Annotated in this window: 49 protein-coding genes (1 of these 49 running past the window's edge); 16 read left to right on the plus strand and 33 right to left on the minus strand. The window is 71.3% G+C overall.

Annotated elements, in window-relative coordinates:
- Positions 1 to 786 (minus strand): hypothetical protein (locus AAW14_RS30870; RefSeq protein WP_265567697.1); only part of this gene is annotated, 786 nt, incomplete at its 3' end.
- 204 nt (positions 787 to 990) lie between these two features.
- Here AAW14_RS30870 and AAW14_RS30875 point away from each other — a divergent pair.
- A complete protein-coding gene (locus tag AAW14_RS30875; protein WP_265567699.1) occupies positions 991 to 3735 on the plus strand; it encodes a helix-turn-helix transcriptional regulator in 2745 nt (914 codons plus the stop codon).
- Positions 3736 to 3918: 183 nt separating this feature from the next.
- Here AAW14_RS30875 and AAW14_RS30880 read toward each other — a convergent pair whose 3' ends face one another.
- From AAW14_RS30880 to AAW14_RS30890, 3 genes are all read right to left on the minus strand, one after another.
- Positions 3919 to 5124: a cytochrome P450 gene (locus AAW14_RS30880; RefSeq protein ID WP_265567701.1), complete on the minus strand. Its 1206-nt coding sequence runs from the start codon at positions 5122 to 5124 to the stop codon at positions 3919 to 3921.
- Positions 5125 to 5488: 364 nt separating this feature from the next.
- Positions 5489 to 6490, minus strand: a complete 1002-nt coding sequence (locus tag AAW14_RS30885) for a DUF1259 domain-containing protein (RefSeq protein WP_265567703.1) — start codon at positions 6488 to 6490, stop codon at positions 5489 to 5491.
- Between the two features lie 118 nt (positions 6491 to 6608).
- A complete protein-coding gene (locus AAW14_RS30890; RefSeq protein WP_265567705.1) occupies positions 6609 to 8546 on the minus strand; it encodes an AMP-dependent synthetase/ligase in 1938 nt (645 codons plus the stop codon).
- Positions 8547 to 8978: 432 nt separating this feature from the next.
- Between AAW14_RS30890 and AAW14_RS30895 the strand changes: the two genes are divergently transcribed.
- The 6 genes from AAW14_RS30895 to AAW14_RS30920 all read left to right on the plus strand — a co-directional run bounded on the left by AAW14_RS30895 (position 8979) and on the right by AAW14_RS30920 (position 16419).
- The gene (locus AAW14_RS30895; RefSeq protein ID WP_265567707.1) at positions 8979 to 9935 is read left to right on the plus strand and encodes a YihY/virulence factor BrkB family protein; all 957 of its coding nucleotides are present in this window, start codon (positions 8979 to 8981) and stop codon (positions 9933 to 9935) included.
- Positions 9936 to 10298: 363 nt separating this feature from the next.
- On the plus strand, positions 10299 to 11666 hold the full coding sequence (locus AAW14_RS30900; RefSeq protein WP_265567708.1) for an MFS transporter: 1368 nt from the start codon (positions 10299 to 10301) through the stop codon (positions 11664 to 11666).
- Positions 11663 to 13456 (plus strand): prolyl oligopeptidase family serine peptidase, encoded by a 1794-nt coding sequence (locus AAW14_RS30905; RefSeq protein WP_265567711.1) that lies wholly within the window; start codon positions 11663 to 11665, stop codon positions 13454 to 13456. Before AAW14_RS30900 ends, AAW14_RS30905 begins: the two co-directional genes overlap by 4 nt.
- Positions 13457 to 13513: 57 nt before the next feature.
- Entirely contained in the window at positions 13514 to 13636 is a 123-nt protein-coding gene (locus AAW14_RS30910) for a hypothetical protein (RefSeq protein WP_256257095.1), read from the plus strand.
- 67 nt (positions 13637 to 13703) lie between these two features.
- Positions 13704 to 15656, plus strand: coding sequence for a RiPP maturation radical SAM C-methyltransferase (locus AAW14_RS30915; protein WP_265567719.1), 1953 nt, complete (start codon positions 13704 to 13706; stop codon positions 15654 to 15656).
- Between the two features lie 103 nt (positions 15657 to 15759).
- A complete protein-coding gene (locus tag AAW14_RS30920) occupies positions 15760 to 16419 on the plus strand; it encodes a DUF5825 family protein (RefSeq protein WP_265567721.1) in 660 nt (219 codons plus the stop codon).
- A 32-nt stretch (positions 16420 to 16451) separates the two neighbouring features.
- Here AAW14_RS30920 and AAW14_RS30925 read toward each other — a convergent pair whose 3' ends face one another.
- The 7 genes from AAW14_RS30925 to AAW14_RS30955 all read right to left on the minus strand — a co-directional run bounded on the left by AAW14_RS30925 (position 16452) and on the right by AAW14_RS30955 (position 22533).
- Entirely contained in the window at positions 16452 to 16751 is a 300-nt protein-coding gene (locus tag AAW14_RS30925; protein ID WP_265567769.1) for a DUF4229 domain-containing protein, read from the minus strand.
- Positions 16752 to 16886: 135 nt separating this feature from the next.
- Entirely contained in the window at positions 16887 to 17411 is a 525-nt protein-coding gene (locus AAW14_RS30930) for a GNAT family N-acetyltransferase (RefSeq protein ID WP_265567722.1), read from the minus strand.
- A gap of 4 nt (positions 17412 to 17415) precedes the next feature.
- Entirely contained in the window at positions 17416 to 18579 is a 1164-nt protein-coding gene (gene mqnE / locus AAW14_RS30935) for an aminofutalosine synthase MqnE (protein WP_265567724.1), read from the minus strand.
- 93 nt (positions 18580 to 18672) lie between these two features.
- Positions 18673 to 19128: an Lrp/AsnC family transcriptional regulator gene (locus AAW14_RS30940; protein ID WP_265567770.1), complete on the minus strand. Its 456-nt coding sequence runs from the start codon at positions 19126 to 19128 to the stop codon at positions 18673 to 18675.
- A gap of 92 nt (positions 19129 to 19220) precedes the next feature.
- Positions 19221 to 19910: a UbiX family flavin prenyltransferase gene (locus AAW14_RS30945; protein ID WP_265567727.1), complete on the minus strand. Its 690-nt coding sequence runs from the start codon at positions 19908 to 19910 to the stop codon at positions 19221 to 19223.
- A gap of 266 nt (positions 19911 to 20176) precedes the next feature.
- The gene (gene mqnP / locus AAW14_RS30950; protein WP_265567729.1) at positions 20177 to 21079 is read right to left on the minus strand and encodes a menaquinone biosynthesis prenyltransferase MqnP; all 903 of its coding nucleotides are present in this window, start codon (positions 21077 to 21079) and stop codon (positions 20177 to 20179) included.
- Positions 21076 to 22533, minus strand: a complete 1458-nt coding sequence (locus AAW14_RS30955; RefSeq protein WP_265567731.1) for a menaquinone biosynthesis decarboxylase — start codon at positions 22531 to 22533, stop codon at positions 21076 to 21078. Before AAW14_RS30955 ends, mqnP begins: the two co-directional genes overlap by 4 nt.
- A gap of 88 nt (positions 22534 to 22621) precedes the next feature.
- Between AAW14_RS30955 and AAW14_RS30960 the strand changes: the two genes are divergently transcribed.
- Positions 22622 to 23017, plus strand: a complete 396-nt coding sequence (locus AAW14_RS30960) for a PLD nuclease N-terminal domain-containing protein (protein ID WP_265567734.1) — start codon at positions 22622 to 22624, stop codon at positions 23015 to 23017.
- Positions 23017 to 23898 carry a LysR family transcriptional regulator gene (locus AAW14_RS30965; protein WP_265567736.1) on the plus strand — a complete coding sequence of 294 codons (882 nt, stop codon included), beginning with the start codon at positions 23017 to 23019 and terminating at the stop codon, positions 23896 to 23898. The genes AAW14_RS30960 and AAW14_RS30965 overlap by 1 nt, the downstream gene beginning before the upstream one ends.
- Here AAW14_RS30965 and AAW14_RS30970 read toward each other — a convergent pair.
- Positions 23795 to 24742, minus strand: a complete 948-nt coding sequence (locus tag AAW14_RS30970) for a DMT family transporter (RefSeq protein ID WP_265567737.1) — start codon at positions 24740 to 24742, stop codon at positions 23795 to 23797. The genes AAW14_RS30965 and AAW14_RS30970 overlap by 104 nt on opposite strands.
- A gap of 162 nt (positions 24743 to 24904) precedes the next feature.
- Between AAW14_RS30970 and AAW14_RS30975 the strand changes: the two genes are divergently transcribed.
- Positions 24905 to 25354 carry a nucleoside deaminase gene (locus AAW14_RS30975; RefSeq protein ID WP_265567739.1) on the plus strand — a complete coding sequence of 150 codons (450 nt, stop codon included), beginning with the start codon at positions 24905 to 24907 and terminating at the stop codon, positions 25352 to 25354.
- On the plus strand, positions 25347 to 26327 hold the full coding sequence (locus AAW14_RS30980; protein WP_265567740.1) for an isopenicillin N synthase family dioxygenase: 981 nt from the start codon (positions 25347 to 25349) through the stop codon (positions 26325 to 26327). Before AAW14_RS30975 ends, AAW14_RS30980 begins: the two co-directional genes overlap by 8 nt.
- Positions 26328 to 26341: 14 nt before the next feature.
- On the opposite strand, the gene AAW14_RS30985 is transcribed toward AAW14_RS30980, so the two are convergent.
- Positions 26342 to 27073: a TioE family transcriptional regulator gene (locus AAW14_RS30985; RefSeq protein WP_265567741.1), complete on the minus strand. Its 732-nt coding sequence runs from the start codon at positions 27071 to 27073 to the stop codon at positions 26342 to 26344.
- A 127-nt stretch (positions 27074 to 27200) separates the two neighbouring features.
- On the opposite strand from AAW14_RS30985, the gene AAW14_RS30990 reads away from it, so the two are divergent.
- Together AAW14_RS30990 and AAW14_RS30995 are read left to right on the plus strand one after the other, a co-directional pair.
- A complete protein-coding gene (locus tag AAW14_RS30990; protein WP_265567742.1) occupies positions 27201 to 29294 on the plus strand; it encodes a hypothetical protein in 2094 nt (697 codons plus the stop codon).
- A gap of 61 nt (positions 29295 to 29355) precedes the next feature.
- Positions 29356 to 30903, plus strand: coding sequence for an ABC transporter substrate-binding protein (locus AAW14_RS30995; protein WP_265567743.1), 1548 nt, complete (start codon positions 29356 to 29358; stop codon positions 30901 to 30903).
- 18 nt (positions 30904 to 30921) lie between these two features.
- On the opposite strand, the gene AAW14_RS31000 is transcribed toward AAW14_RS30995, so the two are convergent.
- The 8 genes from AAW14_RS31000 to hemL form a co-directional block, all read right to left on the minus strand.
- Entirely contained in the window at positions 30922 to 31332 is a 411-nt protein-coding gene (locus AAW14_RS31000) for an SRPBCC domain-containing protein (protein ID WP_265567744.1), read from the minus strand.
- 48 nt (positions 31333 to 31380) lie between these two features.
- A complete protein-coding gene (ccsB, locus tag AAW14_RS31005; protein WP_265567745.1) occupies positions 31381 to 32463 on the minus strand; it encodes a c-type cytochrome biogenesis protein CcsB in 1083 nt (360 codons plus the stop codon).
- The gene (resB, locus tag AAW14_RS31010; RefSeq protein WP_265567746.1) at positions 32460 to 34265 is read right to left on the minus strand and encodes a cytochrome c biogenesis protein ResB; all 1806 of its coding nucleotides are present in this window, start codon (positions 34263 to 34265) and stop codon (positions 32460 to 32462) included. Before resB ends, ccsB begins: the two co-directional genes overlap by 4 nt.
- 3 nt (positions 34266 to 34268) lie before the next feature.
- Entirely contained in the window at positions 34269 to 35042 is a 774-nt protein-coding gene (locus AAW14_RS31015) for a cytochrome c biogenesis CcdA family protein (RefSeq protein WP_265567747.1), read from the minus strand.
- A 1-nt stretch (position 35043) separates the two neighbouring features.
- Positions 35044 to 35679, minus strand: coding sequence for a TlpA family protein disulfide reductase (locus AAW14_RS31020; RefSeq protein WP_265567748.1), 636 nt, complete (start codon positions 35677 to 35679; stop codon positions 35044 to 35046).
- A 66-nt stretch (positions 35680 to 35745) separates the two neighbouring features.
- Positions 35746 to 37029, minus strand: a complete 1284-nt coding sequence (locus tag AAW14_RS31025) for a hypothetical protein (RefSeq protein ID WP_265567749.1) — start codon at positions 37027 to 37029, stop codon at positions 35746 to 35748.
- A 213-nt stretch (positions 37030 to 37242) separates the two neighbouring features.
- Positions 37243 to 37920: a histidine phosphatase family protein gene (locus AAW14_RS31030; protein ID WP_265567750.1), complete on the minus strand. Its 678-nt coding sequence runs from the start codon at positions 37918 to 37920 to the stop codon at positions 37243 to 37245.
- Positions 37917 to 39236, minus strand: a complete 1320-nt coding sequence (gene hemL / locus AAW14_RS31035) for a glutamate-1-semialdehyde 2,1-aminomutase (protein WP_265567751.1) — start codon at positions 39234 to 39236, stop codon at positions 37917 to 37919. The genes AAW14_RS31030 and hemL overlap by 4 nt, the downstream gene beginning before the upstream one ends.
- Before the next feature lie 772 nt (positions 39237 to 40008).
- Here hemL and AAW14_RS31040 point away from each other — a divergent pair.
- Positions 40009 to 40533 carry a hypothetical protein gene (locus AAW14_RS31040; protein WP_416223401.1) on the plus strand — a complete coding sequence of 175 codons (525 nt, stop codon included), beginning with the start codon at positions 40009 to 40011 and terminating at the stop codon, positions 40531 to 40533.
- Positions 40534 to 40579: 46 nt separating this feature from the next.
- On the opposite strand, the gene AAW14_RS31045 is transcribed toward AAW14_RS31040, so the two are convergent.
- The 11 genes from AAW14_RS31045 to AAW14_RS31095 form a co-directional block, all read right to left on the minus strand.
- On the minus strand, positions 40580 to 41557 hold the full coding sequence (locus tag AAW14_RS31045; RefSeq protein WP_265567753.1) for an isocyanide synthase family protein: 978 nt from the start codon (positions 41555 to 41557) through the stop codon (positions 40580 to 40582).
- A 223-nt stretch (positions 41558 to 41780) separates the two neighbouring features.
- Positions 41781 to 43298, minus strand: coding sequence for a cytochrome P450 (locus tag AAW14_RS31050; protein WP_265567754.1), 1518 nt, complete (start codon positions 43296 to 43298; stop codon positions 41781 to 41783).
- Between the two features lie 10 nt (positions 43299 to 43308).
- Complete coding sequence (asnB, locus tag AAW14_RS31055) at positions 43309 to 45135, minus strand: asparagine synthase (glutamine-hydrolyzing) (protein WP_265567755.1); 1827 nt, start codon at positions 45133 to 45135, stop codon at positions 43309 to 43311.
- Between the two features lie 16 nt (positions 45136 to 45151).
- Entirely contained in the window at positions 45152 to 46600 is a 1449-nt protein-coding gene (locus AAW14_RS31060) for an MFS transporter (protein ID WP_265567756.1), read from the minus strand.
- Between the two features lie 140 nt (positions 46601 to 46740).
- The gene (locus tag AAW14_RS31065; RefSeq protein ID WP_265567757.1) at positions 46741 to 47556 is read right to left on the minus strand and encodes an ABC transporter ATP-binding protein; all 816 of its coding nucleotides are present in this window, start codon (positions 47554 to 47556) and stop codon (positions 46741 to 46743) included.
- Positions 47553 to 48644 (minus strand): FecCD family ABC transporter permease, encoded by a 1092-nt coding sequence (locus tag AAW14_RS31070; protein WP_265567758.1) that lies wholly within the window; start codon positions 48642 to 48644, stop codon positions 47553 to 47555. Before AAW14_RS31070 ends, AAW14_RS31065 begins: the two co-directional genes overlap by 4 nt.
- Positions 48645 to 48646: 2 nt before the next feature.
- Positions 48647 to 49732, minus strand: coding sequence for an ABC transporter substrate-binding protein (locus tag AAW14_RS31075; RefSeq protein WP_265567759.1), 1086 nt, complete (start codon positions 49730 to 49732; stop codon positions 48647 to 48649).
- Positions 49733 to 49846: 114 nt separating this feature from the next.
- Positions 49847 to 50407, minus strand: a complete 561-nt coding sequence (locus AAW14_RS31080; protein WP_265567760.1) for a copper chaperone PCu(A)C — start codon at positions 50405 to 50407, stop codon at positions 49847 to 49849.
- On the minus strand, positions 50404 to 52659 hold the full coding sequence (locus AAW14_RS31085; RefSeq protein WP_265567761.1) for a heavy metal translocating P-type ATPase: 2256 nt from the start codon (positions 52657 to 52659) through the stop codon (positions 50404 to 50406). Before AAW14_RS31085 ends, AAW14_RS31080 begins: the two co-directional genes overlap by 4 nt.
- Positions 52659 to 52910, minus strand: a complete 252-nt coding sequence (locus AAW14_RS31090; RefSeq protein ID WP_265567762.1) for a hypothetical protein — start codon at positions 52908 to 52910, stop codon at positions 52659 to 52661. Before AAW14_RS31090 ends, AAW14_RS31085 begins: the two co-directional genes overlap by 1 nt.
- Before the next feature lie 265 nt (positions 52911 to 53175).
- Positions 53176 to 53460, minus strand: a complete 285-nt coding sequence (locus AAW14_RS31095) for a hypothetical protein (RefSeq protein WP_265567763.1) — start codon at positions 53458 to 53460, stop codon at positions 53176 to 53178.
- On the opposite strand from AAW14_RS31095, the gene AAW14_RS31100 reads away from it, so the two are divergent.
- Positions 53450 to 53782: a hypothetical protein gene (locus tag AAW14_RS31100; protein WP_265567764.1), complete on the plus strand. Its 333-nt coding sequence runs from the start codon at positions 53450 to 53452 to the stop codon at positions 53780 to 53782. The genes AAW14_RS31095 and AAW14_RS31100 overlap by 11 nt on opposite strands.
- A gap of 518 nt (positions 53783 to 54300) precedes the next feature.
- Positions 54301 to 56253: an amino acid transporter gene (locus tag AAW14_RS31105; RefSeq protein ID WP_265567765.1), complete on the plus strand. Its 1953-nt coding sequence runs from the start codon at positions 54301 to 54303 to the stop codon at positions 56251 to 56253.
- A gap of 46 nt (positions 56254 to 56299) precedes the next feature.
- Here AAW14_RS31105 and AAW14_RS31110 read toward each other — a convergent pair whose 3' ends face one another.
- A protein-coding gene (locus AAW14_RS31110; protein ID WP_416223402.1) for an ATP-binding protein crosses the window boundary here: on the minus strand, positions 56300 to 57671 show its 3' portion. 137 nt of this gene lie beyond the right edge of the window; 1372 of the gene's 1509 nt are visible here — the last part of the coding sequence; the start codon falls outside the window, past its right edge; the stop codon is at positions 56300 to 56302.

Below are 57671 nucleotides of genomic sequence, written 5' to 3' on the forward strand. Positions count from 1 at the left end.
TACCCCCCGTACCCCCGGCACCTCCCACGCCTCCCGAGCCAACGCCTCCAGCACCGCCCCCGTCTTCGCGCCCTCCCCGCCCCCCGGATCCAGCCCCTGCCTGCGCAGCAGGGCCGTGAGGGACGCCTGGACGACCTCCGCGCCCTGCGGGGACACCCGCTCGGAGACCTCCAGCCAGTGCAGCGGGCGGGGACCCTCCAGGGTCCAGCTCTCGAGCGTCACCTCGTGGTGGTCGAGACGTACGCCGTCCCAGCGTATGGAGCGGACGGGCCCGAGCACCTCCAGCGGCCCGGAGGCCACGCACACGTCGGCGCAGTCGGTCAGGAACGCCCGCTGCCGCTCCGACAGGGCCCAGGACGGCGGACGCGCACCGGACGCCACGGCCTCGACCGCCCCGCTGCCGCAGTGGGTCGTGAACGAGGCCGACAGCGCCCGCTGCTCCCCCGACCAGTCGCCGGTCAGGCGGAAGAGGTCCGGTCCCTGAGACCGGAACCTCAGCCACCGTTCGGTGAGCCGCGACCGGCGGCAGGGCCGCAGCCTGGCCGTGACGTCACCGCCTCGCCCGCCCCCGGCCCGTAGCCGCAGGATCACCCCCGCGTCCCACAGCGGCAGTTCACCGGGTCCCCGGGAGCGGGCGAGGGCTTCACAGAAGTAGACGAGGCGCCGGGCTCCCCCGTGGTCCGGCGCCAGTGCCCTGATCGCGGCGGCCGCGCCGGCGTCCGAGAACGTCACCTTGATCTCGATCGAGTCGAGCCTCGGTTCGGATCCCCCGGATGCCGTGGGCATCGGCCGTTCCCCCTTCGTCCCGCGATCTGCTTCTGTCTGCCTACATCTGCTTCGTCGGCTCGCCCTCGCTTGCCGTGACACCATTCAAGGCCCGTGCGCCGTCGCCCGCTTCGGGGAACTCCCTGCACGTTTGCCTGCGTTCTCCCCCCTTGCCCACCCTGTCGTGCCCCATCATGGGGTGGGTCGGGCGCCAGGGGGTGGCACATGGTCGGGCGGGAGCGCGAGCGCGGGCTGATGGACGACCTGCTCGTGGCGGGAGCGGACGGCGGGGCGGCGTTGCTGCTGTGGGGCGAGCCCGGCATCGGCAAGACGGCCCTGCTGGACTACGCGGCCGAGCGGGCGGCCCCGCGTACGACCGTCCTGCGGGCCCGTGGCATCGAGACGGAGACCGTTCTGCCGTTCGCCACCCTGGGCGATCTGCTCATGCCGCATTCGTCCCTTTTCAGGGAGCTCCCGGGGGCACAGCGCGGCGCCCTGGAGGCCTCCCTCGCGCTCTCCGGCGAGGCACCGGGCAATCCGTACGCCGCCTGCATGGGCGCCCTGAACGTGCTCGCCGCGCTCGGCGACAGGAGCCCGGTGGTGGTCCTCGTCGACGACCTGCACTGGGTGGACCCCTCCTCCCGGCGCGTGCTGCTGTTCGTCGCACGCCGGCTCTCCTCCGAACGCGTCGCGCTCGCGCTGACCTCGCGCGAGGACCACGGCGAGTCCGGCGAGCGCCACAGCATCCCCGCCGTCCAGGTCGGCGGACTCCAGGCCGCCGAGTGCGCAGCACTGCTGAGCGAGGCGGGCCGCGAGGTGGCCCCCGCCGTACTGGACGAACTCGTACGGATCAGCGGCGGCAACCCGCTGGCGCTGCGCGAGATCTCGGCCGCCCTGTCGGCCGAACAGGCGCGCGGGGAGCAGCCGTTGCTCGCCCCGCCCTCCCTCGGCCGCCATCTGGAACGAGCCTGGGCGGCGCGCGTCGACGACCTCCCGGACGGCGCGCGCCGAGCCCTGGCCGTCCTCGCCGCCAGCCGTTCCACGGCCGCCGGCACCCTGCGCAAGGCCCTGGAGGCGGCCGGCCTGTCCCTGGAGGCCCTCTCCCCCGCCGAACAGGCGGGCCTGGTCCGGCCCACCTCCGACGGTCTCGACTTCCACCACCCGGTGCTGCGCCCGCTCGTCCTCGCCCGCGCCCCGCTCGCCCACCGCTTCGCCGCCTTCCACGCCCTCGCGGAGGTGAGTACGGGCGCGTTGCACGCCTGGTACCGGGCGGCCGGCACCGCGGGACCCGACGAGGAGGCCGCGGCGGAGCTGGCCGGGGCGGCCCTTCAGGCGCGCCGCCGCAGCGCGTACCAGGAGGCCGCGCTGGCCTGGCGCCGCGCCGCGGAGCTCACCCCGGACCGCGCCGTGCGCGCCGAACGCCTGCACCGCGCCGCCTCCGACGCCCTGCTCAGCGGCTCCCCGTACGGACCCCCGTGGTGCGAGGAGGCGCTGCGGATCACGCCCGACCCGGCGATGCGTGCCGACATCCAGGCGCTCCTCGGCCGCATGTACACGTGGCAGGGCGAGCCGGCGCGGGCGTACGGCCTCCTCCTGGACGCCGCCGACGCGGTACGGGAGACCGACCCGCTGCGGGCCTGCGCGCTGTTCGCCGAGGCGACGGCCCCCGCCCGTCTGGACGGCCATGTCCCGGCCGCCGTCCGGGTCGCCGAGCAGGCCGTCGCGCTGGCCGCGCCCACGGGCCGCGAACGCTGGTTCGCCCAGACCGTGCTGGGCGCGGCGCTCGTCATGGCCGGGCGCACCGCACAGGGCACGGCGATGCTGGAGGCCGCCGACCGCGACGGCGCCGGGGACCCGGTACGCGACCAGCCGGTGTACGCGATCGCGGGGCAGGCCTGGAGCCGCGCGGAGGAGTTCACGCGGGGTCGCCGACTGCTGAACACGGCGGTGGAGTCGGCCCGCCGCCACAGCGCGGTGGGGGTGCTGGGCTTCACCCTGGCGGTCCGCGGCGAGCTGGAGACCCGCATCGGCCAGTGGGCTTCGGCTCGCGGCGACCTCGAGGAATCCCTGCGCTGGGCGGAGGAGCTGGGCCAACTGACCTCCGTCAGCTACTCGTTGTACTGCCTGGCCCGCCTGGAGACGCTGCGCGGCGACCGGGTGGCGGCGGAGGAGCACGTGGCGCACGCGCGGCGTAAGTGCGGGGCGTACGGCATCGGCTGCCAGGAGTTCCATCTGACGGCCGTCCTGGGCCTGTCCGCACTGACGTACGGCGACCACGAGAGAGCCGCCGACCAGCTGGAGCAGACACTGGCGCTGGCGGTGGAACAGGGCGTCGGCAACCCGGAGGTGGTCCCCTTCGCGGCGGACCTGGCGGAGGCCCAGCTGCGGGCGGGCCGCCCGGGCCGGGCCGCCGAGGTGGCGGCCTGGCTGGAAGAGCGGGCGCGGGAGACGGGCCTGGCCTCCGCCGAGGCGGCGGCCGCCCGCTGCCGGGGCCTGCTGGCGACCACCCCCGAGGAGGCGGAGGCGCACTTCGGGCGGGCCCTTGAAGCTCATGGCCGCACCACGGGTCCCTTCGACCATGCTCGCACCCAGCTGTGCGAGGCGGAGGTACTGCGCCGTCACCGGCGCCCGGCAGCCGCCCGCGCGCTCCTCTCGGCGGCCCTGGCCTGTTTCCAACGCCTGGGCGCCGAACCGTGGGCGCGACGCGCGGCGAGCGAACTGGCCGCGACGGGCGGGCCGTCGACGGGCGGCCGTCCGGCGATGGGCGACGCGCTCTCCCAACTGACGCCGCAGGAGTTCCAGGTCTCGCGGGCGGTGGCGCGAGGCCTGAACAATGTGGAGGCTGCGGCGTCGCTGTTCGTGTCGCGCAAGACGGTGGAGGCCCATCTCACCCGGATCTACCGGAAGTTGCAGGTCAGGTCGAGGACGGACCTGACCCGTCTGCTGACGGCGGCGGACCTCATCGACTGAGGCCCGGCGGCACGGACAGCTCGCCCCACACGGTCTTGCCGACGGGCCGCCGGTCGATGACGCCCCAGGAGCGGGCGAGGGCCTCGGCAGAAGTCCAGCCACGGCAGCGGCGAAGGCGGCGACTGCCTCGAAGTTGCCCACCCGGCCGGACAGCGGTGGCGGCATCGGCAGGTGCAACCCCGACTACCACGCCACCGGCAGCTCCAGCGGAAAGCGGCGGATGGTCTCCGTGTCCCAGCGGACCTCCTCCTTCGACACCGCCAGTTTCAGCGTCGGGAACCGCTCCAGGAGCCGCCCGATGGCCACTTCCAGTTCTGCCATGGCCAGCGGTACGGCGATGCACCGGTGGCCGCCCCAGCCGAAGGTCATGTGTGGCAGGGAGCGCCGGTCGGGGTCGATGACATGGGGGTCGGGGTAGCGCTCGGGGTCACGGTTGGCAGTCAGATACGACACATGGACGAAGTCACCGGCCCGGATCCGCACCCCGTCGAAGTCGACGTCCTCCATGGCCACCCGGGGGATGCCGACCCCCTTGCGGAAGGGGATGTAGCGCAGCATCTCGTTCAGGACCTCCGTCAGCGTCTCCGGCCGGTTCCTGATGTGCCGCGCCAGCTCGGGACGGGTCAGGAGCAGGTAGGAGATGTCGCTGATCTGGCACGTGGCCGTGTCCTGGCCGCTGAGCATCAGCGTCAGCGCCATGATCGCCAGTTCCTGGTCGTCGAACGCGTCCTCGCCGTCCTTCGCGGCGGCCAACGAGCTGATCAGGTCCTTCCCCGGCGAGCGCCGCCGCTGTTCCACCAGTTCACCGAAGTACTCCCGCAGTTCGGCCTTGGCGGCCGCGGCGGTCTCCCGGCCCTCCGGGCCGGTGGAGAGCAGCTGGTGCGCGCACTGCTGCATCCGGGGCCAGTCCTCCCGGTCGATCCCGAGCACGTCGAAGATGGTGTGCTGGGGGAGCGGGTTCGACAGATGGCGTACCAGGTCCGCGGGCGGCCCCTGCTCGGCCATCTCGTCGAGCAGGGCGTCCGCGAGCGCGGTGATCCTCCGTCGCATCCGGGCCACATGCCGCTGGGTGAAGGCCTGCGCCGCCAGATGGCGCAGCCTGCTGCTGTGCGGGGGGTCGATCACATTGATCGACTCCGGGGAGACGATCGGCTCCGGCGTCAGCCTCGGGTAGTCGAAGTCCAAGATCCGGGCCCGGCTGAACCGCTGGTCGGTGGTGATCCGCTTGACCCCTTCGAACCCCGTGACCAGCCAGGCGTCCGCGTCGCCGTACGGCAGCCGGATGCGGGTGATGGTGTCGCGGCCCATGAGCTCCGCGAGCGAGGGATCGAACTCCAGGCCCTTGCTGAAGTCGAACGGACACGAGATCGCTTCGTCGCTTGAGGTCATCGCTCAGCCTCCAGTTCCAGCCGCCGTCGCTATTCCATGCATAAGCCCTCTTGCGCTGCGGGGCCGCTGGGAGACACCCATTCGGGCTAGCCAGTCCTGTCCGGCGGCTCACGGGCGGAGCCATGCGCGGATCGCTGAGCAGTCAGGGTGCCAAGCCCCACCCGGACGTGCGCTACACTTGATCATGCACCGGTCACCGGAAGTCCGGGGGTCTGGTCGTGCGTTGGTGGTCCAAGGAAAGACGCCCCGCTTCCTGCGGGGAGATGCAGGTGCAAGGCCTGCCCGGCGCTCCGATGCGAAACCCACCCCGTGGCATGCGGGGTGGGTTTCGTGCGTTGTACGGGTCCCTCGGTCCGTGGCGCCCTCAGCCCGCGCCCGCCGCCCCCACCAGTGGCATGACGTTGGTGGCGTCCACCGCGGCGCGCAGGCCCCTGGCGAGGGTGACGGCGTCTCCGACGGCCCAGTAGTGGACGAAGAACAGGCGGGGTTCGTCCCTCAGGCCGTGGTTGTGCAGCTCGACGAGCTCGACCCCGGCCCGCCGCAGCGTCGCGAGGACCTCCTGGACCTCCCCGGCGACCATGGCGCAGTCGCCGCTGATCGCGGCCCGGCCCCCGCCGAGCGGCTGGAAGTTGATCGCGGTGGTCGACCCCAGGCCCCGCGGCAGGATCATGTCGCCCTCGGTGACCATCTCTCGGCGGGCGAAGGTGCTCCTGTAGATGCCGTCGTCAAAGGTGCCCTTGACGCCCAGTACGGCGTCGATGCGGGCGGTGTCCAGGTCGATCCGGCGCGGTTGAGCGGAGGGCCGCGGGGGCGGGGTGCCGGTGCGGTCGAACGCGGCGCGCAGGCCGCGGGCGACGGCCACCGGGTCGTGGCCGTGCGCGTGGACGTGCATCCACCAGACGGCGGGAGTCTGCGCGAGCAGATGCTTGTGGAGCGCGGTCTGCTCGATCCCGTGCTCGTACAGGGCGTCGCTGAACCGCTGGAGCTCCCCCTCGGTCACCACCACGTCGCCCATGAGCAGCGAACCGCCGTCGGCGTAACGGACGAAGGAGACGTGCGAGCCGAGGGCGAGCGCCGGTTTGACGACGACACCGTGGGAGACCACCGCGAGGTCCCGGCGCGGGAGGCCCGTGTGGTACATCAGGTTGTGCTTCATGTCGCCCGTTCGGCCCAGCGCCTCGGCCACGCCCGTCCAGTCCGCCAGGGTGGTCGGCACCGGCGCGACCGGCTTCCGTCGCCTCTCATTCGTCGTCTCGGTGCGAGCGGCGCAAGCGGGAGCCGCGGCCCCGGCCAGCACCGGGCTCAGCACGGCCGCGGCGATCACGCGCCGCCGGCGAGGGTCCTGCGTTCGGTCCTCAGCGCTCATGTGTGCCTCCTGACCGGATGGAAGCACGGGCACCCGGGAGCACCACACCGTCGCCGCCGGTACTGCGGCCGGATGGGCTAACCGGTCACGGGCAATCGGATGAGCCCGCCGAACGCGGCTACCGCGCGTAGAGCCCCTCCACCTGCGCCGCGAAGTCCCGCATGATCGCCTCACGGCGCAGCTTCATCGACGGGGTCAGATGGCCCGCCTCCTCCGTGAAGTCCACAGGGAGGACCGCGAAACGACGGATCGACTCGGGGCGGGAGACCAGCTTGTTGGCCTCGTCGACCGCGCGTTGCAGGGCCTCCTCCAACTCCCCGTCTCCCACCAGGAGTTCCGCCGGGACCGGGTGCTTGCCGTTCATTCGCCGCCAGTGGGTGATGCCGTCCGCGTCCAGGGTGATCAGCGCGCTCACATACGGGCGGCCGTCGCCCAGAACCATGCACTGGGAGATCAGCGGGTGGGAGCGCAGCCAGTGCTCCAGGGGGGCGGGGGCCACGTTCTTTCCCCCCGCCGTGATCAGGATCTCCTTCTTCCTGCCCGTGATCGTCAGATAGCCCTCGTCGTCCAGACGGCCGATGTCGCCCGTCGGGAACCAGCCGTCGTGGGTGGCCGGGACCACCCCGCCCGCGTGGGGGTCCCAGTAGCCGCGGAACACCTGGCCCCCGGACAGCAGCACCTCCCCGTCCGCCGCGATATGGACCTTCGTCCCGGGCAGGGGCCAACCCACCGTGCCCAGGCGGGGTTTGAGCGGGGGCGTGACCGTGGCCGCGCCGGTGGTCTCCGTCAGACCGTAGCCCTCGTAGATCTCTATGCCCGCGCCCGCGTAGAAGGCGGCGAGCCGGCGCCCCAAGGGGGAGCCGCCGCAGATGACATGGCGGACCCGGCCGCCCAGGGCGCCGCGGATGCGGCGGTAGACCAGGGGGTCGTAGACGGCGCGGGTCGTCTTCAGGGCGCGGCTCGGACCCGGGCCCGTGCCGTGCTGCCGGGCCTCCAGCGCCTCGCCGTAGCGACGGGCGACGCCCGCCGCCCGGTCGAACAACACCCCCCGCCCGCCGCGCTCGGCCGTCGCCCGCGCGTTGTTGTAGACCTTCTCCAGCATGTACGGGATGGCCAGCAGGAAGGTCGGCCTGAAGCTCGCCAGGTCGGCCAGCAGGTCATCCGCCTTCATGCTCGGCGCGTGCCCCAGCCGTACCCGGGCCCGGATGCAGGCGACCGCCACCATGCGGCCGAAGACATGGGACAGGGGCAGGAACAGCAGAGTGGACGGCTCGTCACTGGTCTTGGACCGGAACACCGGGTGGAGGAGCTCCACCGCGTTGTCCACCTCGGCGAGGAAGTTGCCGTGCGTCAGCGCGCAGCCCTTGGGGCGGCCCGTGGTGCCGGAGGTGTAGACGAGGGTGGCCAGCGTGTCCGGTCCCAGCACGCCCCGGCGTACCGAGACCTCCTGGTCCGGGACCGTCGCCCCGCGCTCCGCCAGCCGCTGGACATGCCCCTTCTCGATCACCCACACATGGCGCAGGTCGGCCAGCCGGTTGCGCTCCGGGCCGAGGGCCGCAGCCTGTCCCGCCGTCTCCGTCACCAGGGCCACCGCGCCGGAGTCCTGGAGGATCCAGCGGGTCTGGAAGACGGACGAGGTGGGGTAGACGGGGACCGTGACCAGGCCCGCGGCCCATGCGGCGAAGTCGAGCAGCGTCCACTCGTACGTCGTTCGCGCCATGACCGCGATCCGGTCGCCCGGCATCAGGCCCTCGGCGATCAGTCCCTTCGCCACGGCCAGTACCTGGGCGGCGAACTGAGCGGCCGTCACGTCCGTCCAGCCGCCGTCCCCGTCCCGGCGGCTGAGGACCCGGTCGCCGGGCGCCTCACTCGCGTTCTCGAAGGGCAGGTCGGCGAGCGAGCCATGCGTCACGGCCGGCACCCGAGGGGATACGTACGCCTCCCGCACCTCGCCGTTCAGCCGCCGCGTCTCCGGCTCCACCAGCACCGGGCCACCGTCGTGGTCGAGATCGGCCGGGGCGGCGGGAACGGGCGTGGACGAGTACGAGATCGGCATGGACAAGCCTCCTGGTGCCTGCAGCTGTGCACTGCTCTGCTGCATGAGGTACGCACCGTGCGCACCGAGACGTTCACCGGTGGCCGCGGCTCGCTGTTACCGCCGGTTAGGACCGCGATCGTACGGCGCCCTCGTGGGGAGTCTGTGCGCGTTCGGGGATGGTCCGGGGCCAGGGCTGTGCAGCCTCCCGCGCACGGCGCCCCCTGCGCGCGCCCTCGAGGGTCCGCGCAGGCATCGGGAGTTCTTCGGGCAGGCGTTCGTACGTCTTCTGCACGCCCTCACACGTCTTCGGCAGGGCCTCATACGTCTTCGACGGATCGGCCAGGGACTCCGCTTAAGGGTCACAGGCCGGGGTACCGGGAACGCATGGGAGCGCTGGCCCGGCTGGATCGCTATCAGCGACGACATCGCTGGGTGGGATTTCCTCTGGCCGTGGCCTACAAGTTCTACGACGACCAGGCCGGATATCTGGCTGCGATATTGGCGTACTACGGGTTTTTCTCCCTGTTCCCACTGATGCTCTTCCTCGTCGCGATACTCGGATCCCTTCTCCGGGGAAACCCAAATTTGCAGCAGGATGTGCTGAACTCGGCCCTCCGGGAATTCCCCGTGATCGGCGACCAGATCGGCCAGAACATTCACTCCTTTCACGGCAGCGGCGTCGCCCTGATGATCGGTGTCCTGGGCAGCCTCTACGGCGCGCTGGGGGTCGGGCAGGCCCTCCAGCTCGCCCTGAACAAGATCTTCGCCGTGCCCCGCCACACACGCCCCGACCCACTGCGCTCACGACTGAAGGGCCTGAAATTCCTGTCCCTGCTCGCACTCGGCCTGTGTGTCACCACGGCCCTGTCCGCCGCGGAATCGGCGGCCAGTGTGTTCGGAGCCCGTCTGGCCGTCGGCGTGCGCATCGCCGCCGCGGCCACGGCCGTCGTGCTCAACTCCTGTCTCCTGCTGGCCAGCTACCACATTCTGACGCGACGCCGCATGCCCCTGCGGCTGCTCTACGGCGCGGCGCTGGGCGGTGCGATCGCGTGGCAGGTGCTCCAGTGGGGTGGTTCGTACTACGTCGGCCACATCCTCAGGGGGACCACGGCGACGTACGGGATGTTCGGCATCGTGCTCGGTCTGCTCGCCTGGCTCTATCTCGGCGCGCTGGTGTACATCGTCACGGCGGAGGTCAGCGCGGTGCGCTGCATGCGTCTGTGGCCCCGCAGTCTGCTGAGCCCGTTCACCGATCGCGTCCGCCTCACCCCGGGTGACGTGCGCGCCTACCGGACGTATGCGACGACGGAATCCTTCAAGGGCTTCGAGAAGATCAGCGTGGAGTTCGACCGGCCGCCGCAGTCGCCGCCCGACGGGAACGAGCGCCCAGAGAAACGGAACGATTGATTGCTCTTCAGTGCCGGATGCAGTGCATTGTCGGCCAATGAGAAAACCCTTCGCCCGACCGACCGAATCAGGCGCGCTGTCGCTGTGCCACCGGTCCACGCCTTTCCCGGCTCGCGCACCCCCGCGGCGCGGCATCTTTCGCCCTCCGTGACCAGTCACCCGTCGGCCATACCTGCCCGTGGCGGCCATGGACTCGCGGCTCTCCGGCCCTTGTCGCCGCCGCGCCGGGATGACTAGGCTCCGGCTCGCCTTCGCACTTCGCACACATTTTCCACACATGACGGACCGGTCCGGCGCCGGTTCTCCGTCGTGCTCGTGTTCCGGCGATCTCCGCGGGGGAGCGCCGTCGTCACACCGGGGGAGGTGGAGGAAGTCGACGCGTCCCCGGCACCACGACACGCCGCCGAGCCGCCCTCACCCGTCGCGAAGCCCGGCGCAGCGGCCGACCGGTCCGGTACCGGCAGCCGGCGGGACCTCACATTCCTGTGGTGGATCAACGTGGCCGACGGGCTCGGCAGCCAAGCCTCCGGACTCGTCTTCCCGTTGCTACTGCTGAACCTGGGCCACACCCCGGCCACCGCGGGCACGTTCGCCAGCGTGGCCGCCTTCACCGGCGTGCTGCTCGGGCCGCTGGTCGCCGTACCGGCCGACCGGGGACACCGGCGCCGCATCATGACGGGCGCGGCGTTGCTTGCGGCCGTGGCCATGGCCGGGCTGTCCGTCTGCTGTGCGGGGCGCCCGGCGCTGGGTGTCCTGGTGGGCCTGGCCCTCGCCGAGCGGCTCTGCGCCGTGGCCTACGAGGCGGCCTCGCGCGGCGCCCTCGTCCACCTGGCCGCTCCCGACGAGTTGCCGCGGGCCGCCGCCGGGCTCCAGGCGGGCGACCAGACCGCACTGATCCTGGGCCCCGCGCTGGGCGGCATGCTCTTCCAACTCGCCCGTCCCCTGCCGTTCCTGGCCGACGCCGTCTCCTACGCCGCGACGGCCCTGGGCGTCCGGGCCATCCGGGGGCCCCTCGACCCGCCCCCGCCCCGGGGCGACGCGGTCGAACGGCAGCCCGGTGTGCGTCCCACGGCGCGAGCGCTGCCCGGTGCCGTGAAGGCGGGCCTCGCCGTCGTCGCCCACTCCCCCGTGCTGCGGCTGGCGCTGCTGTGGACGTCTGCTGCGGGCGGGGTGCTGGCGCTGCTGTTCTACACCGCGGTGTTCGTGCTCGGCGGCGGCGCCCACAGCGCCTCCACCGGTGCGGTGCTCACCGCCCCCGGAGCGGCCGGACTGCTCGGCTCGCTGGCGGCCCCGCGCGCGGTACGGCGGCTCGGCCCGCGCCGCGCTCTGACGTCGGCCACCTGGCTGCTGACCGTCCCGTCCGGCGCGTTGCTGTGGGCCGAGCGGCCGTGGAGCTGGGGGCTGGGCTTCGCCGGACTGAGTCTGTTGCTGCCGCTGGTCACCGTCGTCCTCACCAGTGCGGCCGTCGCCACGACCCCCGTCGCGCTCCAGTCGCGGGCGGGAGCCGTCCTCGGCTCGGCGGCGACCCTGACCGCGGCCGGCGCGCCCGCCGCCGCGGCCGCCCTGGTGACCGCCTGGGGCACACGGGCCCCGGCCCTGCTGTGCACAGTCCTGCTCGGCCTGCTGGCCGTGTACACGCAGTTCACCGCCCCTGGGGCACTGTCCGGGACGGCGGGCGCGGGCGGCGACACGGCGGCTTCGGCCGCCTCCGGAGCCGGAGGGCAGCCATGACAAGCCGCTACCAGGTGTTCCTCGGCGCGCTTCCCGACGTGTGTCCGCGGGACACACGGCGCATGGTCTTCACCGCGGACGCCGGCGGCCGCTGCGAGGTGTTCACCTGGGACGCCGCCGCCCGCAGCGCCCGGCAGGTCACCGACCGCCCCGGCGGCACCGTGCACTGCGCCATCGACGCCGACGCATACGTCTGGTGGTTCGAGGAGGACACCGAGGGACGGGGCCGTTGGTGGTACCAGCCCTTCATGGGCGGCCCCCGGCTGCCGGGCCTGCCCGGGGCACCGGCGGGGCTGCCGCGCGGCCTGGCCGTGACGGCGGGCGGGACGGTCGCCGCGGCGTTCGCCGGACGACGGGACACGACCGTGCTGGTGGGGCGGCGCGGACGGGTCCCACGCGAGGTGCTGCGGACACCGGTGGCGGGCCGGCTGGGCGGCATCACCCCGGACGGCGACCTGGTGGCCCTTGCCGCGGCTCCCGACGACGAGGCGGCCGTCACCGTCCTGACCGCCACCGGCCGTGTCACCGCGGTCCTGCCCGGCCCCGGCGGTCCGGGGGCACGGCTGTGGTGCCAGGGCTTCTCACCGCGCCCCGGCCGGCGCGAACTGCTGCTGGTCCAGGACCTCGGGGACCGTTACGCGCCGGCCACCTGGACACCGGAGACCGGACTGACCACCCACCACTGGTGCACCTTCGACACGGAGATCACCGCCCGGTGGTATCCCGACCGGGACGAGGTGCTGGTGCGCCAGGACCGCCACGGCCGCTCGCTGCTGCACCGGATCGCCCTGCACACCCGCCGGCGCCAGGTCGTCCCCACACCCGCCGGGAGCCTGCTGGACGCGGCGGCCCGCCCCGGCGGGTCCCTGCACTACCTGTGGACCGACACCGCCCACCCGCCCGTCCTCCGCTCGACCGACGGCACCCCCCTGCCACCGCCCGGCCCCTCCCCCGTCGTACCCGGCCGCCACACCGACCTGTGGACGCCGACCCCCGACGGGCCCGTGCACACCCTGCTGAGCCTGCCGGAGACCGACGGCGCCGCTCCCGCACCCGCGGTCTTCCTGGTGCACGGCGGACCCGCCGACCAGGACCGGGACGCATACGACGCCACGGTCCACTCCCTGGTGGCCTCCGGCTACGCCGCCGTACGCGTCAACTACCGCGGCTCCACCGGATACGGGCCCCGCTGGCGGCGGGCGTTCGGAGCGGGTGTCGGGCACACACAGGTGCACGACCTCGCCGCCGTCCGCGCCGACCTCGTACGCCGGGGGCTGGTCGCCGACGGGGCGAGCGCCCTGTGGGGCGTGTCGTGGGGCGCCTACCTGGTCCTGCTCGCCCTCGGCTCGCACCCCGGCCTGTGGCAGGCGGGCGTCGCCGTCAAACCCGTCGCCGACTGGGTCACCGCCCACCGGACCACCACGCCCGCGCTACGCGCCCTGGACGTACGCCTGTTCGGCGGCACTCCCGACGAGGTGCCCGAGCGGTATGCGCACAGCTCGCCCCTCACCTACGCGGACGGCGTGACTGCGCCGCTGCTCGTGGTCGGCGCGACGAGGGACACCAAGTGCCCTCCCGAGCAGATCCGCACCTATCTCGCCGCCCTCGGCGCCGCGGGCGTGGAGCACGAGGCGATGTGGCTCGACACCGGCCACGACGGCTACGACGGCGCGGCGCACATCGCGGTCCTGCGCCGCTCGCTGCGTTTCCTGCGCGACCGGCTGCCCGGCCCGGCGGCCGGTGATCCCGAGCGTCCCCCGGCACGACTGGGAGGACCCCGGCCCCGCTGATGCAGCAGCGGGACCGGGACACGCACAGCACCACCCACTCGAAGAAGGAGGAACACCGTGCAGAAGGACATCATCCACAACGACCCGCTCGCCGGCGACGAGGAGAACCGCAAGCCGGGCATCGGCATCACCATCACCGTCCCGTTCCGCAACGCCGACGAGGGCGGTGACGAGGAGTGACCCACGGCCCGGCCCCCGGCCTCCGTCCGCACTCCCTTGCCCGCATCCGTGTCCCAAGGAGCCGACCGTGCGCGTTCTTCTCGTCAACATGCCCTGGTCGCCCATCGACCTGCCCTCACTGGCCCTCGGCATCCTCAAACGCAGCGTCGACGAACGCGTCGAGGGCGCCACCTGCGACGTACTGCACGCCAATCTGGAGTTCACCGACTGGATCACCGAGCGCACCGAGTTCTCCGCCGAGGACTACGAGTACTACGCCCTGTCCTCCTATTTCCTCGGGTGCGGCGACTGGGTGTTCTCCTCCGCCCTGTACGACGACCCGGAGTGGAAGGACGCCGAGTTCGTCGACGTGATGACGGACAAGCTGCGCAAGTCCCGGATGCGGATGACCCGGGAACTGCACCGGGTCGTGCCGGAGTTCGTCGCCGACATCGCCCGCCGGGCGGTCGGCCTCGCACCCGATGTCGTCGGCTTCACCTCCACCTTCCAGCAGAACACCGCCGCGCTCGCGGCGGCGCGGCACATCAAGCGGCTCGCCCCGCACATCGTCACGGTCATGGGCGGCGCCAACTGCGACGCCGAGCAGGGCGCGGCCGTCCACCGCAACTTCCCCTTCGTCGACTACGTGGTGCGCGGCGAGGGCGAGGAGGCCTTCCCGAGGCTGCTGACCGCGCTGCGCAGCGAGGAGCCGGACCTGGCCGACATCCCGGGGCTGTGCCACCGCACCCCGGACACCCCGCACAGCGCCAACCCGATGCCCACCGGCCCCCTGCCCCCGGCTGCCATCCTGCCGCCGGACTACAGCGGTTACTTCGAACGTCTCGCCGCGTCCGTGGCGCGCAATTGGGTGGAGCCGAAACTGGTGGTCGAGGGCGCGCGCGGCTGCTGGTGGGGCGAGAAGCACCACTGCACGTTCTGCGGTCTGAACGGCTCGTTCATGCAGTTCCGCAGCAAGAGCCCCGACACCTTCTACCAGGAGATCATGGACCTGGCCGAGTGCCACCGCGTCCTGGACATGTACGTCGTCGACAACATCCTCGACATGCGCTACCTGTCCACCGTGCTGCCCCGCATCATCGACAGCGGCTACGACCTGCGCATGCACATCGAGATCAAGGCCAACATGCGCCGCCCGCAGCTGCGGGTCCTCGCGGACGCCGGACTGATCTACGTCCAGCCCGGCATCGAGAGCCTCAACAGCAGGGTCCTCGACCTGATGGACAAGGGCGTCAGCGGCTGCCAGAACGTACGCATGCTGCGGGACGCGGCCGAGACGGGACTGTCCGTCTCCTGGAACTACCTGCACGGCTTCCCCGGGGAGACGGCCGACGACTACGAACCCGTCATCCGCCAGCTGCCGGCCCTGGAACACCTCAACCCGCCGGTCGACCTGTCCGCCCGGATCGCCATCGAACGGTTCAGCCCCTACTTCAAGCGCCCCGAACTGGGCTTCACCGGGCTGCGGCCCGAGCAGCACTACCTCTTCACCTACGACCTGCCCGAGGCCGAACTGCACGATCTCGCCTATGTCTTCCAGGCACCCGAGCGAGGCATCACCGAGGCGACCGTGACCCTGCTGAACGACGCCCTCGCCGCGTGGAAGAAACGCCACGTCGACGCCCGCCTCACCCACACCGACCTCGGTGACCGGATCGTGCTGGTCAGCCGGAGGCACGCCTTCGGCTGGCGGACCATGCAGCTCACCGACCCGTTCGAGGTGGCCGTCTTCCGACTGCTGGACCAGCCCCACACTCCCACGGCCCTGCACCGCAAGGTCGGCGACGCCCTGGCCGGCCGCACCCGCGAGGACCTTCAGGTCCTGCTGGACGACTGGACCGCGAAGGGTGTGGTGTTCACCGACGCGGGCCAGTACGTCCACATCGCACCGGCCGCCGTCAACCAGGACCTGCTGCGCCTCGACTACATGCGTCACGCGCACGCCCGTCCGGCGGTCGGCGGACCCGCCGCCGGAGACCGCGCCCCGTCCGCCCGCCCCGAGCCGGCACCCGCCCTGTCCTGACCTCCGTCCCCCTCATCTCCGTTGCCCTGACCTCCCCCGCCCTGACCTCCGTTGCCGTGGTCCTCGACGAAGGACCTCCCATGACACCGACGAAGGACCGCCCATGACACCGACCGCACCGACCCTGGCCGTGCGGGCCTGGCGCGACCCCGACCCGCAGGCCCACGATCTGCCGGGCATGTCCCTCGGCCGTGTTTCCCTCCCCGTCGGCTCCGACCACGCCGAGCATCTGTGGGCCATGGGCGCGCGGCACGCCGAGCTCGAGGGGGGCGTCGACCTGGCGGCGCCCGACGAGGCCGCCCATCGCCGGGCGATCGACCAGCTGTGCCTGGTCCGCGATCTGACCGCACGCGCCGTACGGGTCGACTGGGACCTACGCCTGTCTCCCGACCGGGCCGCCCAGCAGTGGAAGGTGCTGTCCCACCTTCAGCCGCCGCGCAGTGCGACCGGTCTCACGGACGCGGAGGACGCCCTGTACGCCTGGCGCACCCGCCACTATCTGTGCAAGTTGATCTGGCGCCAGGGTCCCGGCTTCGTCCAGATCCGCGACCGCCGCTGGGGCGACCTGCGGCGCTTCACCGCCGACGAGCCCCGCTACCAGGACGCCATCGCCCGCCTGGACCGCGGCGCCCACCACACCGAGGTCCCCGCCGAAGTTCTGGCCGAGTTCACCGCGGAACACCTCGTGCTGCGGCTGGGCGACCTGGCCTGGTGGCTGCCGTACCGGGTCTCCCGCTGGCTCCAGGAGGCCATGGCCGTCTGAGCATGCGAACGGCGGCGTCGAGCTTCGACCGCTCAGGAGGTCTGGCCCTGCGCCCTGGCCGTGTCGTCGGCCAGGTCCTCCTGGCTGCGGTTGGCCTCGAGGTTGGACTTCATACGGTCGACCTTCTGCACGATCTGCACGGAGGCCCGGTCGCGCTCCCTGCGCAGCACCACAAAGCTGATCGGCGCGGAGATCGCCAGGGAGAGCAGGAGGACCCACAGGAAGTTGGAGTCGCCGAGGCCGCGCGGGAGGACGCCTGAGTAGACGAGGCCCCAGACGACCACGAGGCAGCCCGCGAAGATACCGAGGCGCATCAGCGTGTAGCGGAGCATCTCAATCCACACTTCCGTTCCGTGGGGTCCCCCCTGTTCGAGCGAAACCGAGAGCTCGGGGGAGATCCCAAAGGGCACCGTCCAGTGAAGCACGCCGGGCACCCGATCTTGCAGGGGGGTGGGCAGGGGCCCCGCTCATCCCAGCGGCAGCAGCATCGTGATGTCGTCCCGGTCGTCCCCGGGGGCTACGCGTATCGCCGCCGGCACCCGGCCGACCTCCTTGTAGCCGCAGGAGCCGTAGAACCGCTCGAGGCCGGTGCCGCCCCGGCAGGTGAGCCGGATCGCCTCGACGCCCTCGAAGTCGCGGACCGCATCCTCGGCGGCGGCCAGAAGATCACGGCCGTACCCCTTGCCCTGGTGCCGCGGATGCACCATCACCGTGTACAGCCAGACCCAGTGCCGCATCAGCCGGTGCGTGTTGTACACGATGAACGCGGTCGCCCCGACCGCGCCCGTCGCGTCCCTGCCCACCAGCAGCCGGGTGCGTCCCTCGGCCATCGCCACGAGGTGCCTGACCAGCTCGGGGCGTATGTCCTCCACGGTCACCGGCGGCACGAAGCCGACCGAGCCGCCCGTGTTCGAGACGTCCGCCCACAGCGTGAGCACGTCGTCCCGGAGCGCGGGCGTAAGGGCCGGGTCCAGCTCGAACGTCAACGCCACCGGCTCACACCCGCATGGGCTGCGGCTCGTCCCTGCGCGCCGGGTCCGGGCCCTCGTACTCCCGGATGATCTCGTACCGCGTGTTCCGCTCCACCGGCCTGAAGCCCGCGTCGCGGATCAGGTCGAGCAGGTCCTCACGGGTCAGCTTGTTCGGCGTGCCGTAGTTGTCCGCGTCGTGCGTGATCTTGTACTCGACGACCGAGCCGTCCATGTCGTCGGCGCCGTGCTGGAGGGCCAGCTGCGCGGTCTGCACGCCGTGCATCACCCAGAAGACCTTGACGTGCGGGACGTTGTCGAAGAGCAGGCGGGAGACGGCGAAGGTCTTCAGGGCCTCGGCGCCGGTCGCCATCTGCGTCCGGGCCTGGAGCCGGTTGCGGATCTTGCCGTCCTTCATGTCCACGAAGTCGTGCTGGTAGCGCAGCGGGATGAAGACCTGGAAGCCGCCGGTCTCGTCCTGGAGCTCACGCAGCCGCAGCACATGGTCCACTCGGTGGCGCGGCTCCTCGATGTGGCCGTACAGCATGGTGGACGGGGTCTTCAGACCCTTCTCGTGCGCCAGGCGGTGGATGCGCGACCAGTCCTCCCAGTGGGTCCTGTGGTCGACGATGTGCTGACGGACCTCCCAGTCGAAGATCTCGGCGCCGCCGCCGGTCAGCGACTCCAGACCGGCGTCGATCAGCTCGTCGAGGATCTCTGAGGCGCTGAGCCCGGAGATCGTCTCGAAGTGGTGGATCTCCGTCGCGGTGAAGGCCTTCAGCGAGACCTTCGGCAGGGCGGCCTTCAGCTCGCGCAGCGACCGCGGGTAGTAGCGCCACGGCAGGTTCGGGTGGAGGCCGTTGACGATGTGCAGTTCGGTGAGGTTCTCCGACTCCATCGCCTTGGCGAGCTTGACCGCCTCCTCGATGCGCATCGTGTACGCGTCCTTCTCACCCGGCTTGCGCTGGAAGGAGCAGTACGCGCAGGACGCGGTGCACACGTTCGTCATGTTGAGGTGCCGGTTGACGTTGAAGTGGACCACGTCACCGTTCTTGCGCGTTCGCACCTCGTGCGCGAGGCCGCCCAGCCAGGCCAGGTCGTCCGACTCGTACAGCGCGATGCCGTCCTCGCGGGTCAGCCGCTCACCGGCCCGGACCTTGTCCTCCAGCTCGCGCTTGAGCCCGACATCCATGCTTCTGCCTCTCCCTCGGACGAACCCACCCAACGGTACCTCCCGCCCCTCGGGCGGCCGGTGCCCCCACAAGCGCCGCGCGCCCGGACCCGACTAGTGCTCTTCCGGCAGCTCGCCGACCCGGTTCTCCCACTTCGTGGAGAGCACGATCGTCGTCCGGGTACGGGAGACGCCCTTGGTGCCGGACAAGCGGCGGATGGTCTTCTCCAGGCCGTCCACGTCGGTCGAGCGCACCTTGAGCATGTACGAGTCGTCGCCGGCGATGAACCAGCAGTCCTCGATCTCCTGAAGGTCCCTCAGCCGGCGCGCCACGTCCTCGTGGTCGACGGCGTCGGACAACGAGATGCCGATGAGGGCGGTCACGCCGAGGCCGAGGGAGGCCGAGTCGACGGTGGCGCGGTAGCCGGTGATGACCCCGGCAGCCTCCAGGCGGTTGATGCGGTCGGTGACACTGGGTCCCGACAGGCCGACGAGGCGCCCCAGCTCCGCGTAGGAGGCCCGGCCGTTCTCCCTCAGGGCCTGGATGAGCTGCCTGTCCACCGCGTCCATGCGATCGAAGCCTTCCACTGAAAAGGTCTGAAGAGTCCTGAAAGTGATGCGTGTACTGCTTGCTTGCCCGGATGCGACTGCTCAGCCGACGGTCATGTGCCGCTGGTCCCGCCCCCGAGTTCGCCCTCCCAGCGGCGGTAGAGCAGGTGCGGCACCCCTGCCGCGTCCAGCGCCCGTCCCGCCACGAAGTCCACCAGGTCCTGGATGTGTGTCGCCCCCGCGTAGAACGCCGGCGAGGCGGGCAGAACGACCGCCCCCGCCTCGTCGAGCGCCACCAGTTGCCGGAGCGTCTGCCCGCTGAGCGGGGTCTCCCGCACGGCGACCACCAGGCGCCGCCCCTCCTTGAGCGTGACGCTCGCCGCCCGCTGCAACAGGTCCTTCGAGAGCCCGAGCGCGACGCCCGCCACACAGGCCGTGGACGCGGGCACGATGAGCATCCCCTTCGCGGGGTACGACCCGGAGGACGGCCCGGCGGCCAGGTCGCCCGCGCTCCAGTACCGTACGGCGTCCCCGTCGAGGTCGGCCTCGAACGTGCCGGGCTTGCCGTCGGCGCCCCGGGCCAGCCAGTCCCGCAGGTCCTCACGCCAGTGCGCGTCGCGGAAGGAAATCCCGGTCTCGTCCAGGAGCGTGAGCCGGGAGGCACGGGAGACGACGAGGTCGACGCTCTCCCCGGCGGCGAGGAGGGCGCGCAGCACGGCAGCGGCATACGGGGTGCCGGAGGCACCGGACACCCCTACGATCCAAGGCGTACGCGACGTCTCTCCTGGCTTGACTGCATTCACGACACCGAGCCTATCCGGCGCCGCGGGGCGGGACCCGGCCAAGGGGGCCGGGCCGCTTGCCGGAGAGGACGAACGAGCGCCGTCGCAGGCCTCTGCCTCCTTGCGGCCCTCCGCGGCCTGCACGGTTCGCCACCGCCTGCACACCGATCGGCCGGGCCGACGGCCCGGGCGTCCGGCTGGTGGCCCCCCAGGCGCGAGGACGCCGAAGAGTCCGACGATCAGGGCGGAGGCCGTGAACTCGCCCAGGGGTGTCCCGCGGGCCGCCCTCAGACCGTCAGGCCCCGCACCAGAAGATCAAGCAGCGCGCACACGAACAGGGCAATCCCGATGAACCCGTTGACACTGAAGAAGGCGCGGTTGAGGCGGGACAGGTCGTGGGGTCGGACGATCGTGTGCTCGTAGACGAAGGCACCTGCCACGATCACCAGGCCCAGCCAGAAGAAGACACCGGCGCCGGTGACGACCGCGTACCAGACGAACAACACCGTCGTGACGGCGTGACACACACGGGCGCCCTGGATGGCCGCCGGGATGCCGAAGCGGGCCGGCACCGACATGACCCCGATCTCGCGGTCCGTCTCCACGTCCTGGCAGGCGTAGATCAGGTCGAAGCCGCCGATCCAGATGCCGACGGCGAGACCGAGGACCGCCGCGTCCCAGGACCAGGTTCCGCTGATCGCCAGCCAGCCGCCGACCGGGCCCATCGCCTGGGCCAGGCCGAGGATGGCCTGCGGGAAGTTCGTGAATCTCTTGCCGTACGGGTACACCACCATCGGGATCACCGCGATGGGCGCGAGCGCCAGGCACAGCGGGTTGAGCAGGGCCGCGGCGCCCAGGAAGAAGACCAGCGCGATCAGCGCGCCCGTCCATGCGTGCCGCACCGTCATCGCGCCGGTCACCAACTCGCGGTGGGCCGTGCGCGGATTGCGGGCGTCGATCTCGCGGTCGATGATCCGGTTGGCCGCCATGGCGAAGGTACGCAGACCCACCATGGCGACGGTCACGAGGAACAGTCGGCCCCAGTGGATGGTCCTGTCCCACTCGTACATCGCCGTCAGCGAGGCGATGTACGCGAAGGGCAGGGCGAAGACGGAGTGCTCGATCATCACCAGGCGCAGGAACGCCTTGGTGCGTCCTGGCTGCGGAATCGCGGCGGAGGCGCTGGTCACAGGCCGTACTCCTTCCAGCGGCGGGTCACCTTGGCCGCCGTCTCCGGGTCGGACAGGACCATGTCGGGCCAGCCGCCGTCCCTCGTGTAGCCCTCCTCGGGCCACTTCTTCGTCGCGTCGATGCCTGCTTTGCCGCCCCAGAACTGCTGGTACGAGGCGTGGTCGAGGTGGTCGACGGGGCCCTCGACGACGGTGAGGTCACGGGCGTAGTCCGTGTTGCCGAGGGCCCGCCAGGCGACCTCGTGCAGATCGTGCACGTCGCAGTCGGAGTCGACGACCACGATCAGCTTCGTCAGCGACATCATGTGCGCCCCCCAGATGGCGTGCATCACCTTCTGGGCGTGCTTGGGGTACTTCTTGTCGATCGACACGATCGCGCAGTTGTGGAAGCCGCCCGCCTCGGGCAGGTGGTAGTCCACGATGTCCGGAACGATGATCTTCAGAAGAGGGAGGAAGAAGCGCTCGGTGGCCCGGCCGAGCGGCCCGTCCTCCGTCGGGGGGCGGCCCACCACGATCGACTGGAGCAGGGGGCGGCGGCGCATGGTGACGCAGTCGATGGTCAGGGCCGGGAAGGGCTCCTGCGGGGTGTAGAAGCCGGTGTGGTCGCCGAACGGGCCCTCGGGAAGCATCTCGCCGGGCTCCAGCCAGCCCTCGAGCACGACCTCGGCCTGGGCCGGGACCTGGAGCGGCACCGTCTTGCAGTCGACCATCTCGATCCGCTTGCCCGCGATGAACCCGGCGAAGAGGTACTCGTCGATGTCGCCGGGCAGCGGGGCCGTGGAGGCGTACGTCACGGCCGGTGGACACCCGAAGGCGATGGCGACCGGCAGCTTCTCGCCGCGCCTGGCCGCCGCCTGGTAGTGGTTGCGGCTGTCCTTGTGGATCTGCCAGTGCATGCCGATGGTGCGCCGGTCGTGGCGCTGGAGGCGGTACAGCCCGAGGTTGCGGATCCCGGTCTCCGGGTCCTTGGTGTGCGTGAGCCCCAGGTTGAAGAAGGAGCCGCCGTCCTTGGGCCAGGTGAAGAGCGCGGGAAGCGCGTCGAGATCGACGTCGTCGCCCCGCAGAACGACCTCCTGCACGGGAGCGTTGTCCGACTTGACCTTCTTCGGCGGTACATGAGTCATCGCGCCGAGCTTCCCGAAGGCCTCGCGCACCCCGACGAACCCGTGCGGCAGCTCGGGTTTCAGCAGGCCGCCGATCCGGTCCGAGATCTCGCCGTACGACTTGAGGCCGAGGGCCTTCAGAAGGCGCCGGTCGGTCCCGAAGACGTTCATGGCGAGGGGCATCGACGAACCGCGCACGTTCTCGAAGAGCAGCGCGGGCCCGCCGGACTTCTGCACCCGGTCGACGATCTCCCCGACCTCCAGATACGGGTCGACCTCGGCCTTGATGCGCTTGAGGTCTCCCTCGCGTTCCAGCGCCCGGAGCAGGGAGCGAAGATCGTCGTAAGCCATGCGTTCCAGTATCGGTTACGGGCTACCCTGGCCCCGTCACCGGGGCGGTCCCACGCCCCGTCGCCGTCTCCTGGGGGATCGCACGACCATGCTCAGGTATCTGCCCTTCCTGCTGGTCCTGGCGCTGTGGATCTACGCCTTCATCGACTGTCTGAACACCCCTGAGGAGCAGGTGCGCGGGCTGCCCAAGGTGTTCTGGGTCATCGTGATCCTGCTCTTCGGCGAGGTGCTGGTCGGCCCGGTCGCCTGGCTCCTGGCCGGCAAGGTGCGCCACGCCCCGGCGGACGGCTCCACCCCCGCCCCCTTCTCACCGGGACACCGCACCCAGTGGGTGGCCCCCGACGACAACCCCGAGTTCCTGAAGTCCCTCCGGGAAGCCAGCAAGAAGGACGAGACGCTCCTGAAGGAGTGGGAGGCGGACCTGCGCCGCCGCGAGGAGGAGCTGCGCCGCCGGGAGCGGGGCGACGGGCCCGCGGCCGACTGATGGAACTGAGACTGCTCGTCACCTTCGAGAAGGTCGCCGCCGTTATGAGCTTCACCCGGGCCGCGGCCGAGCTGAAGTACGCGCAGTCCAGCGTGACCGCGCAGATCCGCGCCCTGGAGACCTCGGTCGGCGCGGAGCTCTTCGACCGGCTGGGCAGCCGCATCAGACTCACGGAGGCGGGCGAGCGGCTGCTGCCGTACGCCCGGCAGATCATCGAACTGAGCGAGGAGGCACGGGTGGCGGTGGCCGGCGCGCAGGAGCCGGCCGGCACCCTGACCGTCGGCACCATGGAGTCGCTGACGTCGTACCGTCTGCCGCCGCTGCTCGAGCTCTTCCACCACCGCTACCCCAAGGTGCGGCTGGCGCTGCGGACCACCATCGGCGACGAGACACGGCAGGCGCTGCGGCAGGGGACGTACGACCTCGGCTTCCTGATGGAGGAGGAGACCGCACACGCCGGGCTGGAGTCCCAGGTGGTGGCGGTGGAGCCGCTGGCGCTGGTCGCGGCGCCCGGACACCCCCTGGCGGGGAAGCCGGTCATGACGGCCGACCTGGTCCGGCTGTCCCTGCTGGCCACCGAACCCGGCTGCGCCTACCGGGACTTGTTCGAGCGGGAGCTGACCGCCCTCGCCCCGGTGGACTTCATGGAGTTCGGCACGATCGAGGCCACCAAGCGCGCGGCGGCGGCCGGCCTCGGGGTCTCGTTGCTGCCCGAGGTCACGGTCGCCGCCGAACTCGCGGCGGGCTCTCTCGTACGACTGCTGTGGGAGCCGCCGTTCACGCTTCGCACGCAGTTGGCGTGGCGGGCCGGGAAGCGGCTTCCGGCGCACGCCCGGCTGTTTCTGGAGCAGGCGCGGCGGCTCGTGTCCGAGGAAGCGTGACGCGCAGGCTCGCGGTCACGATCAGCGGGACGCCCAGCGCCTGGACGAGCCCGATGTGGTGGCCGTACACCGCCCAGTCCATGACCATCGCGACGGCCGGGTAGACGAAGGCGAGGACGGCGATTTTCGCGGTCGGGAGCTCGGCGTAGGCGGCGTACATCAGGACGTACATCAGGCCGGTGTGGATGAGCCCGAGACCCACCAGCCAGCCCCAGCCCGCGCCGGTCCCGCTCATGGCGCCGAAGTCGGCGAAGGGGAGCAGCAGCGGGATGCCGACGACGACCTGGACGAGGGCGATGAGGTGCGGCCGAACTCCGGTGATGCGCTTGGTGACGAGGGTCGACAGGCCGTACAGGAGCGCGGCGAGGAGGGCCTGCCCGATGCCGACGACATACGACCCTCCGTGGGCGAGGTCGCCGGGCGTGACGCCCGAGACGAGCACCAGTCCCGCGAAGGCGACGCCCACCCAGCCGACCCTGGCCGCGGTGAGCCGCTCGCGGAAGAGCAGGGCGCCGAGCAGCACCACGTAGAACGGCTGGGTGTGGTAGACGACCGTCGCCACGGAGATCGACGTGTTCTCGTACGACTGGAAGAGCAGGACCCAGTTGAAGACGATGAACACGCCGCCGAGGACGGCCAGTCCCAGGGTGCGCGGGGTGAAGCCGTGGCCGCGCAGCCAGCCGCGGGCGACGACGTACGAGCCGAGGGCGAGGGCGCCGAACAGGACGCGGAAGAAGACGACGTTGAAGGGCGAGGCGCCCGACTGGACGACGAAGACGCCGAGGGTGCCGGAGAGCACCATCGCGGTCGTCAGCTGGGCTGTGCCTTTGTTCTCCGGGGTCATGTCCAGGACGCTACGAGCGGGCGGCGGGGCCGGTCCACGCGCCGCCGGGGCGTCCTGCCGATGGGGTCATCGGTCCCGCCGATGACCCGTGCACTGTTCGCGCGCGTGTTCATGACGGCCTGGCGCGTTGCCCGGCCCTTCCGGTGGGCGGAGAGTGAAGGCATGGATCGGGCACAGGCACACGAGTGGCTCGCCACGGCGGTGGCGGAGGCCCGCGCCGGTCTCGCCGAGGGCGGCATCCCCGTCGGCGCCACGCTCTACGGCTCCGACGGGGCGCTCCTCGGCCGCGGCCGCAACCGCCGCGTCCAGCACGGCGACACTTCGCTGCACGCGGAGACCTCCGCCCTCCGCGCGTCGGGCCGCCGCCGCTCCTACCGGGGCACCACGATGGTGACCACCCTTTCGCCGTGCTGGTACTGCAGTGGCCTGGTCCGTCAGTTCGGCATCCCCCGGGTGGCCATCGGCGAGGCGACCACGTTCCACGGCGGCCACGACTGGCTCGCGGAACACGGCGTGGAGGTGGTCCTCCACGACGACCCCGGGTGCGCGGCGCTGATGCGCGACTTCATCAAGGACAACCCGGACCTGTGGAACGAGGACATCGGTGACTGAGCCCCGCATCCCCACCATCGACCTGCGGCCGTGGCTGGACGGCGGCCCGGACGAGCGCGCCCGGCTCGCTCGAACCGTGGACGAGGCCCTCAGGACCGCCGGATTCCTGCTGGTCACCGGCCACGGCGTGGACCCGGCCCTGCGCACCCGGATCCGGACGGCAGCACGGACCTTCTTCACTCTGCCCGCCGAGGTCAAGGAGAAGTACGCGGCCCGGGTCGCCGGCCGCGGCTGGCTGGGCCTGGGCGCCGAGGCCAACGGCTACTCCGAGGGCACCGAGACGCCGCCCGACCTCAAGGAGTCGCTGACCTTCGCGACGCGGGAGCCGTTCGAGGACCCGGAGGTCAACGCGGAGTGGTACGCGCCGAACGTCTGGCCGACGGAGGTGCCCGGACTGCGGGCGCCGTGCGAGGAGTACCTGACGCGGATGGCGGAGCTGGAGAGCCATCTGCTCTCGCTGCTCGGCGGTGCCCTGGGCCTGGAGCCCGACTTCTTCATCCGCCACATGGACCACCCCACCTACGGCTTCAACATCAACTGGTATCCGGGCAGGGAGATCGTCGGCGAGACGGCTCCGGGCCAGTTCCGCATCGGGCCGCACACCGACTTCGGCACGGTCACGATCCTCGACCGGCAGGACGGCCGGGGCGGGCTGCAGGTCCACACGGACGACGACGGCTGGCAGGACGCACCGTACGATCCGGCGGCGTTCACCATCAACATCGGCGATCTGATGGCCCGTTGGACGGGCGACCGCTGGCGCTCGGGCCGCCACCGCGTCCTGCCGCCGCCGGCCGACGCGCCCGCCGAGGAACTGATGTCCCTCGTCTACTTCGGCGAGTGCACCCCGGGGACCCTCGTGGAGTCGGTCCCGGCGCCGGTGGGACAGGTGGCGTACGAGCCGGTGGACTCGCACGTGTATCTGCGCGAGAAGCTGGACTCGATCACGGTGGGCCGGGCCACGGCGGGCTGAACCCCGGGTGCTTCCTACGACGTCCGGGAGGCCGCGTACGTCAGGTACGCGTGCAGCTCCCCCGCCCCCTGGAGCATCTCCATGGTCCGGGCCGTCAGCGCCCTGTCCCGGTTCCTGATCGCCGTGCGCAGCGCGTCGCGGCTGCCCGCACGGCGCAGCTCGTCCAGGACCGGGGCGATCTGCCGGAACAGATAGTGGCTCCGGCGAAGGGTGTGGACGAGCCGGGCGTCGCGGACGTCGGCCGGATCGTAGACACGGTAGCCGGTGCCCCGCTCCCGCCGGGGCGTCAGCAGACCGGCCGACTCCCACACCCGCAGCGCCGACGTCCGTACGCCGAGCAGTGCGGCCACCTCGCCGATGCGCAGGCCCGAGCGGGGCTCCGACGGCGGGTCCTGGCCGGTCAGAGCCTCCAGTGCCGCGCTCGCCGCGCGCAGCGCGAGCCGTTCCTCGTGCCGTTCGGCGTGCGCGGCGTCCACGAGCGCGAGCGCGCCGGGTGCGTCGCCGGAGTGCACGGTCCGCATGATCTCCGTCGCCTTCACGGACCCGTATCCCTTCGCCAGCGCGCGGTGGGCGAGCAGCGCCCGCCGGTGCCCGTCCCCGAACATGCGGTGGCCCGACTCGGTCCGCGGCACGGGCGGCAGCACCCCCGCCTCCTCGTAGTTGCGTATCTGCTGGGTCGAGACACCCACGAGCCGGGCCAGGTCGACGGTGCGAAGCCGATCATCCGTGGTCACCGAAGAGGTCATCGAGGAAGCATTTTCGTAATCCAACGGACATCACGCGCCCTAGTCCGAATCAACTCCCCCTTTTTACACTGGTATTGGTACACCTCACAGCAGCACATCGGACCGAACCGCGCCGGGGGGAGATGCGGTGGACAGACGGCTGCACGGCCGAGGGCCCCTGTTCGACACCGACCCGCCCGGTCTCGCTGCGCGACTCGTCGGTCTGCGTCCGTACCAGCTCAGATCTTCGCCGTACGAACACGACGGCGACCTCCCCTTCGTGGTGTTCACGGGCGGGCGGGGGCTGGGCAAGAGTGCCCTGCTCACCGAGGTGCGCGCCGCCTACCAGGGGCACACGCCCGTCGCGCTGATCGACGGCGAGGAGGCCCAGTTCGCCGGGCCGCCGCCGGACCGGCCCGGCGAGGCCTGGTCACCGGTCGCAGGGGCACTCACCACCGTCGCCGAGCAGCTCGCCGAGCCCGTGACGGGCGCACGGCGCATCGGCTTTCCCCGGCTGGCCTCCGGGCTGCTCGCCGTCGCGGCGGGCGGCTGGAGCGACCGGGACGTGCCGCGCATCCGGCAGGAGGCCGAACGGATCCTGCTCCTGAACGACTCCCGGTCCTTCCTCGACGGCTTCGCGGGACGCTGGGCGAGCAAGGTCGTCGCCAAGCTGGTCGCGTCCATGTCCCACACCGGACCCGTCGTCGAACCGATCATCGAGGCGACCCTGGAGGCCTTCAGCGAGGGCGTCTCGCCCACCCACCGGCGACTGCGGAAGGCCGCCACCTGGTACCGCGACTACCCCAACGCGGGCGGCAACCCCAAGCTCGGCCTCATCCTGCTGTCCGGGCACTTCCGGGCCGGCGGCGACTCCCGCGCCCATGCCGAGCGCCATCTCGTACGGGCCCTGCTGTCCGATCTCGACGACGCCTACGCCGGTGTCATGCAGCGCTCCCACCGCCTCGGCCGCCCGCTCGTGCTGATCGACAACGTGCAGGCGCCCGCCGGGCTCGGCCTCATGGAGTGCGTGCTGCGCGACCGTGCGGACGGCATCCGCGACCAGGTCGTCTTCTTCTCCGCCCTGCGCGCCGACGCCCATCCGGCGCTCAGGAACGCCGGCCGCCGCACCCTCGCCGAGGTCGCCCGCTCCACCGGCTGGCAGCCGAACGCCTCCCCGTCCTCCCGGGCACTGCTGGTGTCGCTGCCGCCGCTGACACCCGACGACACCCTGCACATGGTGGGCGCCCGGTGCCGGGGCCTCGGCGTGCCGCCCCAACTCCCCCACGCCACCCACCGGCTGACCGGCGGCAGCCCCCTCGGCATCACCCTGCTCGCCGAGTCGGCCCGGCAGAACCTGTCCCGCGGGGCCACCTCCCTCGGCGCGCTGCTCACCGGTGACATCGCGGTCCGCGAGGAGCGGGACGGCCGTCCCGCCTACCGGGAGCTGCTGGACCGGCTCGTGCCGGGCGGCCCGCTCGACGAGCTGACCGTGCTCGCCGCCGCCCACGACCGGGACTCCGCGCTGTCGCTCGCCCGGAACAGGCTTCCGGACGACTTCGGTGCGGCCGGGGTGCTCGGCCTGGAGGAACGGCTGGCCGAGGAGGGGTGGCCCACCGCGGCCGGGCAGTTCGTCGGCGACCCCTTCCTGCGCGCCCTGCTCCTGCTGCGGCTGCACCACCTGGACGCGGACCACGCGCAGTGGCGGGCGACCCATCGCGCGCTCGTCGACCACTACGGCGAGCGGGACACAGCGGAGGGCGCCCGCTACCGGCTGCACCACGAACTCGCCCTTGGAAAGGCCGACTTCGCGGTGGCCCATCTGCGCGACACGTTCCCTTCCACGGACGTCGGGGACTGGCTGGCGTCGCTCGTCTTCATCGCGTCCGCGCCCTACTACCACGCGCACGACCCCGAGGGCCGAGACTCCGACGGCCACGACCACCGGGCCTCGGTGGCGCTCGGCCGTACGGACGCGGCACAGCCGCCGCCGGAGGCGGGCGACCCCGTACTGCACCTGCGTGTCCGAAGGCTGCTGCACGCGGTCTGGCAGCTGACCGATCCGCTGGTGCTGCCCGACCCCCGGGTGGCCGAGCGGCTGCGCTTCGAGCTGGAGCAGCTGTCCAACATGCGGCCCGAGGGCACCGCTCTGCTCTGGCGCGCCTCACGGGACTGGCCCTCGGACGCGCTGGCCGGGCGGCCCCTGCGCGTTCCGGGCGACGACGGGGACGGGAGGCGCGGATGACACGACCGCACCAGGGCTGTGGGCGCGGGATGACGGGGCGGTACGAGAACGGGGGTCGGTGATGGCGGTACGGCTGTGGAGATGGCTGCGCGAGGACGTCTGGGAAATTCGTTTCCGCCGGTATGTGGCGCTGCTGCTCGCCGCCGCGCTGGTGGCCGTCGGCGCCTGGGGCGGGCTCCGGCTCACCCAGGAGGACCGGTCCTGCGCACGCGGCGTGGCCCACCCCGAGGGCAGCAACGACTGCGTGGGCGTGGCGACTACGGCGTACGACTTCGGGCAGCCCCGGCTCACCGCGACCGTGCAGGCGATCGACCGGGAGAACCGCCGCCTCAAGTCCGGCAGTTATGTCACGGTCGCGCTGCTCCTGCCGTTCACCTCGTCCGCCCCGGCGAGCCTCAACGACATCCTGCACGAGTTGCAGGGCGCCTATCTGGCCCAGTACCAGGCCAACCATGCCCCGACCGAAGAGTCCCCGGCGATACGGCTCGTCCTCGCCAACCCGGGTGCGGACGGAGCGTACTGGCGGGGTGTGGTCGACCGGCTGGACGAGATGGCCAAGGGCCCGGACCGGCTGCGGGCGGTGACCGGGATAGGGCTGAGCACCGACGCCAACAAAGCGGCCGTCAAGGAACTGACCCGCCGCGGCATCCCGGTGATCGGCACCTCGATCACCGCCGACGACCTCGCCAACGGACAGAACGGCAAGGACCCCTTCCCGGGGCTCGCCCGCGTCGCGCCCACCAACACGGACGAGGCCGCCGCCCTCGCCTCGTTCGCCAAGGTGTCGGCGGGCAACGCCCTGCTGGTCTACGACAAGCCGGGCGACCCCTACACCCAGACGCTCCAGAGCTCCTTCGAGAAGTTGCTGTCCGGATCGCCGTACCAGCCGCAGCCGTTCACACCCCCCGCGGACCGCACCCAGGAGGGCACGACCGCGAACCAGTTCCGGCAGATCACCCAGCTCCTGTGCGTCACCCCGGGGTCCACGGACACGATCCTCTTCGCCGGGCGGCACACCCAACTACGTCAGTTCATCAACGAATTGGGCGGGCGAGGCTGCATGGATCACCGGTTCACCCTGCTCACAGGGGACGAGGGCTCGTACCTCACCGGGGACGGGAAGCTCGACCGGAGGGCCCTGAACAGCAATCTCTCGGTGCGGTACACCGCGCTGGCACATCCGGACGCGTGGACGAAAGAGACCGCGACGACGGGCGGCAGCGCGGCCGACGCCACGGCCCTGGAGGATCTGATCGGCCGCGCCGAGCAGGGACCGGTGGGGCCGATCGGGTCCATCGCCCTCGACGACGGAGAGCTGATCATCGCGCACGACGCCATGCAGCTCGCGGTGCAGGGGCTCCGGGAGGCCACACCGACCGGCGAGAGCGTGCCGCCGCTGGCCGATGTGGTCAACGAGTGGGCGTTCATCAAGGGATCGCACCGGGTGAACGGGGCGAGCGGATGGATCTGCCTCGACGTGCATGGCAATCCGTACGACAAGGCCGTGCCGATCGTCGAGCTGACGCCGTCGGACGGGTCGCGGTTCGTGAGGATCGCCTGGCCGGAGGGCAGGCCGCCGGCGAAGGAGTGTCTGCCGCCCGGACGCTAGACGGTGTCTGAACAGCTGCTAGGCGTGGCTGCTCTGCACATAGGTCAGGAGGTCCTCGAAGCGGTGGTACCAGCCCGGGTCCCGGGCCTCCTCGCTCTCGTGGGTGAACCGCACCGTCGTGCCCCCGGGGCGCTCCGGTTCCAGGTGGAAGCGGATGCGGCCGCGGCCCTCCACCGTGTACTCGGCGACCCGCTCGACGTCCCACGCGGTGATACGGCCCCGGGCCGGGCCGTCGGGCAGCCGCAGACCCACCGCGCCGCCGAGCCGTGGTTCGAACGGTTCGGCGGCGGCCAGCCAGCCCCGCAGGCCCGCGGGGGTGGCGAGAGCGGGCCAGACCTCCTCCACGGGCCGGGGCAGGTGCAGCAGGTAGTGCCGTACGTGTGTGTCCCCCCGGCGCTCGGCGATGCCCTCTTCGATGGGATCGGTCATGACACCAGCCTGGCCCGCGAACGGGGGTTCCGCACGAGTTGCGGAAAGCTACACGCCGGCGTAGGAGTGCTTGCCGGAGATGAAGATGTTGACGCCGTAGAAGTTGAACAGCCAGCAGGCGAAGGCGATGAGCGCGATGTACGCGGCCTTGCGGCCCTTCCAGCCGGCCGTGGCGCGGGCGTGCAGGTAGCAGGCATACGCGACCCACGTGATGAAGGACCAGGTCTCCTTGGGGTCCCAGCCCCAGTAGCGGCCCCAGGCCTGCCCCGCCCAGATGGCGCCCGCGATGATCGTGAACGTCCACAGCGGGAAGAAGGCGGCGTTCACGCGGTAGGAGAACTTGTCGAGCGAGGCCGCCGAGGGCAGCCGCTCCAGGACAGAGGTGGCGAACCGGCCGGGCGTCCCGCCGTTCTCGAGCTTGCTCTCGTACGAGTCCTTGAACAGGTAGAGGACCGTGCCGACCGCGCCGACGTAGAAGATGGCGCCGCAGAGGATGGCGGTGGAGACGTGGATGTACAGCCAGTAGGAGTGCAGGGCCGGGACCAGCTGGTCGCTCGCCGTGTACAGGACGGTGACGGCGAGGCCGAGGAAGAGCAGGACCGTGGTGATCAGGGGGAGGCCGAGCCAGCGGACGTTCTTCCGCAGCGCCAGCAGCGCAAGGTACACACCGACGGCGACGGTGGAGAAGGTGATGCTGAACTCGTACATGTTGCCCCACGGCGCCCGCTGCACCGACAGGGCGCGGGCGAGCACGCCCGCGAACTCGATGAGGAAGGAGAGCACGGTGAGCGACACGGCGATCCGGCCGTAGAGGTCGCCCTGCTCGTCCCCGCCGTGGGCACCCGGTCCGTCGGGCACGTCACGGGCGCCTGCCGCGGAGCGGGTGACGACCTTCGGCCGCTCCAGCACCGCGGTGCCGCCGGCCTGCTTGACCGTGACGGCGGGCGCCGCCGCCTTGTCCGCGGCGCCGGCGGTGAGCGCGCTCGCCGAGCGGGCGACCTTGCTGCGGCTGCCGAAGATCCATTCGGCGATGTATGCGAAGAAGGCCAGGGTGTAGACGGCCATCGCGGAGTAGATCAGCGTGTTGCTGAGGCTCGCGAGGTGTTCGTTGGTGGCGGTGGCGAGAATCACTTCTTCTGAGCCCCTTCGGCGGCGGGTACGGGGGTTTCGGCGCCCGGCTCCTGATCGGGGTCGGCGTCTGGATCGTCGTTCTTCGTGGGTGCCCGGTCGTGGACGAGCCCGGCCAGGTCGCCGAGTTCCTCGGGCAGCTTCGCGGACTCGCTTCGGCCGAGGCCCGCCATCTCGACGACCGTGACGCCGTCGGCGCCGGTCGTCGCGCGCACCCAGACCCGGCGGCGCTGGATGAACAGGCTGGCGGCCAGGCCGAAGATCGCGGCGAGCGCGCCGCCGAGCGCCCAGCCGCCGCCGGGCTGCTGCACGATCTGGAAGCCGGCCCATTCCTTGATGTTCTTCTCGAACGTGATCGAACCGTTGCCGCCCGGCAGCATCATGGTCTCGCCGGGCAGCAGGCGTGCCTTGACGAGGTTGCCGCCGGAGTCCTTGAACGGCTTCAGGCTCTTGGTGTCCAGCTGGTACACGTTCTGCGGGAGGCCCGCGTTGACGCCCAGGTCACCGTGGTACGCCGACACCGCGAGCACCGGGTGGTCGAGCGCAGGGAACTGGGAGAACATCGTGCCCTTGCCGGCACCCGCGAAGGTCGGCACGAAGAACGCGGCGAAGCCGAGCTGGTCGATCTGTCCCTGGGCGTTGCGGTAGCCGTCCATCACCTTGATCGAGCCCTGCGAGGTGATGTTGGAGTCGATCGGCAGCATCGGCACGGCGTCGTGGAAGACCACGTCGCCCTTGCCGTCGCGGACGGTGACCACCGGCGCGTACCCATGGCTGACCAGGTAGACCTTGGCGTCGCCGATGTGCAGCGGCTGGTTGACCCTGACGGTGGTCTTCTGCTCCTTGCCGTACGCGCCCACGCTGTAGGTGATGTCCGCCTGGTACGTGCGCGGCGTGCCCTTGTTGGGGCCGTTGCGCTCGTAGGTGCCGGTGAACTTCTTCAGGTCGAAGCTGAACGGCACCAGGTCGTCGGAGCTGAAGAGGTTGCCGGACTTGAAGTCGTCGTAGGAGATGAGGGTGTTGGAGAAGCCGTCCCCCTCGACGATCAGCTTGTTGCCCTCGGACTTGTAGAGCTGCCCCCAGGCGAAGGCGACCAGCAGCACGATCAGGGCCATGTGGAAGACCAGGTTGCCGGCCTCGCGCAGATAGCCCTTCTCGGCGGCGACGGCGTCCCCGGCGGGGTGCGCACGGAAGCGGCGCTGTTTGAGGATCCCCAGCGCGGCCTCGCGGACCTGCTCGGGGTCTGCGTCGGTGCGCCAGGTGGCATAGGCGGGCAGCCGGGTCAGCCGCTTGGGTGCGGCCGGCGGACGGCTCCTGAGCTGGCCGACGAACTGCCAGGTGCGCGGGACGATGCAGCCGATGAGCGAGACGAACAGCAGGATGTAGATCGCCGAGAACCACACCGAGCTGTAGACGTGGAACAGCCCGAGCTTGTCGTAGACCGGGGCGAGCGTCCTGTGCGCGTCCCTGAAGTCCTGCACCTTCAGCGCGTCGCTGCCGGTCTGGGGGATCAGCGAGCCGGGGATCGCGCCGAGCGACAGCAGGAACAGCAGGATCAGCGCGACCCGCATGGAGGTCAGCTGCCGCCAGAACCAGCGGGCCCAGCCGAAGACCTCACGCACGGACCAGGTGATCCAGCCCCGGACGCCGGGCGCACGGGTGCCGCCGAACGAGCCGGGCATGGCCGTCTCGACGGGTGCGGTGGACAGCTGCGAGCCGGCCTCGCCGAGGTCGGACTCGCCGTCGCTCGTGAGGATCTCGGGGTTCTCGTCTCCGTGCACGTCGGTGCTCCGTGTGTCGCTCATGGATCAGATCCCCACCGTGAAGCCCTTCGACCAGGTCTGCATCTGCTGCACGATGCCGTCCCAGGCGCCGGTCAGCAGCAGCAGGCCGGTCGCGATCATCATCGTGCCGCCGATGCGCATCACCCAGACATAGTGGCGCTTGACCCACCCGAAGGCACCGAGGGCCTTGCGGAAGGCGACCGCGGTGAGCACGAAGGGCACGCCCAGGCCGAGGCAGTAGGCGACGGTCAGCAGGGCACCGCGGCCGGCACTCGCCTCGTTGTAGGACAGCATGTTCACGGAGGTGAGGGTCGGGCCGAGGCACGGCGTCCAGCCGATCCCGAACAGGGCGCCGAGGACGGGCGCGCCCACCAGGCCGGTGGCCGGCCGCTTGTGGAAGCGGAACTCACGCTGGGTCAGCCAGGGCATCAGGCCCATGAAGAAGACGCCGAGCACGATCATGAGCACGCCGAGCACCTTGGTCAGGGTGTCCTTGTACTCCTGCAGCGTGGACCCGAAGTACCCGAACAGCGCCCCGCCGGAGACGAACACGGCGGTGAAGCCGATCACGAACAGCGAGGCGCCCGCGGCCATCCGGCCCCGTCGTGCCTCGGCCAGGTCGGTGCCCGCGACCCCGGTGACATACGAGAGGTAGCCGGGGACGAGTGGCAGGACGCACGGCGAGAAGAAGGAGACGAGCCCGCCGAGCACGGCGACCGGCAGGGCGAGCAGCAGCGCACCGGGAAGGGCCGACTGGCCCGGGTCGGTGGCCGCGGCGAGCGTGGACGCTACGGTCACGTCACTTCTCCGCTACGACCGGGTCGAGCATCTCGCGCAGCTTGTCCTCGCTGAGAGCCTGGAGCGTGCGCGCGGCGATCTTCCCGTCCCGGTCGATGACGAGCGTGGAGGGGATCGCCTGCGGGTTGAGCGTGCCCTTCTGGAAGCGGAGCATCAGCTTCCCAGTCGGGTCGTACAGGCTCGGGTACGTGACGCCGTACTGCTTCTCGAAGGACTGGGCCGGTCCCGTGCTGGTGTCCCGGGTGTTGATGCCGACGAACTGGACGCCCTTGCCCGCGGTCTCCTGGGCGACCTTGACGAAGTTCGGCGCCTCGGCGCGGCACGGCGGGCACCAGGAGCCCCAGACGTTGATGACGACGACCTTGCCCTTGTAGTCGGCGACATCGAGCGTCTTGCCGTCGATCGTCGCACCGGACAGGTCGGGGGCGGCGGTCCGCTCGCCCTTCTTGACGGTGGCGATGCCGTCCTTGCCGGTGATGAAGTTGGTGTTGCCGGAGCCCCCGGAGACGCCGCCGGACCCGCAGGCGGAGAGCATGAACGCCGCGACGGCGGCCCCGGCGGTGGCGAGGGCGGCGCGTCGACGGCTGCGGCTACGGGCGCGGTTCAGGCGCTGGGGGGCGCGGCAGGCGGCACTCATGTGAAAAGTTTCGCATGTCCGTTCCGGGGATCTTGCGCACCCCCCTTGCGGGCGGAAACCCGCATTTCAGGCACCCTGTGAGGTGCCGCCCGAGCCTCCCTTGCCGGTGTCCGACATGTATGCCTTCCAGCCACCCGTCGGCTGCTGCCCGACCTCGAGCCTGCGCAGCTTGGCCAGCACCTCCGGCTTCTGCACGTCCATCCAGTCCACGAACTGGCGGAAGGAGACCATGCGGACGTCGGCGCCCTTCTCCTTCTCCTGCGCGATGTGCTTGAAGGCCTCCTCGACGGAGTCCATGTAGATGCCGCCGTTCCAGTGCTCGAAGTGGTTTCCGATGAAGAACGGCGCCCGGTTTGTCTCATATGCCCGCTGGAAGCCGGCTATGTAGGCCCCGGCGGACTGCTGGCGCCAGGCGGGGTAGTTGTAGGCAGGTGCCTTGGTCGAGTTCTTCGACTGGTTGAACATCATGTTGTAGTCCATCGAGAGGACCTCGAACTTGCGCCCGGGGAAGGGCACCTGCTGCAGCGGCAGGTCCCAGAGCCCGTGCCGCTTCACCGGCCACACCTGCCGGCCGCCGGGCGAGGAGGCGTCGTAGCGCCAGCCGAGTTCACGGGCGGTGGGCAGCAGATTGTCCTGGCCGAGCAGACAGGGCGTACGACCGCCGACCAGCTCCTTGTCGTAGTCGAAGGGCAGCGGCGGCAGATCGCTGAACCCGGTGTTGGTCTTCCACTCCTTGACGAAGGCCTTGGCCTGCTGGATCTCGCTGTGCCACTGCTTGGGCGTCCAGTGCGCGACCGTGCCGAAACCGGAGCAGAAGTGGCCGTTGAAGTGGGTGCCTATCTCATGGCCCTCGAGCCACGCGCGCCGGACGTTCGTCAGCGTGGCACGGATGTGGTCGTCCGTGAGGTAGCCGATGTCGGAGGCGCCCGGCCGGTTGTTCGGCGGCAGATACTTGCGCTTCTTCGACTCGGGGAGCAGATAGAGCCCGGAGAGGAAGAAGGTCATGTGCGCGCCGTGCGCCTTCGCCAGGTCGAGGAAGCGCGGGAAGAGGCCGTTGCCGACCTCTCCGGCGCCGTCCCAGGAGAAGACCACGAACTGCGGCGGAGTCTGGCCGGGCTCCAGCGGAACCGGCTTGTCCGGCTGACTCGGCTGCGCACCGCTGTCGGCGGTGGAACCGTCACCGAGGGGGCGCGCGGTGGCCGTGGGGTTGCCGGAGTCGCCGGAACTTCCCTTGCCGGAACCGTCACCGGACTTCGCGCCGTCCTGGTGGGAGCCACAGGCGGCCAGCCCCATGGCAGCCGCCGTACCCGCGCCGAGGCCTATCAGTCCTCGCCGGCTGATGTCCCGCATTCCCGTCCCCATTTCATAGCGGCCTCTCAGTGGTCACACAATGAGAGGCCGCGATGAGGACGGGGGTTCCCCCCAACGCATGTATATTGAGCGAATTTTACGAAGATACGTTCACATCACGCGACTGTGCGCGTGTTGTGACGAACCGTACACCGATCCGTAAGTGCCGCGTCGCCGCGTTCGGGCAGGGCGCACGACGCCCTGCCCGCTGCGTCAGGCCCCGAACGCCTTTCCGCCGTTCCCCTTCACGGGCTTGGCGCCCGCGAGCAGATGAGCCGGTACGAGTTCCCGGGCCGGCTCGCTGTACCCGACGGACACAATCTTGTCGCCCTGATACGTGAAGGTGGTAAGAGAGGCGAGCGTGCACTGCCGCTTGCGCGGGTCGTGCCACAGCCGGCGCTTCTCCACGAAGCTGCGCACTATCCAGATCGGCAGCTGATGGCTGACGCACACGGCCTCGTGCCCGCGCGCGGCGTCCTTGGCGGCGTTCAGCGCCCCCATCATCCGGACGACCTGCTCCACATACGGCTCGCCCCAGGACGGCTTGAACGGGTTGACGAGGTGCTTCCAGTTCTCGGGCCGCCGCAGCGCCCCGTCGCCGACTCCGAAGGTCTTGCCCTGGAAGACGTTGTCCGCCTCGATCAGCCGCTCGTCGACGGCGAGGCCGAGACCGTGTGCCTTGGCGATCGGGGTGGCCGTCTCCTGCGCCCGCTCCAGCGGGGAGGCCACGACGTGGGTGATGTCCCGGGAGGCGAGGTGCTCGGCGACCCGGTCGGCCATCTGCCGCCCCAGCTCGGAGAGGTGGTAACCGGGCAGCCGCCCGTACAGGACCCCCTCCGGATTGGCGACTTCGCCGTGCCGCATCAGGTGGACGACGGTGATGTCACTCATGCTGCCGTGGCCTCCGCTGCTGCCCGGGCCGCCGCCGGAAGGGCGTCGGCGATCCGTTGGACCGCCCGCTCGTCGTGGGCGGTGGAGACGAACCAGGACTCGAAGGACGAGGGCGGCAGATAGACGCCCTGCGCGAGGAGGGAGTGGAAGAAGGCGGAGAACCGGAAGGACTCCTGGCTCTTCGCGTCCTCGTAGTTGTGGACCGGCCGGTCGGTGAAGAACACGGAGAACATGTTGGAGGCGCTCTGGAGCCGGTGCGCGACGCCCTCCTTGGCGAGCGCCTCGGTGACGAGCGTACGGATCTCCTCGGACACGGCGTCGACCTTGCCGTACGCGGCGTCGTCGAGAAGCCGCAGCTGGGCGAGGCCCGCGGCGGTCGCGACCGGGTTCCCGGAGAGGGTGCCGGCCTGGTAGACGGGCCCGGCCGGGGCGAGGTGCGCCATGACGTCCGCACGTCCACCGAAGGCGGCGGCCGGGAACCCGCCGCCCATGACCTTGCCGAAGGTCATGAGGTCGGGCTCGACCCCGTCGACGCCGTACCAGCCCGCCCGGCTGGTGCGGAAGCCGGTCATGACCTCGTCGGAGATGTAGAGGGCGCCGTTCTCACGGCACACGTCCTTGAGCCCCTGGTTGAAGCCGGGCAGCGGCGGCACCACGCCCATGTTCCCGGGCGAGGCCTCGGTGATCACACAGGCGATCTCGCCGGGGTGCGCGGCGAAGGCGGCGCGGACGGCGTCGAGGTCGTTGTAGGGGAGCACGATGGTGTCGCCGGCCTGGGCACCCGTGACCCCCGGAGTGTCGGGCAGGGCGAAGGTCGCGACGCCACTGCCGGCCGCGGCGAGCAGCGAGTCGACGTGACCGTGATAACACCCGGCGAACTTGATCACCTTGGACCGCCGGGTGAACCCGCGGGCGAGCCGGATGGCGGACATGGTGGCCTCGGTGCCACTGGAGACGAGCCGCACCTGCTCGACGGGCTCGACCCGGGCGACAATCTCCTCGGCGAGCGCGACCTCGCCCTCACCGGGCGTACCGAATGAGGTACCGCGGGAGACGGCCTCCTGGACGGCGGCGATCACTTCCGGGTGGGAGTGCCCGAGAATCATGGGCCCCCACGAACAAACAAGATCGACATATTCGCGCCCGTCGGCATCGGTCAAATAGGGGCCGTTGCCGGACACCATGAACCGGGGCGTACCGCCCACGGCGCGGAAGGCGCGCACCGGAGAGTTCACGCCGCCGGGCGTGACGGCCGCCGCGCGCTCGAAAAGAGTCTGCGAAACTGGGGCTTCGTACGGATAGCTCACACTAGCCATGGTGTCAGAGGCCGCGAAGATCCTGCGGACAGGTGTTTCAACGCACGTTTCGGCGGGCGGCCGTGGGGGAGGTCACTGACACGATGATCGGGCTGCGCGGCGGGGGCCACGCATCCCAGAAAAGCAGTCGGGTGGAGATATGCATCGCGGTGGCGGACTGGGCGAGGGGACCGGTGACCTGGGTCCTCGGCGTGCCCGGCGGGGAAGGCACCGACGCGACGCGGAGGACACGACCGAGAAACGTCGGCCACCGGGGCCACAAGGTCCCAACGACCCGCACGACCCGCGCGGCTCCCAGGGGCCGGGACCGCAGGGTCCGGGTGACGCCTACGGCTCGGGAGACTCGCAGGAGCCGGGGGGCTCGTTCGTTTCGGGGACTTCCGAGGGGCCGGGAGGCCCGTTCGGCACGGGGACCGCGCAGGGGCCGGGGGGCTCACAGGTTCCCGAGATCACGCCCTCGGGCATCCCCACGGCTCCGGGCATCCCCACGACTCCGAGCGTCCCCCCGACTCCGGGCATCCCTCCGGCTGCGGAGCTCTCGCAGGGTCCACAGGGTCCGGGGATCTCGACGGGTCCGGCGGGCTTGTCGAGTGGCGGAATTTCGCCGGGTCCTGGAGGCATGTCCAGTGGCGGGATCTCGCCGGGTCCGGGGGGCTCGCAGGACTCGGGCGCGCAGGGTCCGGGAAACTCCCAGGGTTCACAGAGCGCGACGGGCTCGCTAGGTTCACAGGGCCCCGAGGGTTCACACGTTTCACAGGGTGAGCCTGAGCGGATCGGCCGAGCGGCGCGTATGGACCGTAGGCAGCGAAGGGACCGTACGGTGGACCGACTCAGGACTGGGAGCGGGAATGGTGGTCGGGTGGGGGTGACCTACAAATACTTCGGCGCGCCGGACGGCGCCACGGCAGCCCGCGTCCCGATCTCGATGCGTCCCGAAGAGCTCGGCGGCGACGAGCTCGGCATGGGCGGCATGTTCACCAAGATCAAGCCGGAGACGATGGCGGCGATGGTGCTCACGGGCATCGAGGGCGTCCCGCTGCACAAGGTCCCGCCGCTGGAACTGGTGGTCCTGCACCCCGACTACGCGGTGGTCAAACTCCCCATGACGGTCGTGGACCCGCTGCGCGGCATCGGCGAGGAGGCGGTGGGCGCGGCGGCGTTCATCTGGTCGACGGTGCCGGACCGGGGCGGACCGCGGGATGCGTTCAACGTGTACCAGCTGCTGCACGAGTGGCAGGACTTCAGCCACCGTTTGCACGAGGCGGGGCATCAGCCGTACTGCCTGGTGTGGCCCTGAGCCGGGCATTCCGGCATACGGGCGGGGTTTTCGGACCCCGCCCTTTTCATGTGCGCGGACGGGCTTGGTGGCCCGATCGGCCGGATCCGTTCTCGTCGAAGTGGCTGGCCCTGCCGTCCTGCTGTACCAGTCGGCCCCGCCGGGCGGCTTCGGCCCGGGGCATGAGCGTCCAGGTGCCGTCGGCGCGGTGCAGGGCGGCGGAGTGCCAGGGGGTGGTCCAGGCGTCCGGAGCATCGAGGAGACGGATGCCGAATTTCGGGGCGCCGACGCGTTGGGGATGGATCGACAGGCGTACGGCGTCGGGGTGATGCTCGGCGATCAGGTCGCCCCAGGCCCGGCTGCGCTGGATCACGCCGTAGGCGCGTTGACGGCATGCGCGTTGGAGGGCGGAGCGGGTGCCGGTCCAGTCGGCGGTGTCCTCGACGAGGAAGCGGGTGATGCCCCGGTAGAGGGCGAGGGCGTGGTCGTCGGCGCGGACCTCGGCGCGCAGGGCGTCCAGGGCGGGGGCGTAGCGGTCGCCGACGTGGGCGCGTTTCGTGTCGTGCGGGAGATCGCCGAGGACGTCGCGCAGATCGAGGACGGACAGTCTGTCCAGGCCCAATTTACTTATTTGTATTCGCAGTTCGTCGGAGTAGGCGTCGATGTGGTCGTCAGGGACGCCGACGAGGTCACTGAAGACATGGCCGTCGGAACAGATGATCACGCGAGCGCCCGGCGGGTAGATCCGCTCGGTCTCCGTGCACAGGGTGTTCAGGAAGGCGAGGGAGAGGCGTTCGCCCTGGTCTGGGAGGTGGCCGAGGACCTTGGCCGGGTTGGGCGACTTGCAGGGGAAGCCGGGCAGGGTGAAGACGATGGGTGCTCCGTCGCGCACGAAGTCGGCGATGCGGTGCAACTGATGGGGGAAGGCCTCCGCGGGCGCGGGACCGGGAGCGCGGTCGGTCGTGCGGTGGTGAGGCAGGAGCAGGCTGAGGATCTCGGTGCCGATGCGGATCGGGAGGGCGTCCGGGGCGGTCGTCAGTGGCATGTCGTTCCTCCTGGCGTACGAGGGCACGCCGACATGGCGCCGACGGGGTCCTCCCTGGTCGGGCACAGCCGAGAGCTTGGGGAGGGTGGCCAGGCGCCGGTGGGGTGTGGGCGTGGATCAGCTGTAGTGGATCGGCGGGCCTTGGATCAGCGGGCCGACGGGCCGGTGCGGGTAGCGCGGCCGGTGCGGGCGGTGCGGCCGGGCCGGTCGGCCGGAGCCGAGGTCAGAGGCGTCGCTCATGGCCCACTGGCGGGTGGCCGGTACCGCGGCCGCGGCCGAAGACGGCTGGGAACCCGGCTCGCAGACGTCGGTCATAGCCCACCGGCAGGTGGCCGGTGCCGCGGCCGAGGACGGCCGGGATCCACTCGATGTCCTCGTCTTCGATGGCCAGGTGCAGGCCGGGCAGGCGGGCGAGGAGGGTGCCGAGGGCGATCTGGAGTTCGGCGCGGGCGAGCGCTGCACCGGGACAGAAGTGGATGCCGTGGCCGAAGGCGAGGTGGGGGTTGGGGCTGCGGTCGAAGTCGAGGATGTCGGGATCGGAGAAGCGGCGCGGGTCACGGTTGGCGGCGCACAGGGAGACGATCACCGAGTCACCTGCCGGGACCTCGGTTCCGTGCAGGTCGCTGTCCTTGTCGAAGAAGCGCCAGGTGGTCAGCTCGAAGGCGCTGTCGTAGCGCAGGAGTTCTTCGACGGCGCCCGGCAGCAGGTCCGGGTTGTCGCGCAGGCGGGCCAGCTGGTCCTCGTGGCGGAACAGGGCGATCAGGGCCGTGGCGATCTGGTTGGTGACCGGTTCCTGGCCTGCCACGAGGAGCTGGAAAATCATCGAGTCCAGCTCTTCGTGGGACAGTTCGCGGCGATCGCGGGCCACGACGAGGCGACTGAGCAGGTCGTCGTCCCAGTGTTCGCGCTTGTGGGCGACGACCTCGGCTATGTAGCTCTGCAGGCCGTGCAACCGGTGCTCGTACAGCGGGCGTCCGGGGTCGGTGGGGCCGACCGGCTGGACCACCTTGCCCCAGTCGCGGTCGAAGCGGGCCGCGAGATCCTGCGGTAGGCCGATGACTTCGGCGAGGACCTGGAAGGGGAAGTGGGCGGCGAAGCCGGTGACGAGGTCGGCCGGGCCGGTCTCGGGGAGGTCGTCGACGGCGGCGTCGGCCAGTTCCTGGAAGCGGGGCCGGAGCTGCTCGATGCGGCGCGGCGTGAAGGCGTCGGTGACGAGGCGCCGCATGCGGGTGTGCTTCGGCGGGTCCTGGTGCAGGAGGTGGACCTGGAGCTGGGAGTGCTGCGGCTCCGGCATGATCGAGGCCCGGGCCCGCCAGCGGTCGTTGCCCCGGTCGTGGTCCTTGCCGAGGCGGTCGTCGTTCAGGGCGGAGTGCGCGGCGTCGTAGCCGGTGACGAGCCAGGCTTGTACGCCGCTGGGGAAGAGCACCCGGTGCACCGGGCCGGCCTCCCGCATCTGCTCGTACAGGGGGTAGGGGTCGGCCTTGTAGGGGCAGCCCGTCAGCAGGACCGGGGCGGGCAAGGACTCGGGCAACGACTCCGGACGGGACTCGGGCAACGACTCCGGACGGGGCTCGAGCAAGGACTCGGGACGGGACTCGGGCAACGACTCCGGACGGGGCTCGAGCAAGGACTCGGGACGGGACTCGGGCAACGACTCCGGACGGGACTCGAGCAAGGACTCGGGACGGGGCTCGGGCCGGGCATCCGGCTCCATGGCCGGCAGGGGTTCCTGGATGGTCATGCGGGGCTCCTCAGAGGGCGATTTCGGGCTGGTAGTGGTCCAGCCACAGGGCGAGGTCGACGACGCGTTCGAGGCGCAGGCGGTGGCCCCACTCCAGTTGGTCGGACGGGGTGTCGAGGCAGGGCTTGATGCGGGTCTCGTCGGCGAGGGCTCGGACCTGCTCGGCTGCCAGGGCGTCGCGCGCCATGTTCTGCAGGCCGCGGTTGTAGTCGGGGTGGTGGGTGGCCGGGTAGTGGTTCTTGGGGCGGTACAGCACCGAGTCGGGCGCGAGTCCGGCGCCCGTGGCGCGCAGCAGGCTCTTCTCCCGGCCGTCGAAGCTCTTCATCGCCCAAGGGATGGTGAAGGCGTACTCGACGAGGCGGTGGTCGCAGTACGGGACGCGGACCTCGAGGCCGTGGGCCATGCTCAGCCGGTCCTTGCGGTGCAGAAGCTGGCGCAGCCAGCGCGTCAGGGACAGGTGTTGCATCTCGCGCTGCCGGTGCTCGGCGGGACTCTCGCCGTCCAGGTGCGGTACGGCGGCCAGTGCGCTGCGGTAGGTGTCGTCGCGGAACTCGGCGATGCGCAGGTCGAGTTCCGGGTTCAGGGGCATGGCGGCCTCGTCGCCGGTCACCAGCAGCCAGGGGAAGGTCTCCGCCGCCAGGGCCCTCGGGTTGTGGAACCAGGGGTAGCCGCCGAACACCTCGTCGGCGGCCTCGCCGGAAAGGGCGACGGCGGAGTGCCGGCGGATCTCGCCGAAGAGCAGGTGGAGCGAGGTGTCCATGTCGCCGACGCCGATCGGCGAGTCCCGGGCGATGACGACCGCCTTCCGGTGCCCGGGATCGAGCAGGGCGTGCGGATCGAGTACGACCGTGCTGTGGTCGGTGCCGATGAAAGCGCCCGCTTCGGCGGCGTACGGTGTGTCGTGGCCGGTGCGCAGGACGTCGCCGGTGAACTGCTCGGCCTGGTCGCTGTAGTCGACGGCGTAGGAGCGGATGCGGGCGTCGGGACCTTCGCGCAGCCGGAGTTCGTCGGCGAGCAGGGCGGTCAGGACGGTGGAGTCGATGCCGCCGGACAGGAGGCTGCACACGGGGACGTCTGCCTCCAGCTGGCTGCGGGCCGCCGTACCGACCAGCTCGCGGATCCTCTCCACCGTTGCCTGCTGGCCGTCGTCGTGGGGCGAGGCCTCCAGCTGCCAGTAGCGGCGCTCGCGGATCCCGGCCCGGTCCAGCACGAGCAGCCCGCCGGGCTCGACCTCCCGAACTCCGGTCCACACGGTCGGCCCGGTGTTGAAGAGCAGGCTGTACGCCTCCCGCAGCCCGTCGGTGTCCACCCGCGGCCGGATCTCCGGGTGAGCGAAAAGCGCCTTTGGCTCGGAGGCGAAGGCCAGACCGCCGTCGACGGCCGCCCAGAACAGCGGTTTGACGCCGAGCCGGTCGCGCACCAGCAGCAGCCGCCGGGCACGCTCGTCCCAGACGGCGAAGGCGAACATGCCTTCCAGGTGGTCGGCGAGATCCTCGCCCCACTGGGCGTACGCGCGCAGCACCACCTCCGTGTCGCTGCGCGTGCGGAAGGCATGCCCTCGGCCGCGCAGCTCGACCCTCAGCTCGTGGTGGTTGTAGACCTCGCCGCTGTAGCTGAGCACGACGGCCGGCTCGTCGGGCCGGTCCGTCATCGGCTGCACGCCGCCGACCGGGTCGATGACAGCGAGGCGGCGGTGGCCGATGGCGGCGCGCTCGCCGAGCCAGACTCCGCCGGCGTCGGGACCGCGGGGGGTGAGGGTGGCGGTCATGGCCTCGATGACGGGGACCCGGGTGCGGGCGTCGCGGTTGAAGGACGCCCAGCCGGTGATTCCGCACATACGGGTGACTCCTTGCTCAGGGTTGGGCGGCGGGCGCCGCGTCGGTGGTCTTGTCGAGTACGGCGGCCGGGCGCCGGCCGGGCAGAGTGAGCAGGGGTACGGCGAGGCAGGCGGCGGTGGCGGCCAGGGCGAGCCCGGCGTGTACGCCGTTGCCGGGCCCGGCAAAGCCCCAGGCCGCGGTGGCCAGGGCGGGGCCGAGGGCGAAGCCGAGGCTGCGGGTGAGCTGCACCGTGGAGCCGACGCTGGCGGTCCGGTCCGGCGGGGCGGCGCCCATCACCAGCGCCTGGGTCGGACCGCCGTTCAGGCCCATGCCGACCCCGGCCAGTGCCAGCCGCCAGGCCACGTCCCACGGCGTCCAGCCGTTACTGAGCGGGATGAGCAGAAGCAGTCCGGCCGCGGTCAGGGCGGCTCCCGTGGCCGCGACCGCTCGCGCCCCGAAGGGGGTGCCCCCTGCCCGAGGGGAGGCCGGTGCCTGGAGGAGGTCGGCCAGACGCCCGCCGAGGGGCCCGGCCAGGGCCATGCCGAGCGGGAAGGCGAGGACCGTGAGCCCGGTCGTCGTGGCACTGATGCCGTCGTCACGCTGGAGGTGCAGGGCGACGACGTAGTGCATGGCGGCGAATCCGGCCGCGAGGGCCAGGATCGCCCCGTGCGCCCGTAGCAGTCCCGGGACCCGCAGCACGCCGGACACCGGACGTCCGCCCGGGCCCCGCAGCCACCAACACAGTGGCGGAACGGCGGCGACCGCGAACACCAGCCGGCCCGGGTCGTCCGACGCCAGGGTCAGCGCCAGCAGCAGCCCCGCCGCTCCGGTGGCCACCAGCAGCGCATCCGCCAGCGATCGCCGGTCGGGCAGCCGCAGCCGCCCGTCCTGCGGCATCGCCTTCCACGCGACGATCAGGGCGAGCAGGCAGAAGGGGATCTTGACGAGGAAGACGGAGGGCCAGCCGAAGTGATCCAGCAGCAGTCCGCCCACGGCCGGTCCCGTCACCGCGCCCAGTGGGCCCAGGGTCGCCGGCACGCTCATCGCCCGCGCCCGAAGCTCCGGCCGTACCGAACGCATCGCGAGCACCGGCATCAGCACGAACAGCATTGCTCCGAAAGCGCCCTGCGCAAAGCGGGCGGCGATCAGCCAGGCCGCCCAGGGCGCCGCTGCCGCGAGCGCACTGCACAGGCCGAAGCCCGCGGTCGCCGCCAGCACGGCGGGGCGCATCCCCGCCCCGTCCAGCCACCGCCCGACCGGCAACAGCAGGGCGACGACGGAAAGTTGGTAGCCCAGCACCGCCCACTGGGCGGTCGCGGCGGAAACGTGCAGTCCGTCGGCGATGTCCGCCAGAGCCACATTGACGATGTTCATGTCGAGCATGGCCACGAACGCCAGCAGGCCCGCCACGGCCACCAGCAGCCGGCGGTCCTCACCGACGGGTATGTGACCGGGCTGCTCCGAGCCGGAACCGCGGTGTGTCACCCTTCCGCCCCTCATCGTCGCGGTGGGCTGCCGGGTGGCAGTCCCGTCCCACAAGTCGGAGGGAAACGGGGGTGAGTTCCCGTAACCACCCACAAAATCGGCTGGGGGCGGGCCGCGACCGGCGTCCCGCCCCGCTGTCCTCATCCGCCGGTGCGCGTCTCCATCGCCGGGGCCGGCTCCGCGTCGCCGGGTGCCCGGTGGTCGAAGGCGATGAGCGGATCGCCGGTGAGGGGGTGGTCGACCACGGCCGCCCGCACGCCGAAGACCTCGGCCATCAGTTCGGGAGTGAGGACGTCGCGCGGTCGGCCGGAGGCGACCACGGCACCGTCGTGCAGGACGTGCAGCCGGTCGCAGACGGAGGCAGCCGCGTTGAGGTCGTGGAGCGAGACGAGAGTCGTACGGCGCTGGCTGCGCAGGAGGGCGAGCAGGTCGACCTGATGGCGGATGTCGAGGTGGTTGGTGGGTTCGTCGAGGACCAGGACGTCCGGCTTCTGGGCGAACGCCCGGGCAAGCAGGATGCGTTGGCGTTCGCCGCCGGACAGGGCCGTGAACCGGCGCCCGGCCGCCGTCTCCATGCCGACGTCGGCCAGTGCCTTCGTGACGATGTCGCGGTCGGTGGCGTGCTCGCCGGCGAAGGCCCGCTTGTACGGCGTACGGCCCATGGCGACGACCTCCTGCACGGTCAGCTCGAAGTCGCTCCCCCGCTCCTGCGGCAGGGCGGCCACGTGCCGCGCGGACTTCACCGGAGTCAGCTCGCGCAGATCGGTACCGTCCAGCAGCACCCGCCCGGCGGAGGGCCTGAGGTGACGGTAGACGGTGCGCAGGAGGGTGGACTTGCCGCTGCCGTTCGGCCCGACCAGGCCGGTGATCTCGCCCTCCGCGGCGACCAGATGGGCGCCCGCCACGACCGTACGGCCCGCGTAGGCGACGTGCAGGTCCTCGATCTCGATCCTCAACTGCCGCTCCCCGGACGCCGATCGAGCAGGTACAGCAGGGCCGGGGCCCCGATGAGCGAGGTGACCACGCCGACCGGCAGCTCCTGGGTGTCCATCGCCGTACGGCAGACGATGTCGACGACCACCAGCAGCAGCGCGCCGAACAGCGCGGAGACGGGCAGGAGCCGTCGGTGGTCGCCGCCCACGATCAGGCGGCAGGCGTGCGGCACCATCAACGCCACGAAGGCGATCGCGCCGGACACCGCGACCAGGACGCCGGTCAGCACGCTGGTGACGGTGAACAGTTCGCGGCGCAGGCGAGTGACGTCGATGCCGAGCCCCGCGGCTGTCTCGTCGCCCATGAGCAGCGCGTTCAGTCCCCGGGCGCGTGCCTGGAGCCACAAGAGGGTCACGGGAACGGCCACCGCGGGGACCGCCAGCAACTGCCAGTTCGCTCCGCCGAGGCTGCCCATGAGCCAGAACAGCACGCTGTGGGTCTGCTGCTCGTCGCCGGCCTGGAGCACCAGGTAGCTGGTGAAGCCGGACAGGAACTGGCCGATCGCCACCCCAGCCAGCACCAGCCGCAGCGGGGCGAAGCCCCCGCCCCGCCGGGCCACCGCCCACACCACCGCAAACGTGGCCAGGGCCCCGGCGAAGGCCGCGCCGGACAGGCCGAGGCCCAGCGCACCGCCCGCGCCGAGTCCGAGCACGATCGCGGCGACCGCGCCGAGCGAGGCACCGTTGGAGATGCCCAGCAGGTACGGGTCGGCCAGCGGGTTGCGCACCAGGGCCTGCACGGCCGTGCCGACGACACCGAGGCCGGCGCCGACGAGTGCGGCCAGCACGGCGCGGGGAACGCGTAGTTGCCAGACGATCAGATCGTCCGTGCCGGGGCGTGGCGCCTCGCCGGAGAGCCGCCGCCACACCACGCTCCACACCTCGCCGGGCGGGATGGACGTCGAGCCCCAGGCCACGGCCGCCGTCAGCGCGGCCAGCAGCGCCACGCCCAGGACCACGGCCGTCGGCCCCGCGGGCAGACCGCGCGCCTCCCGGCCCTCGCCCGCGGACTTTCGGCGAGACGCCGACCGTGCGGACAGTGTGGACAGCACGGCTAACCGACCTTGCCCGGGTGGACGCTCTTGGCGATCTCCGTGACGGTGTCGGCGTTCTCCACCCCGGCGATGGTGGTCTGTTCGGAGCCGATGCGCAGCAAGTGACCCTCCCTGACCGCCTTCAGGCCCTTGGTTGCCGGGTTGGACTTCAGCCACTGCTCGGCCTCGTCGAACGCCTTCTTGTTCGCTGCCTCGCTGCCCCGGTTGCGGACCGCGAGCTGAATCCAGTCCGGGTTCTTGGCGATCACCTCTTCCCAGCCGACCTGCTTGTGGTCGCCATCACAGTCGGCGAAGACGTTGCGGACGCCGGCCAGGGCGAACACGGCGTTGGCGATCTGGCGGTTGCAGGTCACAGTGGGCTGCTTGGTACCGGCGTCGTAGTCGAAGAAGAAGTACGTCGGGCGCTTGCTCTCCGCCGTACCGCCGACCGCCTTCCGGACGGCGTCCACCTTCTCCCGCATCCCGGCGACGAGCTCCTTCGCCTTGGTGCTCGTGCCGGTGACGGCGCCGAGGGAGGTGATGTCGGCCTCGACGGCGGACAGGTCGGTGACGGGGCTCCTGCTCTGCGCGGCGCAGGCGGTGGATTTGAGGTAGATGTGCTTGATCCCGGCCGCCTTGAACTCCTCCGTGGTCGGCGCGTCTCCCATCCCGCCGCCCATGCCGCCCATGGAGGCGAAGGTGTCGATGTAGAGGTCGGCGCCGGAGCCGAGGAGCTTCTCCTTGGGGATCACGCTCTGGCTGAGCACCTTGACCTTCCGTGCCTCCGTGTCGAGCGCGCCGGGCAGTGTTCCCCTGCCGGGCGGGAAGCCGGTGCCGGCCACCTTGTCAGCGGCGCCGAGCCGGAGCAGCAGTTCCAGGCTGGAGGAGTTACTGGTGACGATCTTCTTCGGGGCGGCGGAGAAGGTGGTTCTGGCGCCCGTGCAGTCGGTGACGCTCACCGGGTAGCTGCCGGAGACGGCGTCACCGGACTTCCCGGCGCTCCCGTCCGCCGTGTCCGTACCCCCGCCGGCCCCGCCGCCGCAGCCCGTTGCCAGCAGACAGCCGAGTACGACGGCCGCCGTGCCGCCCCACACTCGAGAACGCATCGACAATCTCCAGGTTCCACTCGGTACACGGGCGAACCTCCGTCACCCGGTCCAGTAGTCGGGGCGAACACACCCCCAGTTCCCGCCACTTGCGAAAGTCTCGGCAGTCCGGCCTCACCCGGCGCGGTCGCTCGGCCGGATCACCACCGCGATGGTCCGGATCGCCCCGCTGCGTTCGAAGTGCAGCGTGAACGACACGAGGTCGCCCGCCTGCCACCCCGCTCCGGCACTCCCGCGAGCTCCGGACTTCGCCCGAGCAGGGGGTACCCCCACTGTCACGTTCAGGCCGTGCGGCGACATGGACAGCTCACCGCCCGCCGGAACGGTCACCGAGGCCACGCTGTCCTTGTGGGCGGCTCCGCCACCGGTGTTCCGGTGACGGCTGAGGGCGATCTCGCCACCGGTGGCGGAGGAGGTCACCCCGACCAGTCGGTCGTCCGCGCCGCCGAGATTGGAGATGTCGAAGAACGCGGCGGTCTCCGTACTCTCGCCGTACGGCAGGAGAACCCGCCCGGACGAGACGGCGATCCGGGCCGGACTGCCCGCCTTGCCGGCTCCGACCCAGGTCGTCAGGCCGCCCAGGGCGACACTGCACCCGAGGACGGGCGCGAGCGCGGCGAGCAGGGCGTCGGTGAGGCGGCGGCGGGTCGGGCGCCAGGGGTGCCGTTCGGTCATCGGCCGCCCCCGCGGACGGGCGAGGGCTGCCAGGCCCGCAGCCGCAGGCTGTTGCCGACCACGATCAGTGAGCTCACCGACATCGCCGCCGCGGCGAGCATCGGGTTGAGCAGACCGACCATGGCCAGCGGCACGGTCACGACGTTGTAGCCGAACGCCCAGAGGAGGTTGGCGCGGATGGTGCCCAAGGTGCGCCGGGCCAGCCGGACCGCGTCGGCCAACGCCTCGATGTCGCCGCGCACCAACGTCACGTCGGCGGCTCCGATGGCCACGTCCGTGCCGCTGCCCATGGCGATGCCGAGGTCGGCACCGGCGAGGGCGGCGGCGTCATTGACACCGTCGCCGATGACCGCGACCCGGCAGCCCTGCTCCTGCAGGTCCCGTACGAGGTCGGCCTTGTCCTCCGGTGTGCAGCGGGAGTGCGTCTCATCGATGCCCAGGGCCGACGCGACGGCGCGGGCGGGTGCCTCACGGTCGCCGGTGGCGAGCACCGGGCGCACGCCGAGGCGCCGAAGCCGGTCCACTGCCCGGTAGCTTCCAGGGCGTACGACGTCCCCCACCTCGATCAGGGCCTCGGCCGCCCCGTCCACCCGGACCAGGACCGGGGTGTGGGCGGCGGCCTCGGCCACCGGCAGGGCGTCCGTCAGGGCGGAGGGCAACTCCTCGTCCGGGGCAAGGACTTCCACCAGCCGGCCCTCGGTCCGGCCCCGCACACCGCGCCCCGGCAGGGCAACGAACTCGCTCACATCCGGCAGCCGCCGCTCGGGCAGCTCCCGCCGGGCGTACGCGGTGATCGCGCGGCCCAGCGGATGCTCCGAGCCCTGCTCGACCGCCCCCGCCAGCCGCAGCACGGCCTCCTTGCCGAGCCCGCCGGGGACGGCCGTGACCCGGGCGACGCTCATGTGCCCCGAGGTGAGCGTGCCGGTCTTGTCGAGCACGACGGTGTCGAGGTGCTGCAGCCCCTCCAGGGCCTGCGGACCGCTGACGAGGACGCCCAGTTGGGCGCCCCGGCCGGTGGCGGCCATCAGCGCGGTGGGCGTGGCCAGGCCCAGCGCGCAGGGGCAGGCGACGACGAGCACGGCCACGCACGCGGTGATCGCCGCCTGCGGATCGGCTCCGGCGCCCAGCCAGAACCCGAGGGCCGTGACCGCCAGCGCCAGCACGACCGGTACGAAGACACCGGCCACCGAGTCGGCCAGCCGCTGCGCCCGCGCCTTGCCGGACTGTGCCTCGGTCACCAGCTGGGTGATCCGGGCGAGCTGAGTGTCGGCGCCGACGGCCGTGGCCCTGACGAGGAGCAACCCGCCGGCGTTGACGGCCCCGCCGACCACGGCGGAGCCCGGCCCGACCTCGACCGGCTCGCTCTCGCCGGTGACCAGGGACAGGTCCACGGCGGAACTGCCTTCCGCCACCGTGCCGTCGGTGGCGACCCGCTCACCCGGGCGCACGACGAAGACCTGCCCAACGCTCAACCGTTCGATGGGGACAAGCCGTTCGCAGTCGCCTTCGCGGACCGCCACCTCCTTCGCCGCGAGTTGGGCCAGCGACCTGAGCGCCGCCCCGGTCCCGCGCCGGGCACGCGCCTCCAGGAACCGCCCCGCCAGCACGAACAGCGGTACGCCGACGGCCGCTTCGAGATAGATGTGCGCGGCGCCGTCCGAGGCGGAGGGGACGAGAGTGAACGGCATCCGCATCCCGGGCTCCCCGGCACCGCCGAGGAAGAGCGCGTACGCCGACCAGGAGAAAGAGGCCACCACACCCAGCGACACCAGGGTGTCCATGGTCGCCGCCGAGTGCCGCAGCCCGCGTACCGCCCGCAGGTGGAACGGCCACGCACCCCATACGGCGACCGGCGCGGCCAGCAGGAAGCACAGCCACTGCCAGTTGCGGAACTGCAGGCCGGGCACCATGGACAGCACGAGGACCGGGGCCGCGAGCAGCGCCGTGACCAGCAGCCGGTCCCGCTCCTGCCGAGCGCCCACGGCCTCGTCGCCGTCCTCGCTCTGCCGCTTCCTGGGCGGCTCGGGGAGCGCGGCCGTGTACCCGGCCTGCTCGACGGTCTCGACGAGTTCCTCGGGGCTGATCCGCGGCGGGTGGCTCACCCGGGCCCGCCCGGTGGCCAGATTGACGGTCGCCGTGACCCCGTCCAGCCTGCCGAGCTTCTTCTCGACCCGCTTCACACACGCCGCGCAGGTCATCCCGCCGACGGTCAGATCCGTCGTCACCAGGGCGACCATGGGTTCCGTGCCCATCAGCGGCCTCCCCCGTGCATGGCCCCCATGTCGTCCATGCCTCCGTCGCCGCCGCCGTCGATGCCGCTTCCGCTACGGCTCGTGCCGGTGCCGTGCATGCCGGGCGCGACCGGACCCGCGGCGGCACCGACGGCGTACGACACCGCGAAGATCAGCACCAGCAGCAGGAGGAAGCCGCACAGCGCAGGCGGCGGCATCGGCTTCCGCAGCAGCGTGCCCGCGCCGGAGGCGGATTGCCGGGACTCGTCCATCAACCGCGTCTCCTGATCACGTCGTACGGCGTCGTTCGGATCGACCCGTAACGCTTCAGGAGTCGGGACCGGAGAGGGCCGAGTTCCGGACAAGATATGTGGCCCGTGTCACACGAGAGGTGACCGCGCCCGTGCGCCGCGCCGCCGGACGGGCGTGAGGGCCGGCCCTGACCGGGCCGGCCCTCACTGGGGTGTGGATCGTACGGCCAGTACGTCACCGTCGTACGGCTATACGGCTAGTACCTGACCGTCACCATCACCGTCGCTACTGCACCGTCACCGTGACCGGCGCAGACACCGTCTTGCCGACGGTCACCCGGAGCTTCGTCGCCCCCTTGGTGGTGAGCGTGGTGTGCAGCGAGTAACTGCTGCCCTTCTTGACGACCGTGGTCGCCTTCAGCGCCACCCAGTTCTTGCCGTTGTAGCGCTCCAGCACCACCGTGCTGCCTATCCTCAGGCCCTTGGTACGACCCGTGAACGTCACCGTGTCGCCCGCCTTGATCGTCGTCCTGTTGGGCGTGATGGAGATCGAGTCCGCCGTGGCCTTCACGACGTTCTCATTGGGCGAGCCCTTCCCCTGGCTCTTCATGGGGGGCATCGCCGACGGGGCCGCGGTCATCGACCCGTTGGGCATCGGCATCGCCGGGAGGGTCTTCTTCGGCTTCGCCGTGGGCATCGAGCTCGCCGTCTTCGCAGCCTTCGGCCTCACCGGGGCCGACGAGCGCGACGCCTTCGGCATGGCGGGCGCCGAGCTCGCCGTCTTCGGCACGTCCGACGTCATCGGCATGCCGCTCGACATCGTCTGCGCGCTGGGCGCCGTCGACAGGTTCGGGGCCGGGCTCACGGGCTTCGAGCCGCTGGGCGACGGGTAGGTGGCGGCGACCGCCCCTGCCGCGCCACTCGTCAGCAGCGCGACGGAGAGGGCACCAGCAGCGGTCGCACGAGCGGAGCGTGTGCGGAGTGAGGATTTCACGTTTGTCTCCTGTGCTACGACAGATCCCCCACTGACGGATCCCCCACTGCGCGCGCACCTCCGAGGCTTCCATGGAGCCGACCGGGCGGCGACCCGGTTGTCACTGGATTGCAGCAACGGGAAGAAGGGGAGAATCGCCACTCTCCGTGATCGAGGCAGGTGGGAGAGTAACCGCGTTACCCACTTCTTACCTTCGTCGTCACGGCTTTCCGGCCCGTTCCGACCGTTCGCGGTGCGCGAGCGTGCGCGCCACGGTCGCGACCTCACGGACGGGGTGGCCCTCGCCCCCTTCCGCCCGGCGCCGAGTGCCGCCATCCGGCGCCGTCCGCAGGCCCGCGGATCACTCACTGCCTACGCTGGTAGCGCGGTCTCCTCAATGGCCGGAACCGTTCGCACAGCCGTATGCCAGGAGCGTCGATGGCCGCCACGGAGCATGCCCGGCCGAGCCGGTTGCGGGCGTGGATGCTGGAGGGGCTGTCCGACATGGGCAAGGGCGCCCTCCAGGGCCCGTACGCGGAGCCCGAGCCCCCGCACAAGGGACAGCGCTGGTGGCGGGTGATGTGCCTGACCGGTGTCGACTACTTCTCCACCCTCGGCTACCAGCCCGGCATCGCCGCCCTGGCCGCCGGACTGCTCTCCCCGATCGCCACCATCGTCCTGGTGATCGTCACCCTGGCCGGCGCCCTGCCGGTCTACCGGCGCGTCGCCGAGGAGAGCCCTCACGGCGAGGGCTCCATCGCCATGCTGGAGCGGCTGCTGTCCTTCTGGCAGGGCAAGTTGTTCGTCCTGACCCTGCTCGGCTTCGCCGCCACCGACTTCCTGATCACCATCACCCTCTCCGCCGCCGACGCCTCCACCCACCTGGTGGAGAACCCGCACCTGACCGGCGCCCTGCACGGGTACCAGATGCCGATCACCCTGCTGCTGGTCGCCCTCCTCGGTGCGGTCTTCCTCAAGGGCTTCCTGGAGGCCATCGGTGTCGCGGTCGCCCTGGTCGGCATCTATCTGGCACTGAACGCCGTCGTCGTGGTGGTGGGCCTGTGGCATGTGATCACCGCCGAGCACGTGATCACCGACTGGACCGGCGCGCTGACCGCCGAGCACGGCAATGTCTTCGTGATGATCGGTGTGGCACTGATCGTCTTCCCGAAGCTGGCGCTCGGTCTGTCGGGCTTCGAGACCGGTGTCGCCGTCATGCCGCATGTGCAGGGCGACCCCGGTGACACCGAGGAGCGGCCCACGGGCCGTATCCGGGACACGAAGAAGCTGCTGACCACCGCGGCGGTCATCATGAGCGTCTTCCTGATCGCCACCAGCTTCATCACCACCCTGCTGATCCCGGCGCCGGACTTCAAACCGGGCGGCCCGGCCAACGGCCGCGCGCTGGCGTATCTGGCGCACCAGTACCTGGGGGGCGCCTTCGGGACCGTCTACGACGGCTCGACGATCGCGATCCTGTGGTTCGCGGGCGCCTCCGCGATGGCCGGGCTGCTCAACCTGATGCCCCGCTACCTGCCCCGCTACGGCATGGCCCCGCAATGGGCCCGCGCCGTGCGCCCCATGGTCATCGTCTTCACGCTGATCGCCTTCCTCGTCACCTGGATCTTCGACGCCAACGTCGACGCCCAGGGCGGCGCCTACGCCACCGGCGTGCTCGTGGTGATCAGCTCCGCGGCGATCGCGGTGACCATCGCTGCCCGCAAGGCGCGACAGCGGCGCTGGATGATCGCTTTCTCCGCGATCGCCACCGTGTTCCTGTACACGACCGTGGCCAACGTGATCGAGCGGCCGGACGGTGTGAAGATCGGCGCCTGCTTCATCGCCGGCATCATCCTCGTCTCGCTGCTGTCGCGGCTGGCCCGTGCCTTCGAACTGCGCGTGACCAGCGTGTCCATGGACGACCTGGCGGAACGGTTCGTGCGGGACATCGCCAGCCGCCGCATCCGTTTCATCGCCAACGAGCCCGACAACCGGGACATCACCGAGTACCGCGAGAAGATCGAGCAGATCCGGGCCGACAACGAGCTCCCCCCGCAGGAGGACTTCGTCTTCGTGGAGGTGACCGTGGGTGACCCGTCCGAGTTCGAGTCGAGCCTGACCGTGCGCGGCGAGGTGCTGCACGACCGCTACCGGGTGCTCAGCCTGGATTCGACATCCATCCCCAACGCCCTGGCGGCCCTGCTTCTGCACGTCCGCGACACCACCGACCGCATCCCGCACATCTACTTCGAGTGGACCGAGGGCAACCCGTTCGCGAATTTCCTGCGCTTCTTCCTCTTCGGCCAGGGCGAGGTGGCACCCGTGACACGGGAGGTGCTGCGCGAGGCCGAACCCGACCGCGCGCGACGGCCGCGCGTCCACGTCGGCTGACGAGGGGCCACGGCTTCCGGCGCCAGCCCCGGAGGCCATGCCCCGGTCACTCGTCCCAGGCCTGCGTTCCTCCCACGGTGAACCCGATGACCGCCCCGCCGCCCTCGCGCCGGTACGTGAACGGCGCCCCGCCGTGCGACGTGGCCACCTCCCGCACGATCGACAGGCCAAGGCCCGAGCCGGGCAGGCTCCTGGCGTCCGCGGCGCGGTAGAAGCGGTCGAAGATGCGCATCATGTCGCCCTCGTCGATGCCGGGCCCGCGGTCCAGCACCTCCACCCGCACGCTGCCGAGCACCGGCCCTGTGTCCGGCTCCTCGGAGTCCTCCGGCTCGGGCTGGTCCGCGGGGCCCGTGACGGCGATCTCGATGGGCTCCTTGCCCTCGCGGTCGAACTTCGCCGCGTTCTCCACCAGGTTGGACACCGCGCGCTGCAGCGCCGTCACGCGTCCGTCGACCGTGGTGTCGCCGGTGACACGGACGACGATCTCGCGGCCCGTGCGGCGGCGGGCGATCGTCGCCGCTTCCTCCGCGATGTCCGCGAGCGTCACCTGCTGCACCGCTTCCGTGTCCGACTGCCCGGCCGCCAGGTCCACCAGCTCGTTGACCAGGTCGGTGAGCTCCCGCGACTCCTGGGCCAGGTCGGCGACCAGTTCCTCGCGCGCGGCGGGCGGCAGCTCGTCGATCCGGCGCAGCAGCGAGATGTTCGTCCGCAGGGACGTCAGCGGCGTACGGAGTTCATGGCCCGCGTCCTGCACCAGGCGCCGCTGGTCCTCCTCGGACTGGGCCAGGCGCCCGAGCATACGGTCGAAGGAACGGCCGAGCCGGGCCACCTCGTCGTTACCCGTGACCGGCACCTGGATGCCGAGCCGCCGGGTGCGCGCCACGTCCTCGGCGGCCCCGGCCAGCCGCACCAGCCGCCGGGTGATCCGCCGCGCCAGCCACCAGCCGAACAGCCCGGCCGCTATCACCACCGCGCCCATCAGCAGGGCCGTGCGCTGCTGCAGGCTGCGCAGCAGGTCCTCGGTGCTGCTGAGCTCCTGGGCCACCTGCACCGCGCCCTGGCCGTTGCCGAGCCCGACGGTCGCGACCCGGTAGACGTCGGCGCCGACGTTGACGCTCTTGTGCTCCACCAGCTTGCCCGCCCTGGCGACCTCGGCGATGTGCCGGTCGTCGGCACCGACCGGCAGCGGCGGGTTGGAGTGGTCGACGACCACCCCGCCGGGACCCAGCACCTGCACGACCGTGCGGCTGGGCCGGATGATGTCGTCGCGCGGGGTGTCGTGGTCCTTGTCGGACATCGCGAAGTCGTCCGGCATCAGCTGCTTCGTGCTGACCTGGTCCCGTAGGTCGGCCACGACCTGGGCGAACACCGTCTGCTGGTCCACGCGCACCAGGCGGGCGGCGGCGTTGTAGCTCAGA

Source organism: Streptomyces hygroscopicus (assembly GCF_026168105.1).
GTDB lineage: Bacteria > Actinomycetota > Actinomycetes > Streptomycetales > Streptomycetaceae > Streptomyces > Streptomyces hygroscopicus_D.

Bases quoted from the DNA above. Each gene is read 5' to 3' on its own strand.
- AAW14_RS31020 (WP_265567748.1), bottom strand. From the start codon at position 35,679: ATGAGTGCCGCCTGCCGCGCCCCCCAGCGCCTGAACCGCGCCCGTAGC.
- AAW14_RS30885 (WP_265567703.1), bottom strand. From the start codon at position 6,490: ATGAGCGCTGAGGACCGAACGCAGGACCCTCGCCGGCGGCGCGTGATC.
- resB (WP_265567746.1), bottom strand. From the start codon at position 34,265: ATGAGCGACACACGGAGCACCGACGTGCACGGAGACGAGAACCCCGAG.
- AAW14_RS31105 (WP_265567765.1), top strand. From the start codon at position 54,301: ATGGCCGCCACGGAGCATGCCCGGCCGAGCCGGTTGCGGGCGTGGATG.
- AAW14_RS31025 (WP_265567749.1), bottom strand. From the start codon at position 37,029: ATGCGGGACATCAGCCGGCGAGGACTGATAGGCCTCGGCGCGGGTACG.
- AAW14_RS30995 (WP_265567743.1), top strand. From the start codon at position 29,356: ATGGCGGTACGGCTGTGGAGATGGCTGCGCGAGGACGTCTGGGAAATT.
- AAW14_RS31085 (WP_265567761.1), bottom strand. From the start codon at position 52,659: ATGGGCACGGAACCCATGGTCGCCCTGGTGACGACGGATCTGACCGTC.
- AAW14_RS30925 (WP_265567769.1), bottom strand. From the start codon at position 16,751: ATGCTCCGCTACACGCTGATGCGCCTCGGTATCTTCGCGGGCTGCCTC.
- AAW14_RS30920 (WP_265567721.1), top strand. From the start codon at position 15,760: ATGACACCGACCGCACCGACCCTGGCCGTGCGGGCCTGGCGCGACCCC.
- AAW14_RS30890 (WP_265567705.1), bottom strand. From the start codon at position 8,546: ATGCCGATCTCGTACTCGTCCACGCCCGTTCCCGCCGCCCCGGCCGAT.
- AAW14_RS31050 (WP_265567754.1), bottom strand. From the start codon at position 43,298: ATGACCATCCAGGAACCCCTGCCGGCCATGGAGCCGGATGCCCGGCCC.
- AAW14_RS30940 (WP_265567770.1), bottom strand. From the start codon at position 19,128: ATGGACGCGGTGGACAGGCAGCTCATCCAGGCCCTGAGGGAGAACGGC.
- AAW14_RS30965 (WP_265567736.1), top strand. From the start codon at position 23,017: ATGGAACTGAGACTGCTCGTCACCTTCGAGAAGGTCGCCGCCGTTATG.
- asnB (WP_265567755.1), bottom strand. From the start codon at position 45,135: ATGTGCGGAATCACCGGCTGGGCGTCCTTCAACCGCGACGCCCGCACC.
- AAW14_RS31030 (WP_265567750.1), bottom strand. From the start codon at position 37,920: ATGAGTGACATCACCGTCGTCCACCTGATGCGGCACGGCGAAGTCGCC.
- AAW14_RS31045 (WP_265567753.1), bottom strand. From the start codon at position 41,557: ATGCCACTGACGACCGCCCCGGACGCCCTCCCGATCCGCATCGGCACC.
- AAW14_RS30985 (WP_265567741.1), bottom strand. From the start codon at position 27,073: ATGACCTCTTCGGTGACCACGGATGATCGGCTTCGCACCGTCGACCTG.
- AAW14_RS30960 (WP_265567734.1), top strand. From the start codon at position 22,622: ATGCTCAGGTATCTGCCCTTCCTGCTGGTCCTGGCGCTGTGGATCTAC.
- AAW14_RS31000 (WP_265567744.1), bottom strand. From the start codon at position 31,332: ATGACCGATCCCATCGAAGAGGGCATCGCCGAGCGCCGGGGGGACACA.
- AAW14_RS31075 (WP_265567759.1), bottom strand. From the start codon at position 49,732: ATGCGTTCTCGAGTGTGGGGCGGCACGGCGGCCGTCGTACTCGGCTGT.
- AAW14_RS31090 (WP_265567762.1), bottom strand. From the start codon at position 52,910: ATGGACGAGTCCCGGCAATCCGCCTCCGGCGCGGGCACGCTGCTGCGG.
- AAW14_RS31080 (WP_265567760.1), bottom strand. From the start codon at position 50,407: ATGACCGAACGGCACCCCTGGCGCCCGACCCGCCGCCGCCTCACCGAC.
- AAW14_RS30905 (WP_265567711.1), top strand. From the start codon at position 11,663: ATGACAAGCCGCTACCAGGTGTTCCTCGGCGCGCTTCCCGACGTGTGT.
- AAW14_RS30975 (WP_265567739.1), top strand. From the start codon at position 24,905: ATGGATCGGGCACAGGCACACGAGTGGCTCGCCACGGCGGTGGCGGAG.
- AAW14_RS30970 (WP_265567737.1), bottom strand. From the start codon at position 24,742: ATGACCCCGGAGAACAAAGGCACAGCCCAGCTGACGACCGCGATGGTG.
- mqnE (WP_265567724.1), bottom strand. From the start codon at position 18,579: ATGGATGTCGGGCTCAAGCGCGAGCTGGAGGACAAGGTCCGGGCCGGT.
- hemL (WP_265567751.1), bottom strand. From the start codon at position 39,236: ATGGCTAGTGTGAGCTATCCGTACGAAGCCCCAGTTTCGCAGACTCTT.
- AAW14_RS30875 (WP_265567699.1), top strand. From the start codon at position 991: ATGGTCGGGCGGGAGCGCGAGCGCGGGCTGATGGACGACCTGCTCGTG.
- AAW14_RS30880 (WP_265567701.1), bottom strand. From the start codon at position 5,124: ATGACCTCAAGCGACGAAGCGATCTCGTGTCCGTTCGACTTCAGCAAG.
- AAW14_RS30955 (WP_265567731.1), bottom strand. From the start codon at position 22,533: ATGGCTTACGACGATCTTCGCTCCCTGCTCCGGGCGCTGGAACGCGAG.